Source organism: Halomonas organivorans, assembly GCF_014192055.1.
Lineage (GTDB): Bacteria > Pseudomonadota > Gammaproteobacteria > Pseudomonadales > Halomonadaceae > Halomonas > Halomonas organivorans.
Window position 1 is genome coordinate 1 of record NZ_JACHXM010000027.1, and the last position, 49,479, is coordinate 49,479.

The 49,479-nt window shown below is 65.7% G+C and carries 75 protein-coding genes, 1 tRNA gene and 1 pseudogene; 49 read left to right on the top strand and 28 right to left on the bottom strand.

Annotation, left to right across the window (positions count from 1 at the left end):
- Positions 1–212: 212 nt before the first annotated feature.
- Positions 213–1,427 carry a phage integrase central domain-containing protein gene (locus FHR96_RS22705; protein WP_183389131.1) on the top strand — a complete coding sequence of 405 codons (1,215 nt, stop codon included), beginning with the start codon at positions 213–215 and terminating at the stop codon, positions 1,425–1,427.
- Here FHR96_RS22705 and FHR96_RS18085 read toward each other — a convergent pair.
- The 24 genes from FHR96_RS18085 to FHR96_RS18190 all read right to left on the bottom strand — a co-directional run bounded on the left by FHR96_RS18085 (position 1,378) and on the right by FHR96_RS18190 (position 12,594).
- Complete coding sequence (locus tag FHR96_RS18085; protein WP_183389132.1) at positions 1,378–1,581, bottom strand: helix-turn-helix transcriptional regulator; 204 nt, start codon at positions 1,579–1,581, stop codon at positions 1,378–1,380. The two genes, FHR96_RS22705 and FHR96_RS18085, sit on opposite strands and share 50 nt — an antisense overlap.
- Positions 1,582–1,583: 2 nt before the next feature.
- Positions 1,584–2,102 carry a hypothetical protein gene (locus FHR96_RS18090; RefSeq protein ID WP_183389133.1) on the bottom strand — a complete coding sequence of 173 codons (519 nt, stop codon included), beginning with the start codon at positions 2,100–2,102 and terminating at the stop codon, positions 1,584–1,586.
- Positions 2,099–2,338 (bottom strand): hypothetical protein, encoded by a 240-nt coding sequence (locus FHR96_RS18095; RefSeq protein WP_183389134.1) that lies wholly within the window; start codon positions 2,336–2,338, stop codon positions 2,099–2,101. Before FHR96_RS18095 ends, FHR96_RS18090 begins: the two co-directional genes overlap by 4 nt.
- Positions 2,338–2,652 carry a hypothetical protein gene (locus tag FHR96_RS18100; RefSeq protein WP_183389135.1) on the bottom strand — a complete coding sequence of 105 codons (315 nt, stop codon included), beginning with the start codon at positions 2,650–2,652 and terminating at the stop codon, positions 2,338–2,340. The genes FHR96_RS18095 and FHR96_RS18100 overlap by 1 nt, the downstream gene beginning before the upstream one ends.
- 268 nt (positions 2,653–2,920) lie before the next feature.
- On the bottom strand, positions 2,921–3,052 hold the full coding sequence (locus FHR96_RS22640) for a hypothetical protein (RefSeq protein WP_281378421.1): 132 nt from the start codon (positions 3,050–3,052) through the stop codon (positions 2,921–2,923).
- Positions 3,049–3,342, bottom strand: coding sequence for a hypothetical protein (locus tag FHR96_RS18105; protein ID WP_183389136.1), 294 nt, complete (start codon positions 3,340–3,342; stop codon positions 3,049–3,051). Before FHR96_RS18105 ends, FHR96_RS22640 begins: the two co-directional genes overlap by 4 nt.
- Positions 3,330–3,779, bottom strand: coding sequence for a hypothetical protein (locus FHR96_RS18110; RefSeq protein WP_183389137.1), 450 nt, complete (start codon positions 3,777–3,779; stop codon positions 3,330–3,332). Before FHR96_RS18110 ends, FHR96_RS18105 begins: the two co-directional genes overlap by 13 nt.
- Positions 3,780–3,781: 2 nt before the next feature.
- Positions 3,782–4,042, bottom strand: a complete 261-nt coding sequence (locus FHR96_RS18115; RefSeq protein ID WP_183389138.1) for a hypothetical protein — start codon at positions 4,040–4,042, stop codon at positions 3,782–3,784.
- A gap of 2 nt (positions 4,043–4,044) precedes the next feature.
- Entirely contained in the window at positions 4,045–4,320 is a 276-nt protein-coding gene (locus FHR96_RS18120; protein WP_183389139.1) for a hypothetical protein, read from the bottom strand.
- 220 nt (positions 4,321–4,540) lie between these two features.
- Positions 4,541–5,902 carry a DNA cytosine methyltransferase gene (locus FHR96_RS18125; protein ID WP_343066380.1) on the bottom strand — a complete coding sequence of 454 codons (1,362 nt, stop codon included), beginning with the start codon at positions 5,900–5,902 and terminating at the stop codon, positions 4,541–4,543.
- Positions 5,899–6,132: a hypothetical protein gene (locus FHR96_RS22510; protein WP_246393024.1), complete on the bottom strand. Its 234-nt coding sequence runs from the start codon at positions 6,130–6,132 to the stop codon at positions 5,899–5,901. The genes FHR96_RS18125 and FHR96_RS22510 overlap by 4 nt, the downstream gene beginning before the upstream one ends.
- Positions 6,129–6,731 (bottom strand): hypothetical protein, encoded by a 603-nt coding sequence (locus FHR96_RS18130; RefSeq protein ID WP_183389141.1) that lies wholly within the window; start codon positions 6,729–6,731, stop codon positions 6,129–6,131. Before FHR96_RS18130 ends, FHR96_RS22510 begins: the two co-directional genes overlap by 4 nt.
- 212 nt (positions 6,732–6,943) lie before the next feature.
- Complete coding sequence (locus tag FHR96_RS18135) at positions 6,944–7,876, bottom strand: recombination-associated protein RdgC (RefSeq protein WP_183389142.1); 933 nt, start codon at positions 7,874–7,876, stop codon at positions 6,944–6,946.
- 3 nt (positions 7,877–7,879) lie between these two features.
- Entirely contained in the window at positions 7,880–8,233 is a 354-nt protein-coding gene (locus tag FHR96_RS18140; protein WP_183389143.1) for a hypothetical protein, read from the bottom strand.
- Positions 8,234–8,244: 11 nt separating this feature from the next.
- Complete coding sequence (locus tag FHR96_RS18145) at positions 8,245–8,571, bottom strand: hypothetical protein (protein WP_183389144.1); 327 nt, start codon at positions 8,569–8,571, stop codon at positions 8,245–8,247.
- 2 nt (positions 8,572–8,573) lie between these two features.
- Positions 8,574–8,792 (bottom strand): hypothetical protein, encoded by a 219-nt coding sequence (locus FHR96_RS18150; RefSeq protein WP_183389145.1) that lies wholly within the window; start codon positions 8,790–8,792, stop codon positions 8,574–8,576.
- Positions 8,789–9,316, bottom strand: coding sequence for a death domain-containing protein (locus tag FHR96_RS18155; protein WP_183389146.1), 528 nt, complete (start codon positions 9,314–9,316; stop codon positions 8,789–8,791). Before FHR96_RS18155 ends, FHR96_RS18150 begins: the two co-directional genes overlap by 4 nt.
- On the bottom strand, positions 9,313–10,032 hold the full coding sequence (locus FHR96_RS18160) for a hypothetical protein (RefSeq protein WP_183389147.1): 720 nt from the start codon (positions 10,030–10,032) through the stop codon (positions 9,313–9,315). The genes FHR96_RS18155 and FHR96_RS18160 overlap by 4 nt, the downstream gene beginning before the upstream one ends.
- Positions 10,029–10,352, bottom strand: a complete 324-nt coding sequence (locus FHR96_RS18165) for a hypothetical protein (RefSeq protein ID WP_183389148.1) — start codon at positions 10,350–10,352, stop codon at positions 10,029–10,031. Before FHR96_RS18165 ends, FHR96_RS18160 begins: the two co-directional genes overlap by 4 nt.
- Before the next feature lie 11 nt (positions 10,353–10,363).
- Positions 10,364–10,669, bottom strand: a complete 306-nt coding sequence (locus tag FHR96_RS18170; RefSeq protein WP_183389149.1) for a hypothetical protein — start codon at positions 10,667–10,669, stop codon at positions 10,364–10,366.
- Positions 10,666–10,983: a hypothetical protein gene (locus tag FHR96_RS18175; RefSeq protein ID WP_183389150.1), complete on the bottom strand. Its 318-nt coding sequence runs from the start codon at positions 10,981–10,983 to the stop codon at positions 10,666–10,668. The genes FHR96_RS18170 and FHR96_RS18175 overlap by 4 nt, the downstream gene beginning before the upstream one ends.
- Positions 10,980–11,339 (bottom strand): hypothetical protein, encoded by a 360-nt coding sequence (locus tag FHR96_RS18180; protein ID WP_183389151.1) that lies wholly within the window; start codon positions 11,337–11,339, stop codon positions 10,980–10,982. Before FHR96_RS18180 ends, FHR96_RS18175 begins: the two co-directional genes overlap by 4 nt.
- Complete coding sequence (locus FHR96_RS18185; protein WP_183389152.1) at positions 11,336–11,728, bottom strand: response regulator transcription factor; 393 nt, start codon at positions 11,726–11,728, stop codon at positions 11,336–11,338. Before FHR96_RS18185 ends, FHR96_RS18180 begins: the two co-directional genes overlap by 4 nt.
- Before the next feature lie 188 nt (positions 11,729–11,916).
- Complete coding sequence (locus FHR96_RS18190; protein ID WP_183389153.1) at positions 11,917–12,594, bottom strand: LexA family protein; 678 nt, start codon at positions 12,592–12,594, stop codon at positions 11,917–11,919.
- Positions 12,595–12,669: 75 nt separating this feature from the next.
- On the opposite strand from FHR96_RS18190, the gene FHR96_RS18195 reads away from it, so the two are divergent.
- From FHR96_RS18195 to FHR96_RS18265, 16 genes and pseudogenes are all read left to right on the top strand, one after another.
- A complete protein-coding gene (locus FHR96_RS18195) occupies positions 12,670–12,873 on the top strand; it encodes a Cro/CI family transcriptional regulator (protein ID WP_183389154.1) in 204 nt (67 codons plus the stop codon).
- A gap of 41 nt (positions 12,874–12,914) precedes the next feature.
- Positions 12,915–13,124 carry a Cro/CI family transcriptional regulator gene (locus FHR96_RS18200; protein WP_183389155.1) on the top strand — a complete coding sequence of 70 codons (210 nt, stop codon included), beginning with the start codon at positions 12,915–12,917 and terminating at the stop codon, positions 13,122–13,124.
- Positions 13,121–13,450, top strand: a complete 330-nt coding sequence (locus tag FHR96_RS18205; RefSeq protein WP_183389156.1) for a hypothetical protein — start codon at positions 13,121–13,123, stop codon at positions 13,448–13,450. Before FHR96_RS18200 ends, FHR96_RS18205 begins: the two co-directional genes overlap by 4 nt.
- Positions 13,450–13,749 (top strand): hypothetical protein, encoded by a 300-nt coding sequence (locus tag FHR96_RS18210; protein ID WP_183389157.1) that lies wholly within the window; start codon positions 13,450–13,452, stop codon positions 13,747–13,749. The genes FHR96_RS18205 and FHR96_RS18210 overlap by 1 nt, the downstream gene beginning before the upstream one ends.
- Positions 13,750–13,829: 80 nt before the next feature.
- A pseudogene (locus FHR96_RS22770) lies at positions 13,830–14,534 on the top strand (helix-turn-helix domain-containing protein); the annotation flags it as partial.
- Between the two features lie 31 nt (positions 14,535–14,565).
- Positions 14,566–15,357, top strand: a complete 792-nt coding sequence (locus FHR96_RS22515) for a replication protein P (protein ID WP_246393025.1) — start codon at positions 14,566–14,568, stop codon at positions 15,355–15,357.
- A gap of 2 nt (positions 15,358–15,359) precedes the next feature.
- The gene (locus tag FHR96_RS18220) at positions 15,360–15,689 is read left to right on the top strand and encodes a hypothetical protein (RefSeq protein WP_183389159.1); all 330 of its coding nucleotides are present in this window, start codon (positions 15,360–15,362) and stop codon (positions 15,687–15,689) included.
- Between the two features lie 2 nt (positions 15,690–15,691).
- Positions 15,692–16,033 carry a hypothetical protein gene (locus FHR96_RS18225; protein WP_183389160.1) on the top strand — a complete coding sequence of 114 codons (342 nt, stop codon included), beginning with the start codon at positions 15,692–15,694 and terminating at the stop codon, positions 16,031–16,033.
- Positions 16,026–16,349, top strand: a complete 324-nt coding sequence (locus FHR96_RS18230; RefSeq protein WP_183389161.1) for a hypothetical protein — start codon at positions 16,026–16,028, stop codon at positions 16,347–16,349. The genes FHR96_RS18225 and FHR96_RS18230 overlap by 8 nt, the downstream gene beginning before the upstream one ends.
- Positions 16,333–16,563: a hypothetical protein gene (locus tag FHR96_RS18235; protein ID WP_183389162.1), complete on the top strand. Its 231-nt coding sequence runs from the start codon at positions 16,333–16,335 to the stop codon at positions 16,561–16,563. Before FHR96_RS18230 ends, FHR96_RS18235 begins: the two co-directional genes overlap by 17 nt.
- A complete protein-coding gene (locus tag FHR96_RS18240; RefSeq protein ID WP_183389163.1) occupies positions 16,560–17,303 on the top strand; it encodes a hypothetical protein in 744 nt (247 codons plus the stop codon). Before FHR96_RS18235 ends, FHR96_RS18240 begins: the two co-directional genes overlap by 4 nt.
- Complete coding sequence (locus FHR96_RS18245) at positions 17,300–17,662, top strand: hypothetical protein (RefSeq protein ID WP_183389164.1); 363 nt, start codon at positions 17,300–17,302, stop codon at positions 17,660–17,662. Before FHR96_RS18240 ends, FHR96_RS18245 begins: the two co-directional genes overlap by 4 nt.
- Positions 17,659–17,949 carry a hypothetical protein gene (locus FHR96_RS18250; RefSeq protein WP_183389165.1) on the top strand — a complete coding sequence of 97 codons (291 nt, stop codon included), beginning with the start codon at positions 17,659–17,661 and terminating at the stop codon, positions 17,947–17,949. The genes FHR96_RS18245 and FHR96_RS18250 overlap by 4 nt, the downstream gene beginning before the upstream one ends.
- A 124-nt stretch (positions 17,950–18,073) precedes the next feature.
- Positions 18,074–18,739, top strand: coding sequence for a metallophosphoesterase (locus FHR96_RS18255; RefSeq protein WP_183389166.1), 666 nt, complete (start codon positions 18,074–18,076; stop codon positions 18,737–18,739).
- Positions 18,736–19,299: a VRR-NUC domain-containing protein gene (locus FHR96_RS18260; protein WP_183389167.1), complete on the top strand. Its 564-nt coding sequence runs from the start codon at positions 18,736–18,738 to the stop codon at positions 19,297–19,299. Before FHR96_RS18255 ends, FHR96_RS18260 begins: the two co-directional genes overlap by 4 nt.
- Position 19,300: 1 nt before the next feature.
- Positions 19,301–20,047: a hypothetical protein gene (locus tag FHR96_RS18265; protein WP_183389168.1), complete on the top strand. Its 747-nt coding sequence runs from the start codon at positions 19,301–19,303 to the stop codon at positions 20,045–20,047.
- An 87-nt stretch (positions 20,048–20,134) separates the two neighbouring features.
- Here the strand turns inward: FHR96_RS18265 and FHR96_RS18270 are convergent, their stop codons facing one another.
- Both FHR96_RS18270 and FHR96_RS18275 read right to left on the bottom strand, forming a co-directional pair.
- A complete protein-coding gene (locus FHR96_RS18270) occupies positions 20,135–20,554 on the bottom strand; it encodes a type II toxin-antitoxin system HicB family antitoxin (protein ID WP_183389169.1) in 420 nt (139 codons plus the stop codon).
- Between the two features lie 96 nt (positions 20,555–20,650).
- Complete coding sequence (locus tag FHR96_RS18275; RefSeq protein WP_183389170.1) at positions 20,651–20,830, bottom strand: type II toxin-antitoxin system HicA family toxin; 180 nt, start codon at positions 20,828–20,830, stop codon at positions 20,651–20,653.
- A gap of 277 nt (positions 20,831–21,107) precedes the next feature.
- Here FHR96_RS18275 and FHR96_RS18280 point away from each other — a divergent pair.
- The 32 genes from FHR96_RS18280 (at position 21,108) to FHR96_RS18435 (ending at position 48,430) form a co-directional block, all read left to right on the top strand.
- Positions 21,108–21,181, top strand: a tRNA-Met gene (locus tag FHR96_RS18280).
- A gap of 117 nt (positions 21,182–21,298) precedes the next feature.
- Positions 21,299–21,862 carry a glycoside hydrolase family 24 protein gene (locus FHR96_RS18285; RefSeq protein ID WP_183389171.1) on the top strand — a complete coding sequence of 188 codons (564 nt, stop codon included), beginning with the start codon at positions 21,299–21,301 and terminating at the stop codon, positions 21,860–21,862.
- Between the two features lie 2 nt (positions 21,863–21,864).
- Positions 21,865–22,215, top strand: coding sequence for a hypothetical protein (locus tag FHR96_RS18290; protein ID WP_183389172.1), 351 nt, complete (start codon positions 21,865–21,867; stop codon positions 22,213–22,215).
- Entirely contained in the window at positions 22,215–22,799 is a 585-nt protein-coding gene (locus FHR96_RS18295) for a 3TM-type holin (protein ID WP_183389173.1), read from the top strand. Before FHR96_RS18290 ends, FHR96_RS18295 begins: the two co-directional genes overlap by 1 nt.
- 150 nt (positions 22,800–22,949) lie before the next feature.
- Positions 22,950–23,315 (top strand): HNH endonuclease, encoded by a 366-nt coding sequence (locus FHR96_RS18300; protein ID WP_183389174.1) that lies wholly within the window; start codon positions 22,950–22,952, stop codon positions 23,313–23,315.
- A 127-nt stretch (positions 23,316–23,442) separates the two neighbouring features.
- Positions 23,443–23,913: a phage terminase small subunit P27 family gene (locus tag FHR96_RS18305; protein WP_183389175.1), complete on the top strand. Its 471-nt coding sequence runs from the start codon at positions 23,443–23,445 to the stop codon at positions 23,911–23,913.
- 6 nt (positions 23,914–23,919) lie between these two features.
- Positions 23,920–25,635, top strand: a complete 1,716-nt coding sequence (locus FHR96_RS18310) for a terminase large subunit (RefSeq protein WP_183389176.1) — start codon at positions 23,920–23,922, stop codon at positions 25,633–25,635.
- Complete coding sequence (locus FHR96_RS18315; RefSeq protein WP_183389177.1) at positions 25,629–25,811, top strand: hypothetical protein; 183 nt, start codon at positions 25,629–25,631, stop codon at positions 25,809–25,811. Before FHR96_RS18310 ends, FHR96_RS18315 begins: the two co-directional genes overlap by 7 nt.
- On the top strand, positions 25,811–27,082 hold the full coding sequence (locus tag FHR96_RS18320; protein ID WP_183389178.1) for a phage portal protein: 1,272 nt from the start codon (positions 25,811–25,813) through the stop codon (positions 27,080–27,082). Before FHR96_RS18315 ends, FHR96_RS18320 begins: the two co-directional genes overlap by 1 nt.
- Positions 27,067–28,035 carry a S49 family peptidase gene (locus tag FHR96_RS18325; RefSeq protein ID WP_183389179.1) on the top strand — a complete coding sequence of 323 codons (969 nt, stop codon included), beginning with the start codon at positions 27,067–27,069 and terminating at the stop codon, positions 28,033–28,035. Before FHR96_RS18320 ends, FHR96_RS18325 begins: the two co-directional genes overlap by 16 nt.
- Positions 28,036–28,108: 73 nt before the next feature.
- Entirely contained in the window at positions 28,109–29,428 is a 1,320-nt protein-coding gene (locus FHR96_RS18330) for a phage major capsid protein (protein ID WP_183389180.1), read from the top strand.
- A gap of 80 nt (positions 29,429–29,508) precedes the next feature.
- Entirely contained in the window at positions 29,509–29,739 is a 231-nt protein-coding gene (locus tag FHR96_RS18335) for a hypothetical protein (RefSeq protein ID WP_183389181.1), read from the top strand.
- Between the two features lie 51 nt (positions 29,740–29,790).
- A complete protein-coding gene (locus FHR96_RS18340) occupies positions 29,791–30,351 on the top strand; it encodes a head-tail connector protein (RefSeq protein ID WP_183389182.1) in 561 nt (186 codons plus the stop codon).
- Between the two features lie 3 nt (positions 30,352–30,354).
- Positions 30,355–30,690, top strand: a complete 336-nt coding sequence (locus FHR96_RS18345) for a phage head closure protein (protein ID WP_183389183.1) — start codon at positions 30,355–30,357, stop codon at positions 30,688–30,690.
- Positions 30,677–31,210, top strand: coding sequence for an HK97 gp10 family phage protein (locus FHR96_RS18350; RefSeq protein ID WP_183389184.1), 534 nt, complete (start codon positions 30,677–30,679; stop codon positions 31,208–31,210). The genes FHR96_RS18345 and FHR96_RS18350 overlap by 14 nt, the downstream gene beginning before the upstream one ends.
- Complete coding sequence (locus tag FHR96_RS18355; protein WP_183389185.1) at positions 31,207–31,932, top strand: phage tail terminator protein; 726 nt, start codon at positions 31,207–31,209, stop codon at positions 31,930–31,932. Before FHR96_RS18350 ends, FHR96_RS18355 begins: the two co-directional genes overlap by 4 nt.
- A 16-nt stretch (positions 31,933–31,948) precedes the next feature.
- On the top strand, positions 31,949–32,122 hold the full coding sequence (locus tag FHR96_RS18360) for a hypothetical protein (RefSeq protein ID WP_183389186.1): 174 nt from the start codon (positions 31,949–31,951) through the stop codon (positions 32,120–32,122).
- Positions 32,115–33,059 carry a phage tail tube protein gene (locus tag FHR96_RS18365; RefSeq protein ID WP_183389187.1) on the top strand — a complete coding sequence of 315 codons (945 nt, stop codon included), beginning with the start codon at positions 32,115–32,117 and terminating at the stop codon, positions 33,057–33,059. Before FHR96_RS18360 ends, FHR96_RS18365 begins: the two co-directional genes overlap by 8 nt.
- Before the next feature lie 60 nt (positions 33,060–33,119).
- On the top strand, positions 33,120–33,464 hold the full coding sequence (locus tag FHR96_RS18370; RefSeq protein ID WP_183389188.1) for a hypothetical protein: 345 nt from the start codon (positions 33,120–33,122) through the stop codon (positions 33,462–33,464).
- A 35-nt stretch (positions 33,465–33,499) separates the two neighbouring features.
- Entirely contained in the window at positions 33,500–33,799 is a 300-nt protein-coding gene (locus FHR96_RS18375) for a DUF1799 domain-containing protein (RefSeq protein WP_221195879.1), read from the top strand.
- A 189-nt stretch (positions 33,800–33,988) separates the two neighbouring features.
- A complete protein-coding gene (locus FHR96_RS18380; RefSeq protein ID WP_183389189.1) occupies positions 33,989–34,486 on the top strand; it encodes a BRO family protein in 498 nt (165 codons plus the stop codon).
- 343 nt (positions 34,487–34,829) lie between these two features.
- Entirely contained in the window at positions 34,830–35,936 is a 1,107-nt protein-coding gene (locus FHR96_RS18385) for a phage antirepressor N-terminal domain-containing protein (RefSeq protein WP_183389190.1), read from the top strand.
- A gap of 27 nt (positions 35,937–35,963) precedes the next feature.
- The gene (locus tag FHR96_RS18390; protein ID WP_183389191.1) at positions 35,964–36,248 is read left to right on the top strand and encodes a hypothetical protein; all 285 of its coding nucleotides are present in this window, start codon (positions 35,964–35,966) and stop codon (positions 36,246–36,248) included.
- Between the two features lie 173 nt (positions 36,249–36,421).
- Positions 36,422–36,796: a glycine zipper family protein gene (locus FHR96_RS18395; protein ID WP_183389192.1), complete on the top strand. Its 375-nt coding sequence runs from the start codon at positions 36,422–36,424 to the stop codon at positions 36,794–36,796.
- A 43-nt stretch (positions 36,797–36,839) separates the two neighbouring features.
- Positions 36,840–37,199, top strand: a complete 360-nt coding sequence (locus tag FHR96_RS18400; RefSeq protein ID WP_183389193.1) for a hypothetical protein — start codon at positions 36,840–36,842, stop codon at positions 37,197–37,199.
- A 71-nt stretch (positions 37,200–37,270) separates the two neighbouring features.
- Positions 37,271–42,775 (top strand): DUF4214 domain-containing protein, encoded by a 5,505-nt coding sequence (locus FHR96_RS18405; RefSeq protein WP_183389194.1) that lies wholly within the window; start codon positions 37,271–37,273, stop codon positions 42,773–42,775.
- On the top strand, positions 42,772–44,127 hold the full coding sequence (locus FHR96_RS18410) for a hypothetical protein (protein ID WP_183389195.1): 1,356 nt from the start codon (positions 42,772–42,774) through the stop codon (positions 44,125–44,127). Before FHR96_RS18405 ends, FHR96_RS18410 begins: the two co-directional genes overlap by 4 nt.
- Positions 44,124–44,957 (top strand): hypothetical protein, encoded by an 834-nt coding sequence (locus FHR96_RS18415; RefSeq protein WP_183389196.1) that lies wholly within the window; start codon positions 44,124–44,126, stop codon positions 44,955–44,957. Before FHR96_RS18410 ends, FHR96_RS18415 begins: the two co-directional genes overlap by 4 nt.
- Positions 44,958–44,960: 3 nt before the next feature.
- Entirely contained in the window at positions 44,961–46,640 is a 1,680-nt protein-coding gene (locus FHR96_RS18420; RefSeq protein WP_183389197.1) for a phage head spike fiber domain-containing protein, read from the top strand.
- Positions 46,637–47,062 carry a hypothetical protein gene (locus FHR96_RS18425; RefSeq protein WP_183389198.1) on the top strand — a complete coding sequence of 142 codons (426 nt, stop codon included), beginning with the start codon at positions 46,637–46,639 and terminating at the stop codon, positions 47,060–47,062. Before FHR96_RS18420 ends, FHR96_RS18425 begins: the two co-directional genes overlap by 4 nt.
- Before the next feature lie 134 nt (positions 47,063–47,196).
- Positions 47,197–47,703: a hypothetical protein gene (locus tag FHR96_RS18430; protein ID WP_183389199.1), complete on the top strand. Its 507-nt coding sequence runs from the start codon at positions 47,197–47,199 to the stop codon at positions 47,701–47,703.
- Positions 47,704–47,752: 49 nt separating this feature from the next.
- Positions 47,753–48,430 (top strand): SOS response-associated peptidase, encoded by a 678-nt coding sequence (locus FHR96_RS18435; protein ID WP_183389200.1) that lies wholly within the window; start codon positions 47,753–47,755, stop codon positions 48,428–48,430.
- A gap of 138 nt (positions 48,431–48,568) precedes the next feature.
- On the opposite strand, the gene FHR96_RS18440 is transcribed toward FHR96_RS18435, so the two are convergent.
- Both FHR96_RS18440 and FHR96_RS22710 read right to left on the bottom strand, forming a co-directional pair.
- Positions 48,569–48,868, bottom strand: a complete 300-nt coding sequence (locus FHR96_RS18440) for a hypothetical protein (RefSeq protein ID WP_183389201.1) — start codon at positions 48,866–48,868, stop codon at positions 48,569–48,571.
- Between the two features lies 1 nt (position 48,869).
- Positions 48,870–49,091, bottom strand: coding sequence for a DUF1654 domain-containing protein (locus FHR96_RS22710; RefSeq protein WP_183389202.1), 222 nt, complete (start codon positions 49,089–49,091; stop codon positions 48,870–48,872).
- Positions 49,092–49,479: the final 388 nt, after the last annotated feature.

The following is a 49,479-nucleotide window of genomic DNA, read 5'->3' on the forward strand; positions in this document are numbered from 1 at the left end:
AGGACCCTATCGCCATGTCCGTGCTGATGATCGATAACTACGGCAGCCCTGCATAGATGTGAATATGGATGTATATCCAGTATTGAAAGCCCCGCCATATGCGGGGCTTTCTGTATAGTGGTGCACCGGGGATCATGTGAATATCGAACCGACCTGGGTAAGATCCTGGGTAACGACTAGCTTGTGGGGAAACGAGGGGAGGCGTTACCCAGGTGGCCATCTCAGATACCAAGGCGAGGAAGGCGAAGGCCGGCGAGAAGCCTTATCGCATCACCGATGCGGAGGGGCTATATCTTGACGTGCGGCCAAGCGGGAAGAAGATCTGGCGGGTGCGGTACTTCATGCACGGCAGGGAGACACTGTTCACCGCGGGGCATTATCCCACCGTGGGGCTTTCAGAGGCGCGGGAGATCCGTGACTGGGTAAAAGCGACGGCTGCCCGGGGCGGCGATCCGCTGGAGGAGTACCGGGAGCAACAGGCAGCCAAACAGGCCGCAGCGGAGGATTCCTTCGCGAGCATCGCGCTCGAGTGGCATGGCAAGCAAGCGGGCCACTGGACAACCTACTATGCCAACCAGGTGAAGAAGGGCATCGAGGGGGAGATGATCCCGGCCTTCGGCCACAAGCACATCAGCAAGGTGACCGCGGCGGATGTCCTCAAGCTGATGCGCGACATCGAGGAGCGGGGCGCGCCTTCGGTGGCGATCCTTGTGCGTCAGTGGGTGGGGGCTATCTACCAATACGCGGCCAGCACCTTGCGCGCCGAGCATGACCCGTCGGCTCCGCTTCGCCGTGCGGTGACGCGGCCGCCGACCCGCCATGCCAAGGCGCTCACTCCCGAGCAACTGCGCGACCTGACGCTCAGCATTCCCGACAAGGGTGGGTACCGGCTGACGCAGATTGCCATGGAGGTGCTGATGCGAACCATGCTGCGCACTGGGGAAATGCGCCAGGGGCGCTGGGAAGAGATCCACTGGATGCGCGCCGAGTGGCACGTGCCGGCGGACAAGATGAAGCGTCGGCGTCCTCACGTCGTGCCCCTGCCTCGTCAGGTTGTGGCGCTACTGCAGGAGCTGCACGAATATTCCGGCAACGGCAAGCTGATGTTCCCGGGATTACGCGACCGCCGGGAGCCCATGTCCAAGACGACGATCAATGATCGGTTGCGCCGCATGGGGTGGAGGGGGTTGTTCACTGGCCATGGGTTTAGGGCTACGGCTTCGACGCTGCTCAACCAGCATGGCTGGCGCGGCGACGTCATCGAGCGGCAGTTGGCGCACACCCCTGGGGATAAGGTGCGCGCCTCCTACAACCATGCCGACTATCTAGGTGAGCGCCGCCAGATGCTCCAGTGGTGGAGCGACTACATTGATGCGCTCACGCTGGAGCAAGATGCGCCTCCGGTGCCTGGGCGAATGTCGTCCTGATCCATTCGTCGACATCCTCATCCAGCCAGCGGACCCCGCCGGTGGGCATCTTTCGGCCGGCGGGGAACTCGCCCCGACGGATCATCTGGTAGACCTTGCTCTCGCTGTAGCCGACGCGCTCGGCCACTTCTTTCATGGGTAGTAGCTTCGCCATCATCAGTCTCCCGTGTGCCGGCGGCCGCCGTGGCCACGGCCACCGCTCTCCCGCCATTCCTGTTCGCGCTGGACCCATTCCGCGGGCTCCTTCTCCTGGCGCGCCTTTCGCTGCTGCAGCACCTCCTGAACCTCGGGGAACGCCAGCACCTGGTCCCGTTGCTCAATGATGCGCTGCTGGCGCTGGATGATGCCCAGGGCGACCTCGGCGATTTGCCAATAGTCATTGGGCCTCTCGCCGTCCTTCATCACCTTGCCGAGCCCGAAACAGCCACCGCACGGCTGGCGCTTGTTGCCCTTGATGGCGTCGGTACCAGTGCCCAGGCACAGGGTGCAGTCGTCGGCGGCGATCGGCTTCCAGTTCTGCTCCCAGTCCTTCGCCGTGGTGGCGGTCTCGATCTCGCGATCCAGGTCGCGGTAGATGACGATCATCTGCGCCTCGAGGGCGGTGTCGCCGTTGTAGTGCGCGAGCATCGCGAACCGGCCGCCGTGCTGCCGGTGGGTGTGGGTGGGCTGGGTCACTCGACTGTCTCCTCATCGATCATCGCCCCGCGCACCGCTTCCTCGATGGCCTCATCCAGGGGTGCGCCCTCATCCCACCACCAGCCGTCGTAATCGCGCATTCCGCAGGGCGCGGTGACGATGATGTACCACCTGTCGTCAGCGTCCTCTCGCTCGATCTCAATCTCGTGATCCTGATACGCGCCGCTGAATGAGTGCTCATCGCGGTCATGGGTGATCAGCTTGCTCCAATCCATCAATCCTCCCCGGCCCGCAGGGCCTTCAGTCGTTCGATCTCAGCCAGCGCAGCAGCGCCGCGCACGAGGTGTCCGCACCAGTGCTGGACGTAGGCCTCGGTCACCTGGCCATGGCCGCAGCAGGCGTTCATGACGCCGGGCAGGGTGCCGAGGCAGGCGTCGTGTCCCTCCGGGGTTTCGCGCTCCCCGCAATGGCCGCAATCCCGATCCTGCCAGGTGTCGACCGTGGGCTCGCCGGTGTCGCAGTAGACCCAATGCTGGCGCAGGGCATCCCATGCAATGGGGTGGCCGCGCAGGTGGCTGGTGGCTGTCACTCAGCACCTCCCGGCCGCGGCGCGGCGGAGAGCATTGCGGCATGCCTGTCGAGTGGCTCAGCCTGCCAGAGCGCCCGCATCATTCCGGCCGTCGGCTCAACCGGTACAAGCTGCCAGCCAGCCGGCGTGTGGCGGCGGTTCCAGGCGTCCACGCTTTGCGCTGTCGCGCCACAGCCCATGCACTCAGGGCCCCGGCGACCCTGGCCGTCGAGCCATCCGGCGGCATCGACATCTGAGCTCCCGCAAAACGGGCACGGCAGTAGTTCGGTCATGAATCACCCTCCTCATCATCTCGGCTCCCTCGCAGCAGCTGCCACAGCTTCCAGAACGGCCACGCGATCACGTAGCCGATGGCGGTGATTACCCACCAGGTCAGGCGTGTCAGCTCTTTACGCGTCATGATCTCTCCTCCCCGGCCTCAACCAGCCGATACTCCAGCGGCCAGCCATGCCCTGCCGCTGCGTTCCAATCCTGCTCGTCAGCCCGCTCTGGCCGTGATTCCCAGCCGCCGACCCTGACCTGGCACATCTGCTCCGGTGCCATCTGGCGCTCCTGCGGGCCGTATCCGGCAAGGATCCATCCGCCTGACGCCGGCACGTAGATGCGAACCTCTCCGAGGATCCTGCCCCGGAACTCGTGGCGGTGGATCAGGACGTGGTGTTTGGTGGCAACGTCGATCAGGTAGAGCATCCGTCCTCCCCGGCCGTGTCGGCCTGCTCGGCTTGGCGGCGAATCTCGTCGGCGCGCTCGATGGCTTCATCCGCCATATCGCCTGCGGCATTGCCTGCTTGGTGGTAGCCGTTGATGTGCGCGTTATGGCCCAACATCCGGCAATGCTCGGCGAAGGACTCCAGCTCCTGGGCACGCTGGTCGGCATCCCGGCGGGCTAGGTTGGTGGCGGGGTGCGGTGGCTGCATGTCGTCTCGGTAGAAGCTGACGTCTAGATCCTCGAAGCGGTCATCGCGTATCGCCTCAATGACGTTACGGCGGAGCCCGTCCAGCCACTCCACATGCGCCGCCAGGGCCTGCTCGCCCTCCCGCTCCCGAATCAACATCTTCGCCAGCTCGTACCGGCTGTGGCTGTCGGCCAGCTCCTGGGTCTTCTGGTCCAGTTCATAGTTGTTCATGGTCAGTCCTTCTTCACGTGCACCAGGCGCAGGTGCGGGTGTGCGTTGCCGTCGCTGTGCTTTCCCAGGACGCCGTGGTCGATCAGCATCTGGTGGGCCTCGCCGAGGGCCTTGGCGAGTTCGTCGCGCTGCAGCTCGAGCAGGGCGATGTGCTGGCGCGGGCCGACGTGATCCAGCTCGGTGCCGCACACGGCGCAGTGGCCGGCGGTGTAATCGACCAGGTCGGCCGGCCAGCACTTCGGGCAATAGGTGAATAGGCCCATGGTCACGCTCTCCGATAGGCCGGCAGCTCGCCGCCGGTGGTGGTGGGTTGGATGGCGCCACGGCGCAGCCAGTCGCGCAGGGTGGCTTCGGCCAGGCTGGCGGCGTGGCTCTCGAACTCGCGCGGCACCTGCCGGCCGATCTCGTGGGCGAGGTCGCGGATGGTGAATGGCATCGGCAGCTGCCAGCGGAGCATGTCGATTTGTTTGCGCACGCCGAGCCAGGCGGAGGTGTGCGGGGTTCGGATGAGCCCGAGGCGCGGGCGAACGATGGCGTTCATCAGAACAATCTCCCTTGCGTGGGCTGGGCGGGCCGCGTCACCCGCGGCATAACGGGAATGGCGTGCTGGCGTCGGCAGAGCAACGCTTCCTGCAGCTCGTCGCGGCGGTGGGCGACCTGCGCAGGTGAGATGCCGTACTCGATAGGCGCCATGCACTCGAGACAGAAGACCGCCGCGCTCGGCTGCGGGTAGCGGCAGACGCCCCATGCCAGGCGGCAGGTCATGCCACGGCCCTCCCTGCTGGCGCCGGCATGAACCGGCGTTCGTGGGTGAAGTTGGCCTCGACGATGGCGCGGGCCAGTGGAGGGCAGACGGAGTTGCCGATCAGGCGCACCTGCTGGTACTTCGGGATGGCGACGCCGCCGGCCTCGGCGAATTGGTAGCCGTCGGGAAATCCCTGAGCCATGGCCAGCTCATGGGGCTGGAACATCCGGGTGCCGATGTCGACGATGGCCCAGCTCTCGCCATCTATTGTCACTGTCACCAGCTGGAAACGGTCCTTAGTGGTGACAGTAGGTGCTGGCGCCCGGAGGTCGCGGCCGGTCTCGCCGGAGCCCGTGCCGTAGTAGGGGGCCAGGAAGGCGGCGACTAGGGTCGAGCGATGGCCGGCGGCGCTGGCGGCTGGGGCCAGGGTGACGGTAACCAGGCCGTTGTGGTCAGTGGCCGTAATGGTGGGGAGCGGGCGGCGGAGGTCGTCGCCGATCACACCGGTGTAGTGCTTGGCCAGGAACGCTGCGACCAGGTGCGCACCGGCCGGGCTGGTCGCCTGGGTAATCGGCGCGATGAACGGATCCGCCGCTTCCACGACGAAACGCATCACGCCTTTGGCGATCCGGCGGAGGGTGGCATCCGCCAGCGGGCGCGCTCGGTCGAAGATCGACGGGCACGGAATGCTCCAGTCGATGCAACTGGCGGCGCTCTCCCAGGGCAGCAGCTTGCCGCGGCGAACGGCCAGCGAGGCGGGGTCGCCATGCGTCGGCGCAGGCCAGTTGAAGGGCAGACCGTCGCGCCGCGCGCCGAGGATCAGGCGCTGGCGAATGGTGGGGGCGCCGTAGTCGCAGGCGCGCAGGATCCGCCAGTCGACCTCGTAGCCGTGCCGGCGAAGAGCGCGGACAAATCCCCGGAAGGTCTCGCCCTTGCGCGCCGGGTTGGGCCGGGCCTTGCCGTCCGCACCTTTGACGAGAGGCCCCCAGTCGAGGAACTCCTCGACATTCTCCAGCACGCCGACCCGGAACTTGGTCTTGGCCGCCCAGCGAGTCATGACCCAGGCCAGGCCACGAACCGACTTGGAGACCGGGCGCCCGCCCTTGGCCTTGCTGTGGTGCCGGCAATCCGGGCTGAACCAGCCCAGCCCCATTGGCATGCCGTGGGTGGCCTGCTCGGGGTCGATGTCCCACACGTCGGCCACGCTGTGCTCGGCGCCCGGATGGTTGGCGGTGTGCACGGCTATGGCCGTGGGGTCGTGGTTGATGGCGAGGTCCACCGGCCGGCCCAGGGCCTGCTCGATGCCCTCGCTGGCGCCGCCACCACCGGCGAAATTGTCCACCACCAGCTCGTGGCCAAAGAGGTTGAGGTTGGTCACTGGCTTCCTCCCTGAATCGCAGACCAGGCGACAGCGCTGACGATCACAGCCAGGCCGACCAGCATGAGCAGGCAGCCGAGCACCAGGTCGAGGCGGGCGCGCGGGCTGAGCTGGTGCCATTCGGTGGTTGGGTGGCCCATCGCTACGGCGATATAGAGACCAATACCACCCAGGGCCAGGCACAGGCCGACGAACTGGACGCCGGCGAGGATGAGAGTGGAGGGCATCAAAGGGCGACCTCCTGGCGTTGTTGCTGGCGCGCGCGGACGGTGCGCCGCTGGCCGTGGATGAGGCGCCAATGCTGGCGGCGACGCTCGGCGTTGCTCACGACCTCGCGGTGCAGTTCTGGGAACTGCCGCAGGTGGTAGTGGATGGCTGCCCGGGTGATGACGTAGCCCAGGGCGGTGAGGCGGTCGACGATCTGCGGCACGCCCATCCTCTCCACCTGAATGCAGGCCTCGATGATCGGCTCGAGCTCGGGCCAATCCTCCCGCAGGCGATAGCGCTGGCGCTCACGGTCGGTCAGCCCCAGGCGGGCGACGGCGCAGCGGATGCCGTTGTAGGTGCGGCCCATGCGCCGAGCGATCTCTTCGAAACCCAGGCCCTCGTCCAGCAGTTGCTCGAGGCGATCGAAGTCTGCCCGGTTCCAGGCCTGACCGCGCATGAGCCGCTCCGGGCGCATCATCCCGTAGCGTTGGGCGGCGCCCCGCACAGCGGTGGCGGTCTCGCCCATGCGCTGGCCAATCTCGCGGTAGCTCAGGCCCTGGTCGATCATCCGCTGCAAGGTGCTGCGGCGCCGGGCGGTCCATTTGGTGATCACGGCAACCATGCTGCTCTCCGGTGGTTGTTAGGGGCCCGTCTCGTGGGCTATCCGGCGACCGCCCTTGCCTCCCGCCTGCGGCTGTGCGGCGCATCCCCAGCTGCAACCGGGGGTAGCGTGTCCGAGGTTAGGCGCGTCGGTCGCTGCCGGTGATACATCCCCTCCGCCGGCTGGGGTTGATGCGTGCCCGAAATTGGCGCCTCGGGGCCGGGCGCGTTCGTTCAGGGTTTCGGCACGGCCCCACCGGCCTGAGCTTCGCCGCCGAGCCAGTCGAGGATCCGCTCGATGGATTCGGCGAGTGCCTGGGCCATGAGCAGGAAGTCGGTTTCGAGGCGCACCACGGCGTCGTCGCCGTCGTCGGTCTGGCTGGCCTCGTCGACCAGGGCGTCGTCGAAGCGGATCGACTTGAGGGCGAGGTCGTCGTGGAGCACGAACGAGAGGCGCCCCTCGATGCCGAGTGCCAACTTGCTTGCCTGACGGCCGCAGACCAGGTGCTCGTGCATATCGCTGCTGTCGATGTCCACCTGGCGGGCGCGGATCACCCCGTCATCGCCCTTGGCCTTCAGCTCCACCTGGTCGCCCATTGCCAGATCGGCGGGGCGGCTGGCTGGGTCGCTGGCCCAAGTGGTCATGGCGCGCATCGGTAGGGTCTGGCTGGCCAGCGGCGTGACCTTGAGCGAGCCGAGGGTCTCGCGCAGCAGGTCGAGGACCTCCTCGGCGCGCTTGCGACTGCTGGTGTTGATGGCGATCAGCTGGCGCTGAGTGTCCCACCACAGGTCGATGCGCTGGCTGCGCACGAAGGCCCGGGGCAGCAGCTCCTCGTACACCTGTTCCTTGAGGGTCAGCTTTTCCTGCCGGCGCAGCTTGCGGCCCTCGGCAGTCTCGATCGCCTCGACGCGCTCGTCGACCTCCTCGCGGACCACGGAGGTGGGCAGGATGCGCTCCTGACGCTGGGCGGTGATCAGGCGGTGGCCTTGCAGCTCGTGGCAGAGCAGGGTGCTGGCGCGGCCAGCGGGGGCGGTCCAGCCCAGGCGGCGGGCCTCGCTGCCGCCGAGCGGGCGGTAGGCCTGATGGGAGAGGAAGAATTCAAGCACTACGGCGTCGGCGTCCGGTACGTCATGCAGGCGGTAGAGGTGGAGGTTGCGAAACCACATAGATCAGGCCTCCTTGCGGGGTGTCAGGCGTTTGCCGTCGACGACCATGTCGCTGATGCCGATGGCGTTGATCTCGTCGTGGGTCAGGCTCTCGCCGACCCATCCGCCGCTGGCTGCTGGCTCGACCACCAACTTGACGACCAGGCTGCCCGGGCGGCCGATCACGGCCTCACCTGCCTTGGGATACAGGCGTCCGTCATCGCCGTGGAGCTGGCCGGCAACCTCTTCGCCGTAGGCTTGGGCGGTGGCGGCTGCCTCGATGATCGGGGCGACCAGGGTGGTGAACGCCTGCTGGACGGCCGGCTTGTCGAGCCAGACCGAAAGCGATTCGATGTTCGGTTTCGGGGGTAGGGGCATGGCAGGGCTCCTCAGTGCAGGATTCGTTGGCGAATAGCGGGGTGATAGTCCAGTCGGCCGTGGCGCTTGATGAATGCGCCGACCTCATCGAGAAAGTCGTGGCGCGATGAGAAGGCGCACAAGCGCTGCAGGCTCTCGATGACGTCTTTGAAGTAGCGAACCTCGACGTCTCGATCGGGGAGCGCCTGCATGCCAGCAGTGCCACTGCCGCCGCATGACAGGCATTCGCGGCCACAGCACTCGCACTCGCCTTTACCGGCGCATTCCTCGCACTCGGCTTCGACCTCCTCGAAGACCTGGCGCGCTTTCCACTCGTCCAGCGGCTCGATGGTGACCATGCTCAAACCTCCTCGGCAGTTGACGGGTGGCCCGCGCAGGATCCGTCGGGGTTGGTGTTGTCGCAGTCGCCCACGACCAGGTACTGCTGGCCCTTGTCCTGTAGCTCGCCGAGCTCGCGGCGGGCCTGCTGCATGTCGGTGGGCGAGGTGATGATCTCGGCCAGCTGGCAGTCGCTGCGTCCCAGCAGGTAGTCGATCTCGAAGTGCGGGTGCATCTTCATGACGTCAGCTCCGCGTGGCTGGTGGATTGGTGGGCGAGATACTCGGCCCGGGGCACGTGGCGGCCGTCGACCAGGTACCCCCAGCCGTCGCCGCGTTCGCGGCCGGTGAGGAACAGCGTCACCGCGCCGTCCTGGCAGACCTCGTTGATGCGGTGGTAGCGGCGGACGCCGATCTCGGCGGTGTCGCCGGGCTGGCGCGAGGCGAGGTGGTGGCCGTGGCGCTCCTCGAGGTACCAGCCGCGCAGGATGATGGTGCGGGCGTCCCACGGGTGGTCGTGCAGGTGCTGGTCCTCATCGGGCTGGCGGATGACGTGGAGGCGAACCGACACCGGGCACCAGGGCCAGCGGGCCACGCGGGTCTCGTTGTCGTAGGGGTTGAACAGCCAGTAGCGCTCCATGTAGCACTCGCCGTTCTTGATGATGTGGCGGTACGGGGTGCGCATGGCCCGGCGGATCAGCCAGCGGGCGACCGCGGGTCGACTGGCGAAATGGGCGAGGGCGTTCCAGGCGAAGGAGGGGATCATGCGGCCACCTCCTGCGCCTCGATCCGGCGGAACTCGACGACCCAGACCCAGGGGTTGGCTGCCCAACTGTCGGGGCCATTGATGGATGCCCACAGCTCTTCAAAGGCGTGTCGCGCACTCGAGTAGCGAACGCCTGCACTAGGCGATGACCGATAGGCCACGTTCGGCAGGTAGAACTCAGACTCTCGCCAGTCATGGTCCTCGGCGTAGATTCCCTCGCGGCATGCATCGAATCTGCTGATGTCCTGTAGCCGCTCGACGCGCACGGCGGTAACTTCGAGCAGCAGGCGGCAGGCCCAGCGGGGCATGTGGATGGAGGGGCGCCACTTCATCGGCTGCTCAACTCCGTTGCAGTCGTAGCAGCTCACTGCGTTGGGCTTGGAAGCGCGATAGGCGATCTGCTCGTGAGGCGTGCCGCCTACGGAACGGATCTCGTAGCCGTGAGCCTCCCGCACCCACAGCCGGTCGCCGGGCTGGCCAAAGGGGCAGACGGTCCCCGCGAACCCTTCCCAGCCACCTGCCTTGTTCTGAAGCTCGCGCTCTACGTGCACCATCGAATGGACGGCATTGCACGGCCACCAATGGCCGGGCGCGCCCGGGTAGTCGTCCGGAGTGGTTCCCGGTTGAGGCTTCAAGAGCCGCCGCGCCTGTGTCTTCCGGCCATCGAGCAGGGTGCGGACCATCTCGTCGTTGAACAGGATCGGACGTTCCTTCATGCCGGCACCTCCGCCTCATCCACTGGAGCCATCAGAGCCAGGGCCACCGCCGTCACGGGCTTGACCGCCAGCATCACGATCTCGCAGTCCTCGGTGTCGAAGCGGGCCAACTCGGTGAACCCTTCCGGCACGCTGAACTCCATCCCCGCCATGAAAGCCTCGGGATCCGCTTCGAAGCGCTCGGCGTCTTCGCGCTCCTCGTCCTGGTCCGGCGTCTCCAACGTCTCGATATGGATGTCGAAGCCCAGCGGCTCGAGCACGTCCTTCACGGGGCGTTCATCGAGCAGCGGGTGTGCGGTCACGTGGTCGATCAGTCGCATCTCGGCTCTCCTCAGAACTGCACCAGCTGGCGCTGGGCGGTGTGATCCATGGGTTGCACGCGGGCGGGGCACTGCTCGGCGGCGATGCCCTTCCAGTCGGGCTGGCCGACTCGGCGGTTGAGCGGCACGCCTCGGGCGGCCTCGGCCTGCCAGAGGGCGACGTCCTGGCAATACTGGCGGTGCATCTCGCTGGCCACCTGGGTGTCCATCCGGGTGACGGCGGCCATGGCGAGCATGCCGGCGGCGGCCAGGACCAGGAGGGCGAGCCCACCGACGATGCCGCCGGTGTTGCGGTCGGCGCGGGAATAGCGATTCATGCGGCGATCTCCGGTTGCAGGATGATGCTGCCCTCGGCGGCCATGGCCGTGAGCAGGTCTGCCAGGCACTGGCGTGCCTGCTCGGGCGAGGCGTGCGGGCTGGCGGTGTGGACGATCACCAGGGTGCTGGTGGCCGGCACGCGGAACGCTGGGCGCCAGCCCGGCTTGCGGCCGGGGCGGGTCACCGGCACGGCCAGCAGCTCGGTGGCGGGGTCCACCTGGCAGCGCTCGACGGCGTGCTGGTTCCAGGCGGCGGCCAGGTCGTGGACCGGCGCGGCGATCATGTGCGCGGAGGCGGGGATGGCGTTGGTCATGACGGCTGGCCCTCCAGTAGCAGGTCACTGAGGTGGTCGTTGATCCGCTCGAGTTCGTCGCGGATGCGGCGGCACTGCTGGGCGTCGGTGTCCCGCGTGGGCAGCGCCACTTCGAATAACGCCGGCTGGGGTGCCAGACCGTCCGGGTTCTCGGCGCCCTCGGCCTCGGTGAGACGGACGGTGACGCGCAGCTTGTGGGCGTTGCCGTAGTAGTCGAAGCGCACGCGGTAGCGGCCTTGGAGGCTGACGGCGATGGCCAGGTCCATGCCCAGCGCCATCGGCTCGCGCGTATTGATGTCGCAGCCGTGGTCGAGAAGGGTGGCGGCCATGATCTGGCCGGTCAGGAAACGGTTCATGCGATCAGCACCCCCAGGTCAGGGCCACGGCCACCGGCGGCGGCGCGGGCGGTGACGGTGCTCTGCTGGCGCGTGCGAACCGGCATGCGAGCGCGGAGCGTCTGGCCGTGGAGGTCGGCCACCATCAGCAGGATGATGAGCGGAGCGATCCAGCCGCGGCGGATGGCCTCGGCGACGGCGGCGGTGCCACGGCGAACGCCGAGCCGGCCGTAGACCCGCATCAGCGAGTGCTTGACGGTGGCGGGCTGAATGCCGAATTCGCGGGCGATCTCCTTGGCGGAGAGGCCGCTGGCCAGCGCCATGAGGTGCTGAGCCTCGCGCGGTGCGAGTTCTCCCCGGGTGCGGTCGGTGTTGGCGGTGGCCCGCCAGGTGCCGAAGGTGAGTTGCATGACTGTTCCCCTGTCTCTTGTAGGTCCGCTTACGCGTGACGATTACAAGGTAAGCTAGCTTACGCAGATGCGCAAGGGAAAATGTCAGTACGCTTACATGTCGGGCGAGAAAAAGCCCGCCGGGATGGGCGGGCTAGGCGGGTGTTCTCGGAGTGCCGATAACGGTCAGCCGGAGAGCCAGGATGGTGTCAGCGGCGACGTAGATTCATATCAGCGATGACGGTGCCGATGATCTCGCAGTTGCCGTTGATCTCGATGAAGCGGTGGGGCCAGTTGGGGTTGATCGCCATCAGCGTCTTGGGCGCGCCGGGCTCTAGTATCAGGCGCTTGAACGTGGCTTCTTCGATGGAGCTGTCGGTGAGGCGGGCGACGACATCGTCGCCATTCTCGGGCTGCACTTCGGGGTCTACGAAGATGAGCGTTCCGGGGTTGTAGCGGGGCACCATGCTGTCGCCGACCACCCTCAGGGCGAAACAATCCTCGCTGGCGCCGGGCGGGCGCGGGAGCCAGATGGTGTCCTCCGGATCCAGCTCAACGTGGCACACCTCAGTGAACGCGCCTGCCTGCACCCAACTGATTACCGGTACCTGTCCGTGCATGGCCGGCGCTGCAGCCAGGTTGTTCTCCAGATGGTACTGACCGGACGGCTCCTCCATGCGGGATGGTCCGCCATTGAGGATGTAGTTCGTGCTGACCTTCAGCACCTTGGCGAGCCGAGCGAGGTTCGCCCCCGAGATCCGCACCGATGGGTCATTTTCCCATTGCGTGATGGACACGCGAGAAACCCCTACGGGATCAGCAACTTGTTGCTGCGTCAGCCCGAGTTCCTTGCGTCTTTCCTTGATGCGTTCTGATTGAGTGCTCATGTAAGCAATCTTACGGCTTGTGAGGTAGCTCGGCTTTGCCTACTATGGTAAGCGCACTTACATAGAGAGGCGGCCATGAAAAAGTCAGACGTCATTGCCCATTTCGGGTCTGTCAGCGCTACAGCGGAGGCACTGGGGATTACCACCCAGGCCGTCAGCTTGTGGGCTGACACGGTCCCCATGGGGCGTCAGTGGCAGATCGAGAACATCACTGGCGGCGCTCTGCGAGCTGACACCTCCAAGGTTAAACCGCTGGTTGCTAATACTCAGCGCGTTTGAAGGTGCTGTATGGCCGTCCAGGCATGACAGGGGATGCAGTGATGAAGACACACGACGCAATTCAACACTTCGGGAACCGGGGAAAGCTGGCTGCCGCGCTGAACATCACCAGCCAGGCCGTCAGCCAGTGGGGCGAGAACGTGCCGCCGCACCGCGCGCTGCAGCTGGAGAAGCTGACTCGTGGCGCCCTGCGCGCCGAGGGCGAGAGCCCAAAACGGCAGCCCGGCATGCGAGCGACGACCGCCGCGTGACCAGGGTGACGGTACCGCCCACTCACCAACCGGAGGACACCACCTCAGCGCCCCACACCACCGACGAGCCGCAGCGGGAGATTGCCCGCCTGTCGATTCTGGTGGCCCGGCTGGCGCTGTTGATCGAAGACACCCAGGGGCTCGGCAATGCCGCCGCCGAGTACAGCCTGCAGGTGCAGTACCACCAGGCCGCGGCCGAGCTACTGCGTTGCATCCAGGCCTGGGGGAACGGGGGCGACGAGGCATTGCGCCGTCGCCATCTGGAGCGGGCCGCCGAGTTCCAGGCGCGGCTCGACGAGAGCGACGGCGAGACGAACAGGGACTGATGATGAACGATCCACACACGCCGCCAGGCAGCCAGACCGGCCAGGCCTCCCGGGCCCGGGCCGACCTGATCACCTCGACCAGCCGCTTGGCGTTCGAGATCGAGGCCGCGGAGCGCGACGACGATCGCCTGACCGAGCTGCGCCTGCGGGTGCGCTACCACACCGAGATGGCCGAGCTGATGCGGCTGACGCCGGCCTGGGCCGCGCCGGTGGCCAGGGTGCGCGACAACCGCTGTGGGCACCTGGAGCTGCTGTCGACCTATGCGCTCGAGCTGGCGCAGTTGGAGGGGCAGGGATGAGCCTGGCCGCTATGCATTGGGCTCGGCAGTCGATGAAGACGCTGCCGTCCGAGATCCGCACCCCGTCGCGGCTGGCGCTGATGCTGCTGGCTGACTACGCCGACGAGGACCATGTGTGTTGGCCCTCCATCAGCACCATGGCCGAGGAGATGGGGTGCTCCAACCGGAGTGTCCAGAGGGCCATCGATGCCCTCGAGGAACGCGGGCTGCTCACCGTGCACAAGCGCCAGGCGGCCAACGGTCGGCAGCAATCCAACCGCTACCGCCTGGCCGTAGGTGCAGGGTGTCAATCTGTCACCCCTACTACATCTGACCAGCCGGCATCCGCTCCCCAGGGTGACAACCTGACACCCTCCGAGGGTGACAAATTGACAGGGGAGGGTGACACCGGTGACAGGGGGAGGGTGACACCGGTGTCACCCCTTGAATCTACCACTAGGACTCTAACCCCCTCTCACTCTGACGCGGACGCGAGCGATTCGCGGGGCGTGTTCGGCCAGGGCCTCGACGACGATGGCCAGCCGCTGGTCACCCCGGCCGATTCCGTCGACCCCGAGCCGCCCCTGGCTGGCCACCGTCAGCGCCAGCAGCCGATGACCCTGGACTGGGAGCCGGACACCGCCACCTGGCAGCGCGCCTGCTGGGAGCGTGGGCTGGCGCCCGATGCCGACGTGCACCAGGCCCTGCTCGACTTCCGTGAGCACTTCGCCGCCCAGCCCGGGCGTACCGCCACCACTGCCGACTGGACTCGCCGGTTTGCCCGTTGGGTCCACGAGAACCTGCGCCGCCAGGCGCCCGCCACTGGAGGACACCCCCATGCCTCACGCCATGCCGGAGCTGCTGGCACAGCAGACCCAGCGGATCAACGCCGGCGAGTCCGCGAACAGCTCGCCGACCCGAACGACACCAGCTGGGCCGACGGCTGGTGGCCAACCGAAGGCGGAGACGGCGCCGAGGGACCAGGTGCTGGCGCTGGTGAGCCAGGTGTTCACCCGGCTGGCGGCCCTGTACCCACGGACCTGGGAGAGCGCGTTTCCCAGCGACCAGGTGCTGGCGCTGAGCAAGCGCGAGATGGCCATGGAGCTGGCCCGGTGGCAGGCGCTGCCGACCCGGCGGGTGATCGAGCGGGCGATGAGCGAGCTGAAGCGCGAGGGGAATACCTGGCCGCCGACGATCCCGGTGCTGATCAAGCTGCTGGCGCCTACGCCGGAGGACTTCGGCATGCCGGCTGTCGCTGAGGCCTGGCGCGAGGTGACGGACCACGCCCACCAACCGCGACAGCACCGCTGGAGCCACGAGGCGGTGCGCATGGCCGGCAACGCCACCGGCTGGTGGGAGCTGACCCACACCCGAACCAAGAGCCGCATCGAGGCCGCCGAACGCCGCTTCGCTAAGCACTACCAGGCCCTGGTCAATCGGGTGATGGCCGGCGAAACGCTGACCGAGCGCCAGCTGCTCGAGCACGACGGCAGCCGCTCACCGGCGGAACTGGCCGAGCGAGCCGGGCGAGAGGAGGCGCAGCGCCGCGCGGAGGCCGCCGGGCTGAAACAACGCATGAGTGGCCGCGAGGGGCTGGCTGCCCTGCGTGGCGCATTGGGAGGGAGGTGATCATGAGCATCAAGCGAATCCTGCAGGCCATCGGCGGCGAGCGCCTGGACCTGTGCAGCCAATCAGAGCTGCTCGAGATCATCGAGTTGGCGGACATCGCCCACGACCTCGGCGGCGGACATTACGACGTTCTCCGCTGCTGCCACAGCGAGGGCCCAGTCCGCGACGGCGACGTCCCCAGCAAGGCCCATCGTGACGATCTCCTGGAGGTCGGGGCCATCGCCAAGGTGGTGGTGCGCGGCGAGGACGGTTTCAACGCCTGCACCTATCGCGGTCGGGAATTGATGAAGGCGATGGAGGCGCTGCCGCCTGTCGCGCCGGGGAGGGACTAGCCATGACCGCATTGATGCAACCCACCGGCAACGAAGTCTCCCGCGAAGGGCTCGACGACGTTCGCCGCTCCGGTCGTGCCGCTCACCAGCAGGTCAGGATCATGGCCGCCCTCTACTGGTGCGCCAAGGGGGAGGGTTGGACCCGTCAAGAGCTTGCAGAGCTGCCGGGGATCCCGCTTTCCAGCGTTTGCCCGCGCTGCCATGAGCTGCTCGCTCTCCAACTGATCGATGTGATCGGGACCGTGGGCAAGCCGGCCCGGCAGGTGCTGGGCATCACCGACAAGGGCATCGACTGGCTGATGACAGTGATGTCCGTAGACCAGGAGGGCCAGGACGATGCCTGACACCACCATCACCCTCGACCGCGCGATTCTGCTGACGCTGGCGCGTGCCGGCGGCCCGGATACCGGGCTGACCGTCAATCATCTGTGGCGGCGGCTGACCAATGCCTGCGGTGCTGGTCCTAGCTGGCGCATGGTCGCCAACACCGTCACCCGGCTGCATCGCGGGGGCTATATCGAGACCCTGGTCGACGAGCAGATCGGCGAGGACTGCCACCCCCTGTTCTCGCTCACCGCTGCCGGCCGTGCGCTGGCGCTCCAATCCCAGCAGCTGCGCCCGCAGGGCCTCAAGGAGTTCCTCGATGGCGAGCGTGCATGACACGGCGGTGGCGGACGGGCTGTTCGCCGCCCAGCACGACATCAGCCTCGGCGAGGCCACGGCCTACCGCCGGGGCGGGGAAGCCCGCCAGCGTGGCGCCCGGCTCTACGCCGAGGCGCTGAGCACCTACGACGCCTGGTATGCCGCTGGCTGGCACGACCGGGACATGGCCATGGGCAACCGGATGATCCAGGCCCTGGGGGTGGCGGCATGACGACCTCTCGCGACATCGACAACCGCATCCGCCTGTCCAAGTGGCAGGCCAAGGTGCTGACGGGGGTGGTCTCGGAGCACCGCCAGACCCGCCGCGGCGTGCCGATCATGATCCTGCAGGCCTACTGCAACGCCAGGGCCACGGCGGAGCAGGATCGCGTGCTCAACGCGCTGGTGGAGTTGCGCCGCCTCGAGCTCGTCGTGGTGACCGGTGAGGCGGTGTGGCCCTCGCCCGGCTGGATGGAGCGGGTCCACCCCGAGACGGCGACCGATGATGCGCCGACGAACCACTCTGCCGCCGACAACCTGCCGCCGGTGCGCCCCAAGAGCCGGGACACCCTGCGCCCGGCCGTCGGTGGTGCGCCCAAGCCGGTGACGCGCCCGGCCCAGCCCAAGGGCTGTGACGCCTGCGCCAGCCCCCCGGGGCAGCATCACGCGCCGGAGTGCCCGGCGGTCAATGCCTACCAGGCGGGGCGGATTCCGGAGGCCCCGGAGGTGGCCGGTGACGGTGCGGGGCAGGCACTCCCGGCCATCGAGTATCCCGCCAGCGTCGAGCGCATCCATCCCGAGGAGGGCGTCACCATCCCGCCCGAGCTGTTCAACCGCTGTGCGGCGATGCACCTGACCCTGCTCGAGCAGGCCCGGGAGGACTACGCCCAGGGCAACCAGGACGCCGGCCAGGAGCTGCGCTGGCTGATCGAAACCGGGGAGCAGCTGCTGGCTGCAGGGGGTGGGGCATGAACGTCATCCGTCGAGTTTACGACCGGCTGACTGGGGTGCTGGGCTATGACCGCCGCGGGAAGCGCATACGTGCTGGTGACCCCGTGATGCTGGTCGGTGAGGAGATCGTCCCCGAGTTGTCTGGCCTCGTGGCCAGGGTGCTTTGCAAGTCGTCTCCCAAGTCGAAGGCGGAACGCAGGCACTGGGGGCGTGCTTCCTGGGTGCGCATCGAGATCGAAGGTTATACGAGAACCGGCCGCTGCCAGTGCCATGACCTGGTGCGGCTCGAGGAAGGTGACGACGCCAGCTGGCGCCAGGTCAGCGAGTCCACCGGATGGAAGCCGAGCAGCATCACCCAGCCCGACGAGGTGCCGGCATGACGGCCGAGATGAAGGGCGGCCGGCTGGCGCGGGAAGCCGCGATGCTCGGCGGACTGCCGGTGTTCGGGCGCTACCTCGATGCCCGCCGCCGGCGCCAGCACGGCATGACCGAGGCCCAGCTGCCGGACGGCACCCACACCCCGGAGGACGCCGCCGATGCGATCCGCCAGGCGTGCGGCGTCGTCAGCCGTGCTGAGCTGGATCACGACGAGGAAGCCGCGGCGATGTTCCGCAGGATCGTCGCCGACTTCGGCAACTGGAAGCGCAGGAGGGAGGGCGCATGCTGAGCACTCGCGCCAGCGTCATATCCCCTATGGCGGATAATTGCCGATTATCCCCCGCAGCGGATATGAGCGAGCCCCAAGAGAAGCCCCGGGATGCCCGGTACCACAACGACCCGAGGAGGCGGTGATGATCCAACGGCATGAGGCCAACACGCAGGGCCGCGATTTCTTCGTCGGCGACATCCACGGCCAGATGGATCTACTGGACTCAGAAATGAGCCGAGTGGGGTTCGACAAGGGCCGGGATCGCCTATTCAGCGTGGGCGACCTGATCGACCGTGGTGCTCGGTCGCTCGACTGCCTGTCGCTTGCGTTCGAGCCCTGGTTCCACGGCGTGCGCGGCAACCACGAGATGCTGGCGCTCAACGCCCTGTTGATCGACAACGAGGGAGACTGGATGCCCCACGAGCTGTGGATGTCGAACGGCGGCACCTGGGCGTTGGGCGAGAATCTCCGCGAGGTGAAGGCGACCCTCGAGGCGGCTCTGGAGCATCTGCCGTATGCCCGCGAGGTGGAGGTAGACGGGCAGCGTATCGGAATGGTCCACGCCGAGCCGCCCAAGGACTGGGCGACGCTGTGGCAGGTCGATGGGCCGAACCGGGTGCAGATGGTATGGGGCAGGACGCGCATTCAACAGCAGGACGAGACGCCGGTGATCGGCATCGATGCCGTGGTGGTCGGCCACACCATCGTCGGCGCGCCCACCCAGCTCGGCAACGTCCACTACATCGACACCGGGGCATTCCACACCGGCCGGCTGACGCTGATCGAAGCGCGGGAGCTGCTGGCATGAGCTCACGCACCTATGGCCGGGGTCCTGTCCGGCGGAAGCCCACCGCCGACGGCAAGCCTCGCCGCAAGCCGGTCGATTGGGAAGGCCAGGAGCAGGCTGTGGTGATGCGCTGGCTCCTCGGCGAGAAGATGCGCGGTACCGCGGTGGGCCAGCTCTACGACGCCACCTATCACGTGCCCAACGGCGGGTATCGGCTGGGCAAGGAAGCGGGGCGGATGAAGCAGCAGGGCGTGAAGGCTGGGGTAAGCGACCTGGTGGTGATGGATGCGCGGGGCGGATGGTTTGGGCTCTACCTCGAGTTCAAGGCCACACCGCCCAAGGATGCGGACCTGGCCGAGAGCCAGCGGGCGTGGCTGGCGCTGGCAAAGTCGCGCGGGTATCGACCGGCGCTGGCGCGGGGCTTCGAAGAAGCGAAGCGGGTGCTTCGGGAGTATGCCAGCTGGCCGCGCACCCACGTGGTGGGCGAGCGAGAACGATTTGTGCTGGAGAACGGCTCGGAATGGCAACGGGGAGACGATGATGGCGATGGCAGCACTGGCGCAGACCGAGGGGAGCAATAGCGTGACGGCACAGACCAGGGATTACGAGCGCATGGGCATCTGGCGGCTGCGTGAGCTGGCGCGCCAGCAGCACCCGGAGCACGACGACGAGGCGACGCGCGTGTTCGTGCGTCGGGTCCTCGACATGGAGGTGGAGCGCCGCACGCTGCACGGCACCGACCACCTGCAGGGGATCGGCGGCAGCCCGATCGCCCCGGGGCATGCGCCCGGCGGCACGGACATCGCCCGGGAGCCGCTGGCCACCCTCTACGACCGCGGCATCCGCTACCACGAGAGCCACGAGGCCGTGCGCCGCTGGCTGGCCTGGGCGAACATCCCCGAGCGCCAGCTGCTGGCGCTGCTGATCCAGGCCCGCAAGCTGGACCGCCGCGCCCATGGCAGCGAGTGGGCGGCGAGCTATCACCAGATTGCCGCCGACATCGCCCGCTATGCTCACCTGCTGGGGTTCGATGGCAGTGTGGCCGCGGGTCGTGCGTTCGACTGCATCGAGGAGCGCGCGGTAGAGCAGGGCGGCCGGCGCCAGCTGCAAGTGGTGCCGCGCAGCGAGGAGGAGCGCGCGGCGCTGGCCGATCGGCACGCCCAGGGCCAGGAGGGCGGCCGCCGCCGGGTGCGCACCGCGCACCAGGTCCCGGCGTTCAAGAACGGGCAGGCGATCAAGGACGCGGCGAAGTCTGCCAAGGCGCAGCTGATCTTTTTGGCCAAGCTTGGAGGCAGTCACGAATCCGATGGCAGAGGCCAGCCGGTATAACTTGAAGGTAGCTGCCTGAGAACTCTTAGGTCGAAAAAAAGCCCCCGCATGGAGCGAGGGCTTTGTGGTTGCAGCGCAAGCGCTAGGTTAGGCGACTTCTACCTCAACCTCAACGCGGCGATGCATGGTGTCGAATGCGCGTTCGATCGCGGCCAATTTCGACTTGTGGTTGACGTCTAGCAGGCGATCAACCTGGGGAGCATGCACCCCCATTGCTCGAGCCAGATCCGCTTTTCGCCATCCTTGATCGAGCAATTGATTTGACAACAGCGCCTTGAGGGCTGTGCTCAAGGGTACGGCTACAAGTTGCTCACCTTCTTGGATAGAACTGGGGGTCGGGATGCGACGACGCTCGTCGATGTAGATCCCCAGGGTGGTTTCCAGAATTTCTACTGCGTTCTCCAAGGTTGCATCCACGGTTTCCGCGGCCGCAATGAACTCGGGTAGGTCCCGGCAGGTCGCCATGTATCCGACGGTGTCGGGAACTACATGGACTGCGTAGCGCATAGCATCTCTCCATTTCTAGGCTGTTTAACTAACTCATTCACTCAGTTCTGAAAGTATTCATACGCGCTGTTCGTCGATGTTCAGGGTGGGGCCTCCTCAGAGGCCCAGTTGCTTGATGACCGTCTTCCTAACCCCTTCGCCGATTTCCTTGGCGCCGTGGTAGGGAATTGGAACCGTCTTTCCGTTGTAGGTCGCCTTCAAGCTGTGCCGTCCCTTGCCCTTGGTGACCTCAACCCCCTGCTGTTTTAGCCATCGAACGAACTCGCTGTATTTCATACCTCCTCCATTGGTGTCGATGAGGTAATCATACAACACAAGTGTTTCTGTGACAACACTTGTGTTTCATTTCCCCGGTGGCCTTCTTCGCAGCCCTGGCCTTTCGTTCTAATCTCGATCGTTGCGACCGGTTATCCACAGAGGTAGCCGATTTCACACCATATATTGCGCTTTCTCCACGGTTGCGCTACTGTATCTGTAGCTTGGCGATCAATCCGCCAGGCGCCAGACATTACCACGGCCCGCCGGCTCACCCCGGCGGGCCGTTTGCGTTTGCAGCGGATGGGTCAGACAGCAAGACGCCGGGCTCATAACCCGGAGAAGTCGGTGCAACTCCGGCATCCGCTACCAGTTGTTATGCCGCCCGGCGTCCTCCCCTGTCGCGCCATCCCCGAGGGCGGCTCCCTATTCGTGATGGCGCTGCCTGGCGTCTTGCCCCTCGTGCGGGGCTTTCTATGTGAGGTGCGCATGGCGCGTTTGACCCCGACACAAGCTGGCGGGCAGAACGTGCTCGCACTCCTCGATACCCTGGCCCATGCCGAGATCGGAGCCGACATGTTGGCGGCCACCGACGATGGCTACAACGTCCTGGTCGGTTCCCTGCCGGATGACCTCGACCTGTTCGAGAGCTACGCCGATCACCCGCTGATCGACGGCCCGGCCATCGAGTACGCCCCGGGATTGTGGTCCACAGCGGCTGGCCGCTACCAGATCCTGTCCCGCTACTGGCGGCACTATCAGCGGCAGCTTGGGTTGTCTGACTTCGGCCCCGAGGCGCAGGACCTGTATGCGATCCAGCAGCTGCGTGAGCAGGGCGCTCTGCCAATGATCCAGGCCGGACGCTTCTCGGTCGCCATCGAGCGCTGCCGCAACATCTGGGCATCTCTGCCGGGTGCCGGGTACGGACAGCACGAGCACAGCCTCGAGGCTCTCGCGCGAGTGTACGTCGCCGCCGGTGGCCAGCTCGAGGGAGAGGATCGGGATTGGTACGACCGAGTCGCCAAGGCGTTGCCTGGCGAGGGGGCGTCGTGAGTATGTCCGAGGTAACCCAGAACGGATCACAGCTCGACAGGATCGAGACCTCTCTCGGCGACCTTCGCCAACTGAACGCCCAGATCCTCGACCGCCTCACGCGGATGGAGGAGCGGCAGAACACCCATGCCACCGAGATGGGCAAGCTCGAGGCTCGGGTCGATGACCACAGCGACCGCATCCGCGAGTTGGAGCTGCAGGCGGCCGTTGCCAGCAAGACAGGCAAACAGCAGTACCGCGCTCTGATGGGGCGCTGGTCGGCGCTTGCCGCTGTCGCCATGCTGTTTCTCGGTGCCGCGGCATCCACGGTTGGCAAGGTGCTGGCCGACCTGCTCACCACCGGAGGTCAGTGATGGACTGGAAGGATGCCGTCGAAGAGGTCGCCAAGGTTGCGCCCGCCGTGGCCACTGCGCTTGGCGGTCCTGCTGCTGGCGGCATCACTGCTGGCGCCGCCCGCATGGTCACTGGCTTGCTGGGTGTCGAGAACTCTCCTGAAGGCCTGGCTGGCGCGCTGCAGGACCCGGCGGAGCTGAAGCGCATCGACAGCGATCATCGCCTCAAGTTGGAGCAGTTGCGGATGGAAGCCGAGGCGGCGGAGGCTGCCGAGAAGACCGCTCGACTCGCCGAGGTCAACCGCACCATCCGCGCCGAGGCGGCCAGCAATGACGCATACGTGCGCCGCTGGCGGCCGACGTTCGGTTACCTAATGGCCCTGGCATGGCTCCTGCAGAGCGGCGCCATCGGTTGGGCCTTGGTCACCGACCTGTCGCAGGCCGGCGAGATGGCCCAGGCGGTGACCGCTCTCACGCCGATGTGGTCGGTGGCCCTGGCCATCCTCGGCATCAACGTCCACAAGCGCAGCCAGGACAAGCGAGTGGCTGCCGGTCAGCAGCCCGGCGGGTTCATGGATGCGCTGCGCCTGAAGCGATCGGGCTGAATCGCTGCCCGCGCGGGCGGCGTCCCGGGGCGGCACCGCGGGTCCTCCCGGGGCCCCCTAAAGGCGTCCACGGGGCCGCAGCATCGCAAATTTCGACAAATTTCCGGCATTCCCTGGTCGTCAGCAGTATCAGGTCGAGGATCTATTGCCATGCCAACCAAGCCCCCGCGTCCTTGCCGCGCACCGATGTGCGCCAGCAAGACCACCGATAACCATGGCTACTGCGATGCGCATGCTCACCTGGCCGTTGGCTGGAACCAGAAGCGCCAGGCCAAGAGCGGCCGAGGCGGCCGACCCTGGCGGCGCCAACGGGACCGCATCCTGAGGCGTGACAACGGCCTGTGCCAGCCCTGTTGGCGGGCCGGCCGGGTGACGCCTGCCATCGAGGTAGACCACATCGTTAATCTGGCTGCTGGAGGCTCTGGCAGCGACGACAACCTCGAGGCCATCTGTGGGCCTTGCCACAAGGCGAAGACCCAGGAGGAGGCCCTGCGGGGCCGAGGCGACGGCCCCTGAGGGGGAGGGGGGGGTAAATCCCTGGAGCCTCTCGCCAGCGGACACCGACGCTGAGGTCAAATTTTTACACCCGCGAAATTGAAAAATCAGGTCGGCGCGAATCGCTCGCAATTGAGAGGCGTTGCAGATGACAAGAGGTCGCAAGCCCAAGCCAAGCCACTTGAAGGCGGTGCAGGGCAACGCCGGCAAGCGGGCCGTCAATCACGATGAGCCGGAAGGTGATGAGCTGCTCGAGGTGCCGCTGCCCCCGGAGTGGCTGCACCCCTATGGCATCCAGATGTGGGAGCGCGTCGCACCCTGGCTGGTGAGTAGCAAGATCCTGACCGCCTCCGACGTTCCCAACCTCGAGGCTTACTGCTCGGCCTATGCGCGGTGGCGCCAGTCCGAGGAGGACATCGCCAAGAACGGCATCGTGGTGCCCGGCATGAACTCCGACGTGAAGAACCCGGCATGCACCGAGGCCAATGCCGCGCTCAAGCAGTTGGCGATGTTCGGTAGTGCCCTCGGCCTGGACCCCGCTAGCCGAGCGCGCCTGGCAGTGCCGGGCGCGAAGGACGCCAACAACCCCTTCAAGCACCTGGTGGGCAAGAAGCGATGAGACTCCATGGCCAGCTACCCCAACGTCAACGCCGCGAACAAGTACGCCCGGGACGTAGTGGCTGGCCGGATACCGGCGTGCAAGGAGGTCCGGCAGGCTTGCCAGCGCCATCTGGACGATCTCAAGGCAGCGAAGTCCCGGTCCAATCCGTACCGGTTCGACCGCGACGCCGCTGAACACGCATGCGTCTTCATCCAGCTGCTGCCTCACACCAAGGGGCGCTGGGCGCGCGAGAAACAGCTGGTCTCCTTGGAGCCCTGGCAGCTGTTCATCGTCTGCGCCATCTTCGGTTGGCTGAAGAAGAAGAGCGGGCTGCGGCGGTTCAGCGAGGCCTACATCGAGGTCGAGCGCAAGAACGGCAAGTCGGTGCTGGCCGCGGCCATCGCCAACTACATGCTGTGTGCCGATGGCGAATACGGCGCCGAGGTCTACTGCGGGGCGACCACCGAGAAGCAGGCCTGGGAGGTGTTCCGCCCGGCCCGGCTGATGCTCAACAAGTCGCCGGCCCTGGTCAGTGCGGCCGGCATCGAGGTGATGGCCAAGAACATCTCGATCCCGGAGGACGGCAGCCGCCTCGAGCCGCTGATCGGTGACCCCGGCGACGGCTCATCGCCGAGCTGCTCGCTGGTCGATGAGTTCCACGAGCACCAGAGCCCGAACCTCTACGACACCATGCTCACCGGCATGGGCGCCCGCGATCAGCCGCTGATGTTTATCATCACCACCGCGGGCTTCAACCTGGCGGGGCCGTGCTACGACAAGCGTCGCCAGGTACAGCAGATGCTCGACGGGGCACTGCCCAACGACGAGCTGTTCGGGATCATCTACACCATTGACGCTGGGGACGACTGGCAGGACCCGGCAGTGCTGCGCAAGGCCAACCCGAACTTCGGGGTCTCGGTCAGCGAGGAGTTTCTCCTCAAGGCCCAGCGGGACGCCATCCGCTATCCGAGCCGCCAGAACAGCTTCCTGACCAAGCACCTCAACGTCTGGGTCAGCGCACGCACGGCCTGGCTGAACATGGCGCAGTGGCATGCGGTCGGCGACCCCTCGCTGAAGATCGAGGATTTCATCGGTAAGCCCTGCTGGCTGGGCGTCGACCTGGCCAGCAAGACCGACATCGCCGCCATCGCGCTGCTGTTCCGGGATGAAGTCGAGGACAAGAAGGGGCGAATGAAAACGCGCTGGACGGTCTTCGTGCGCAGCTACTTGCCCGAGGGTGCCGTCGAGCGAGCCAGCCACAACCGCGCGGCCTACGAGAGCTGGGTGAACAGTGGCGACTTGATCACCACCGATGGAGAGGAGCTCGACTTCGAGGTCATCCGCGAGGACATCAAGGACCTCGCCGGTCTCTTCGAGATCCAGGAGATCGCTTACGACCCCTGGCGCGCCACCCAACTGGCCCACCAGCTGATGAGCGATGGCGCCGAGATCATCGAGTTCCGCAACACCGTGCAGAACATGAGCCCGGCCATGCGCGAGATGGAGGCCGCCATCACCGGCGGGCGCTGGCGTCATGCCTGCGATCCGGTACTGACGTGGATGGCCAGCAACGTGGTCGCCAAGGCCGACGCCAAGGACAACATCTACCCGCGCAAGGAAAAGCCCGAGCAGAAGATCGACGGCATCATCGCCATCCTCATGGCGCTGGGCCGGGCGGTGCTCACCGAAGGCCAAGAGCCAGAAAAATCCATCTACGACACAACGGACGTCACATGCTGATCAATATTCTCACGCTCCTGGTCGGCATCGTGGGTGCCGCCCTGGTGGCCTATGGCGCCTGGCTGGTCCTGCCCGCCGCCGGATACATCACCGGTGGAACGCTGTGTCTGGTCTGGTCTTGCCTGGTTTCTCGGGCCGCCGCCCGCCGGCAGCCTGCCGGTGAGGGGGGCAGCTGATGTTCTGGCCTGGCCTCTTCACCAGCACCGCCGCCGGTGGCCATCCGCGCAAGGGCGCCGACTGGACCGGCTGGGTCAGCTCCGTGGCTGGCCGCCAGACCAAGGCCGGCACCATGGTCAACACCGAGACCGCCATGGCCGTCTCGGCGCTGCGCGCCTGCGTCACCCTGCTGGCCGAATCGGTGGCCCAACTGCCCTGCGAGCTGTATCGCCGGGACGCCAACGGCGGCCGTGATCGCGCCATCGATCACCCGCTGTACGACGTGGTGCATAGCGCCCCCAACCGTAAGGACACCTCGTTCGAGTATTACGAGCAGGGCATCGGCTCGCTGGCGCTGGAGGGCAACGAGTTCTCGCTGATCGAGCGTGACGGCGCTGGCTACCCCCGCGAGCTGATCCCCGTGCACCCCAAGAAGGTGCGCGTGCTCAAGGGGCCGGACGGCATGCCCTACTACGAGCTGCTCGACCTCAACGAGGTCCTGCCGATGCGCATGGTCCACCACGTCAAGGCCTTTTCGGTGGATGGCTTCGTCGGGCTTTCGCCGATCGCCACCAACGCCGATGCTATCGGGCTGGCGCTGGCCACCGAGCAACACGCCGCCGCGGTGTTCCAGCGCGGCACCACCATGTCCGGGGTCATCCAGCGCCCGAGGGAAGCGCCTCCGATCGAAGACCAGGCCAAGGTTGACCGCCTGTTGGAGAAGTTCGCCGAGAAGCACTCAGGATTGCGCAACATGTTCTCGGTCGCGCTGCTGCAGGAGGGCATGGAGTACAAGCAGCTGGCCATGGATAACGAGAAGGCCCAGCTGCTCGAGTCGCGCAATTTCGGCGTCATCGAGGTGTGCCGGCTGTACAAGGTGCCCCCGCACATGGTCCAGCAGCTCGACAAGGCGACCTTTAACAACATCGAGCACCAGGGCCTGCAGTTCGTGATCTTCACCCTGCTGCCGTGGATCAAGCGCAAAGAGGCCGCCATGATGCGCGACCTCCTGCTGCCGGAGGAGCGCAAGAACCTCTACATCGAGTTTAACGTCCAGGGCCTTCTGCGTGGCGACCAGAAGAGCCGCTACGAGGCCTACGCCCTTGGCCGCCAGTGGGGTTGGCTGTCGGTCAACGACATCCGTCGGCTGGAGAACATGCCGCCGATCCCCGGCGGAAATCGCTACCTCACGCCCATGAACATGACCGACGCCGGAAAGGCTGGCGAAAGCCTGAACGCCACCCCCGAGCAGCTCCAGGAGATCGAGGAGATCCTATGTCGCACGCCATGATCAACTACCCGCACGTCGCGTCGATGGTGTTCGACACACCCCTCTACGCGACCCCGACTCTAGTGCAGGCGGTGCGCTCCGTGCTCGAGCCGCGCCTGCTGGGTCGTGTCACGGATCTCCCGGAGACTCTGGGCCAGAACCAGGGTCTGCCGAAAGGCCCGGCCATGGCGCATGACCCTGAAGAACGGGAGATGCATAACCTCAAGGTGGTGGGCCGGCTGGCCATCATCCCGGTGCACGGCGTACTGGTCGCCCGTCGCGGCCAGATCAACGGCGCCTGCGAGGAGATCCTCAGCTACGAGCGGCTGCGCACCCAGATCAATGCCGCCCTCAAGCACGAGCTGGTCGAAGAGATCGTGCTCGATTTCCACACCGGCGGCGGCCAGGCCATGGGCTGCAAGGAACTGGCCGACTTCATCCGGGCCAGCACCACCGTCAAGCCGATCACCGCGCTGGTCAACTTCGCCGCCTACTCGGCCGGCTACTTCCTGGCCGCGGCCTGCTCGCGGATCGTCGCCAGCCCCACCGCCGGCGTCGGCTCAATCGGTGTGATCATCGAGACCTATGAGGTCAGCCGCATGGAAGAGGCCATGGGTATCACCTTCAACACCTACTTCCGCGGCGACCACAAGAACGACCTCACGCCCCACGCGCCGATCACCGACCAGGCCGAGCAGGAGATCAACCTCAAGCTCGACAACGCCTACGCCATGTTCACCGAGTCGGTGGCCGAGTACCGCGGACTCGCTGTGGCCGACGTCATCGCCACCCAGGCGCGGCTCTACGACCCGGAGGCCGCGCTCTCCGCCCGGTTGATCGACGAGATCGCCCCGGCTCAGGACGCCCTGGACAGCATCGCACAGGCCTATGCCGGCTCCAGCTCCCGTTCATCCCAGTCAAGTCGCAGCATCCGGGCGCAAGCCCGGGCGCTCGACGCCAGCTGTCGGCTCTAGCCACGCGGCGGAGCGACACCCCAAAGGCGGCCCACGGGCCGCCTTTTCTGTGCCCAACCCAAGAGGACGCATCATGTACGACATCGAGAAACTCCGCCGCCAGCGCGCCGAGATCAACGCCCAGGTGCAGGAGCTGGCCAAGCTGGAGGCCGAGAACGGCGAACTGACTGCCGAACAGCTCGAGCAGTTCGAACAGCTCTCCACCCAGTTCGAAGAACTGACCACCAAGCTGGAGCGCGCCGAGCGCACCGAGCGCATGAACGCCACCGCCTCACAGCCGGTCGAGACCTACGCCGGAAGCCAGGCAGGGCAGGGCGGCAACGGCGCCCCGGCGGTGCACGTCAAGCCCGAGCTCAAGCAGTACACCGGTGCCACCGCGGCGCGCATGGCCATGGCCGTCGCCGCTGGCCGCGGCGACATGCAGATCGCGGCCCAGTTCGCCCGCAACGAGATCGGCGACAACGACGTGGCCATGGCGGTGGAAACCTCCGCCGGCTCCGGTGGCTCGCTGGTGCCGCAGAACATGCACGACGAGATCATCGAGCTGCTGCGCCCGAAGACCATCGTGCGCTCGCTGGGCGCCCAGACCATGCCGCTGCCCAACGGCAACCTCAGCCTGCCGCGCATGGCCTCCGGTGCCACCTCCAGCTACGTGGGCGAGGGCAGTGATGTGCTGGCCAGCGAAGGCAGCACCGACGACGTCGCGCTGAACGCCAAGACCATGATCACCCTGGTGCCGTTCTCCAACCAGTTGATCGGTCGTGCCGGCTTCAACGTCGAGCAGCTGTTCCTCAACGACATGCTGGCCAGCATGGCGGTGCGCGAGGACAAGGCCTTCCTGCGTGACGATGGCTCCAGCGACACCCCCACCGGCTTCGGTCCGATCTGCGTGGCCGAAGGGCGCGTGGTGCCCTGGAGCGGCACCGTCGACCTGGATGGCATCGATGCCTATCTCGATAGCCTGATCCTGACGCTGATGGAGAGCGACAGCCTGCTGATCACCCCAGGATGGGGGCTGTCACCGCGCACCTACATGAAGCTGTTCGGCCTGCGCGACGGCAACGGCAACAAGGTCTACCCCGAGATGGCTCAAGGTGAGCTCAAGGGCTGGCCGATCAAGCACACCACCACCATCCCCAACAACCTCGACACCTCCGGGTCGGGCAACAGCAACGAGAGCGAGATCTACTTCGCCGACTGGAACGACGTGGTGATCGGCGAAAGCGACACCATGACCATCGATTTCAGCCGCGAGGCCACCTACAAGGACGCCGCCGACAACCTGGTCAGCGCCTTCTCGCGCAACCAGTCGCTGCTGCGCGTGGTGAAGGAGCACGACATCGCCTTCCGCCACCCCGAAGGCCTGGTGCTGGGTACCGAGGTGCCGTGGTAAGCGCCGACCGTCACGCCTGACACCGCCCGCCACTCGGCGGGCGGCGTTGTTTGCAGACCTTCATTCACAGGAGCCATCCCATGGCCGAGCAAAAATCCAAGCTGATCTCGATGACCTTCCGCAAGCCCTGGCACCGCTACGCCAAGGGCGACCGCGCCGGCTTCGAGCCCGAGCGCGCCAAGCAGCTCGAGGAGCGCAAGATCGCCGTACCCACCGCCAAGGCCAAGGAAGACGCCAAGGCCTCGAGCGGCCAGGCCGGCGGCGGCCAGAAGCCCGCCGCCAAAGGCACCGAAGGCGCCGACAAGACCTGACCCACCCGCGGCCAAGGACGGCCGCCCCCTATTCCCTGACCGAGACCCGCGATGATCACACTCGCTGAGGCCAAGCTGCATCTGCGCCTGATCACCAGCCCCGACGAGGCCGAGAGCTACACCGCCGAGGACGGGCTGATCCAAGCGCTGATCGACGCCGCCTACCGGCACGCCGAAGAGCGCACCCGCCAAGTGTTCCAGCAGGTCGAGCGCACACTGGCGCTCGACGGCTTCCCGGCGGGCGATGGAGCGATCGCGCTGCCGTGGACGCCGGTGGCATCCGTGGACTCGGTCGACTACATCGATCCGGCCGGCACCAACCAATCGCTGGATGCCAATGCGCTGCGTCTCGATGCTCGGCCGCTGTATCCCACGTTGGCGCCCCAGTGGGGCAGCGAGTGGCCGTCCACCATCGACGAGCCGGAGAGCGTCACGCTCACTGCCACGACGGGGCCGGATACCACGCCGCCCGACGTGCGCGCCGCCCTGCTGCTGCTGATCGGCCACTTTTACGAGAACCGCGAAGCCGTCGCCATCGGCACCATCGCCACCGACATTCCCCTCGGCGTCGAGATGCTGCTGGCGCCGCACATCATTCACGCCGTGGGGTAGCGCATGAGAGCCGGCAAACTCCGCCATCGCGTCACCCTGGAGTGGTACCAGAAGGGCGAGCGCACCGTCTCCGGCGCCACGCCGCCTGACTGGGTAGCCGGCGCCACCGTCTGGGCCAGCGTCGAGCCGCTCAGCGGCCGGCTGCTGCTCGCCGCCCAGGAGGCGCAGAGCGAGACAAGCGGCAAGATCCGCATGCGCTGGCGCGCTGACGTGGCCGCCGCCACCGGCAAGACGCTGCGCCTCCAACACGCCGGGCTGACCTACCGCATCGAGGGGCGGCCGCTCGACATCGACGGCCGCCGTCGCGAACTGGAGATCATGGTCCATGAGTGGGTTTGAGATCGAAGTCGCCGGCGATCGATTCGGCGAGGTCCTCGACCAGTTGCGTGGACTGGAGGAAGAGCTGCAGAGCCGCGCCGTACGGGCGGGCCTGGTGCGCGCTGTTGCCCCGGTCAAGAAGACGGCCAAGCGCCTGGCCCCGGCGCTGACCGGCGATCTGCGCAAGTCCATCGGCCACAAGCTGCTGAGCCGCAGTGCTCGGGGCCGGCTGGGGATCGGGCCGGAACGCCCGGCCATCTTCGTCGGGCCTACCCGCAAGGTGGGCGGCTACGACCAAAGCTTCGTGGCCAGCATCGTGGAAACTGGCATCGAGCCCAGCACCCGCACCGTGCGCCGCAACCTCAACGGTCACCGAGCCCGGCGGCGCGATGGCCAGTGGGTCACCTACACCTATCGCCACCCCGGGCAGGAAGCCGACCCGTTCCTTGGCCCGGCGCTCAAGATGCACAGCGCCGGCTTCGAGGGCCGTTTCTACGACGGCCTGACCCGCTACCTCGATCGCAAGGGCTTGCGCACATGATCGATACCATCCTCGCGGCGCTGGCTGCCGCCGGCGTTACCGCCTGGCGCTCCAGCGATGCCGATCCCAGCAGGACCGACACCGTGCCCGGGCTGGTCACGCTCGTCGACCCGGTGGTGGGCGGCAACCTTTGGCCGGTGCATCTCCCCAACGACGCACCGGACACCACCGGCGTCTACAGCCTGGCCGGCCAGGGCGACATCGAGGTCGATGGCTACCGCCTGAGCCGCGTCGATACCTACGTGCTCAGCCTGCGCAGCCCAGAGTTCGACCCGCTGCGCACCATGAGCGACGACCTGATCGCCCGAGTGGCGGCGCATACCGGCCTCGAGAGTTGGGAGATCACCGACGCCGCCACCGACTACGAATTCGACCCGCGCCAGTACCGCGCCCACTTCGAACTCCAGGCCACCAGCCTGGCCACCGCCGCCCCGGCGCTGCCCGCGGCGTTCGTGCATCCGGTGCAGGCTGATGCCGAACCCAACGCCATCGGCACCTTCGAGGTTCGCCAGACCGTTCACGAGCACATCGCGGTGACGCTGGTCGCCGAGCAGAGCGATCTCGATGCCCAGCGCCAGGCTGTGGTCGACGCGCTGCTCGGCCTTGAAACCGACGATGCCGTTTCCCCGCTGGAGTATGCCGGCGGCCAACGGGTGGCCGTCTCCGGTCGCCTGGTCTTCTGGCGCGAGCTCTACCGCTACCAGCGCCTCCTCTCCACCTGACCCGACGGAGGTCCCCATGCCCAACCACGGTGGCCGTTACGAGATCCGTGACGGCAAGCGCGTGCTGGTCGAACGCACCAAGCCCGCGCCCGAGCCCCGGACCAAGGCAACTGCCAAGGCCGATCCCAAGCCCGCCGCCAAGCCGGCGCCGAAGAAAACCAGCGACGTAACGGAGAACAGCAATGGCTAAGAAGTGGCGGAAACGCTATGCCGTGGTCAAGATCGAATCGGCTTACGGCGTCCCCAGCGCCGACATGACCGGGGCCACCATCCTCGAGGTGGTGATGCTCGATGGCGGCAACCCCTATGCCGGCAACACCGTGGACCGCGAGCGCATGCGCGATGGCCTCGGCGCTTTCGAGCAGGTGAATACCGGCCCCTACGTGGAGCGGCAGATTCGCGTGCCGTATGCCGGGCAGGGCACCGCCGGTACTGCGCCGGCCTACGGCCCGCTGCTGCGCGCCTGCGGCATGAGCGAAACCATCAACGTCGACACCGACGTGGTCTACCAGCCCGTCAGCGATGGCCACGAAAGCGTCGAGGTGTGGTGGATGGAAGATGGGCAGATGCAGCACATCAGCGGCGCTCGTGGCACCTGGTCGCTGACCTCGGACAGTCAGGGCCTGCCCTACATCCAGTTCAATCTCACCGGCCTCTACAAGAAAACCGAAGCCGCGGCGGATGCATCGATGGCCGACCAGGCGGTGCAGGCCAAGGAACTGCCGATCAACAAGCAGAACACCACCGCCAACATCGATGGCCATAACGCTTGCATGTCGTCCCTGTCGCTCGACATCGGCAACACCGTGGAGTACCGCAACCTGATCAACTGCGAGTCGGTGCACATCACCGATCGCCAGGCCAGCGGCTCCACCAACATCGAAGCGCCGGACCTGGCCACCAAGGACTATTTCGCCGCGGTGGAAAGCCACAACGGCGTGACCCTGGTGCCGGTGACGCTGACTCACGGCAGCGTGGCCGGCAACATCGTCGAGCTCAAGGGCAACCAGGTACAGCTCAACAGCATCTCGCCCACCAACAACCAGGGCATCATGCACTACGACATCGGCCTGCGCTGGCTGCCCACCGGCTCCGATGACAACGACTTCACCCTGACCTTCAAGTAACCCGCCCGCGCCGCCGCCGGGCGGCGCTCGGCCCTTACCTCCATCGAGGACCCCGACACCATGACCTTCGTACTCAAGCAGATCCCAGACATCACCGTACCCGTCACTGTGCAGGTGCCCGGCGATGACGAACCCTCCACCATCCACGCCCGCTGGCGGCTGCACCCGGTCAGCAAGACACGCGAGATCTTCGAGCAGCAGCGCGACGGCAAGCTGGACGACGACGCCCTGGTCGCCCAGGACCTACTCGGACTGGAAGGCATCAAGGACGAGAAGGGCAAGGACGTGTCCTTCAGCCAGGATCTAGTCGCCCAGCTGATGGAGACCCCCTACGTGCGCCGCCCACTGGTGCTGAGCTGGTACGCCGCGCAGGAAGGGCGCGCGCAGGCCGCCGCAAAAAACTGAAGGCCGCCGGCCGGTGGTGGGCGGGCGCCGGCCAGGTGGAAGACACTCGGGCCGCTGACGCCAAGGCGTTCAACATCGCGCCCCCGGACGACCCGCCCGAAGAAACGCGCTGCGAAGTGTGGGCCGAACACTGGCCCGCCCTCGAGCTCTTCACGGCGCTGCGCACCCAGTGGCAGATCGTCGCCGGCATGGGCGGCGCCGTCTATCGCGGGCTGGATTACCAAGCCCTCTACGGCCACCCCCGCTACGCCCGGCTGGACTTCGACGACCAGGACGAACTGCTCGAGCAGATCCAGCATCTGGAAGCCGGGGCGCTCGAGGGGCTGAATTCATAAACCGCTTTAATACCGATGGTCCCGGCCAACGGACCAACCTATAGCCCTGGCATCCGCCGGGGCTTTTTCATGCGCCACGCCCGGCGCAGCAAGCGCAGAGCCTCACAGAAACGAGCCTCGGAGAGCATCGGTTGTTCTCTGCGGGCTGGTGTTCTGGGCGACGAGGCTCGTTTCTATGAGGAGTGCACCATGCAACCGATGGTATTCGATGGTACCGAGATCGAGCTGATCACCTTGGATGGCGAGGTGTGGGCAAGGGGTACGCAAATTGCTCATGCCTTGGGCTACCGCAATGCGAGCCGAGCGGTGCGTGATGTCTACGACAGGAACGCCGACGAGTTCACCGACACCATGACAGCGGTTGTCGATCTGCCCACGGCGGGCGGCGTTCAGAAGGTCCGCATCTTCTCTCTGCGCGGCGCCCACCTTTTCGCCATGTTCGCCCGCACACCCAAGGCCAAGGCCTTCCGCCGCTGGGTGTTGGACGTGCTCGACACCATCACCCAGGGCGGCGAGTACGTGCGCCGCAAGTGGGAAGCGGCGCATCAGGCGTTGGAGGATCGTCGCGAGCAGGCGAGCGCGGAAGGGCGTGGCCTGGCGAGCTGGCGCTGGGAGAAGTCCTCGATGGAGATGGCCGAGCGCTACTGGGGCGAGCGGTTGCAACTCTCTTTGGCGCTCGACCACTGAACATCCATACACGGCCATCGCGGGCGTTTCGGTGCTGGCGCATGTAAGGCACCTTGTATAGGTAGCTTACTCGCAGTTAAGCCAGCTTGACGCCTGCGCCTGGCTGGGCGACCATTCTCGTGCCGCTGCCAAATCAGCGGCCCGGGTTTGGCGACCTGGAATCATTGGAGGCGCAGCAAAGGCGTCGATAGGCGCTTTTTTTATGCCTGAGTTATGGCGGGCTGCGTGGGGAGACCTTCGGGTCTGCCGGTTTCTCCTTTGACCGGTTCGCCAACCCTGCGCAGTCCGCCCCCATCTGAAGGCGACAGTGGCGGCGGACTCCTGACCTCAAAGGAGTTCCACCATGACAGCTATCACCGCTTCTCCCGTTTCCGTCGAGTTCCACGGCACCGCCATCCCGACCTTCAGCGTCGAGGGCGTCGTGCGCGTGGCCATGAAGCCAATCTGCGACACGATCGGCCTTGCCTGGCACGGGCAACATGAGCGCATCAAGCGCCACGCTGTTCTGAAGACCTGCGTTCGTGTCATACGAACGCAGCTTCCCGGCGAGCGGCAGCATCGGAAGCTGCTGACACTGCCGCTCAGCAAGCTGAACGGCTGGTTGTTCGGCATCGACACCAACCGGGTCAAGCCCGAGATCCGCCAGCGGCTGGTCGAGTACCAGGCCGAGTGCTTCGACGTGCTGGCCGACTACTGGCAGAAGGGCGAAGCGGTGAACCCGCGGGCCACCACCATCGACGAACGCCGGCCGCTCAATCGTGCCGTGCGCACCCTGGCCAACCTGCGCAGCGCCCGGGGCGAGGCCGCCGACTACGCCGGCATGTGGAAGCTGGTCAACGGCTACCTGGGCGTGGCCCATATCGAAGACGCCAGCCCGGCCCAGGTCGAGCAGGCCATGAGCTTCGTGCAGGAAAGCATCGACGGCGAGACCCGCCGGCTGCTGGAAGGGGAGTTCATCGAGCGCGCCGAACTGCCCAGCGCCCAGGCCGAGATCAACCTGCCGCGCACCAAGGCCTGGTTCGACTTCCCGCGCAGCGAGCTGTACGGCGAAGGCTGCGCCGAACGCTCCGCCCTGAGCCAGTTGATCAGGACCCTGGAGCGCGCCCATGCCGAGGGCCAGGCCGTCACCGTGAACAACGTGGCCGGCGCTGGCGCCGAGCTGCTGGCGCTGCGCCACCACCTCGAGGCCGGCACGCGCTCCGCGTCGGCGGCGCTGAATGACACCCAGGTCGAAGAGCTGTTCCAGCTCTACCTCTGCGTCAAGCGGGTGTGCGACATCTACGACCGCTACAGCCTGTGCGAGGCCATGACGCTGCTCGGTAGCCGGGCGGGCGTCGACCTGCACGACCAGCTGCGAGACGGCGTGAGAGTGGCGGATTCGCTGGCCAGCCACCTCAAGCCCCAGTTCGAGCGTGAGTGGCAGGCGCGCCCGAACCTGCGCCGCATGTAATCGCGATGCCCAAGGAGAAGCACGGCCATGAACTATGAAGCGATCGGGCGCTGCCAGGTGCTGCGCAAAGACGTTGAGCGCCTTCACCTCCAGCGAAATTCCGCCATCACTGCGCTACGCGGAGAGCTGCGCGGCGTGATGGGTAGCATCAAGGGCACCGTTTACACCTTCGACCCCGAGGCCGCGCACCGCCAGTTGGCCGAGATTGAGGACACCAGCCGGCAGCTGATGGAAGCGGTCGCCGAGTTCAACGAGTGGGCGCCGGAGGCTGGCGAACGCCCGATCACCGTGGCCGAGCCGCGCCTGCCGTAGCCAGTCCCTGTGACATGGCCCGCTTCGGCGGGCCCTATGACAGGACGCCCCGAGGCGCCCTGCGATAGCCCGTGCCTGAACGGTGGGTGGAGTCGGTCGGGTGGCTGAGCTAGGCTTACTTAGCCATCTGCCCGGAAGAGGCAGCGATCCACTCCCTTTACGCAGGGATGCTTATGTCACGCAAAACCTTCATTGCGGCCTTGGCCGTACCATTGGTCATGGCCGGTTGTGCCAATGTCTCTAACTATCGCCCGCTGATCGACACCAAAGGCGTCGACGGCGCCCAGTACGAGCAGGATCTACGCGAGTGCCGGGCCTATGCCCAGCGCATCAATCCCCAGTCGCAAGCTGTGATGGGTGCCATCGTAGGTGCCTTGGCAACGGCGGCGACGGTCGCGATCGCCATGGATAGCGGTGACTATCTTGGTCGCTCTGCCGGTGTCGGTGCGGTGGCCGGTGCCGCCGAGGGTGGTGGTAGCGCGGTTGTCGCTCAGCGGCGCGCCGTGCATAAGTGCCTGGACGGACGCGGCTACAGCGTATTGCAGTAACCGCCATAGCAATCTTTGGACTACATAACGCAGGGAGGCAGATATGTTCGGTGAGTTCAAGGTTCATGCCGGTGATTTTGCAACCAACCGTAAGGCTCAGTTTTTACCGAATACTTTCTTCATGCCCAAGGCAGATGCGATCTGGGGTAATGAGAAGTATCAATCGACAGACGTCGAAGAGCTTGCGCCGGCCAGCGAAGAGAACGTGAAACGAATTGGTGGGACTGTTGGGTGGGGTGCTGCAGGTGCCGTAATTCTTGGCCCGGTTGGCCTTCTCGCTGGGTTGCTCGCGGGCGGGCGCAAGAAGGAGGTCACCTTCATTGTGAAATTCACTGATGGTAAGAAGGCGTTGTGCACGGCTGACAACAAAACCTTCACCAAGATGCAGGCTTCTCAGTTCTAGCGTTCTCAACTCAACGATGTATGAGCCCGCCACCCGGCGGGCTTTTTTGTGCCCGAATGACGAGGTAGCCCATGGCTCGCCAGTACAAGACAGGCCTGATCATCACCGGCGATGCCTCCGGTGGCATCAAGGCGATCCAAGCCACCGAGAAGGAGCTGCGTCAGCTCAACCAGGGGTTTGACCGTGGTCGTCGGCGGGCTCGCGATTTCGCCGACGAGGCCGACGAGACGGGGCAGCGCCTGGAGTTTTTGCGCAATACCGCGATTGGTGTCGGTTCTGCGTTGGCGGGTGCCTTCGCCGTGAGCAGCATGGCGGGTCAAGCTCGGATGATTTCCGAGACGAATGCACTGGCAAAGGCGCTGCAGACCTCCACGACGGAGCTTCAGGCTTGGCAGTACGCTGGCGAGCAGGTGGGCATTCAGGGCGACAAAATGGGAGACATCTTCAAGGATGCCTCCGAGAAAATCGGTGATTTCGCTCGTACCGGCGGCGGCGAGGCCGCCGACCTCATCGAGCAGATGGGGCTCAATATCAAAGAGCTGCTGGATCTCTCGCCGGATCAGCAACTACTCAAGATCGGGGAGTCGCTTCAAGCGTTGACTCCCTCGGAGCGAGCAACGTTTCTGGAGTCCCTTGCCGATGACGCGGTGCGCTTGCAGCCGCTGCTGGAGAACAATGCGGCGGTCCTGCGCCAGTACACCGACGAGGCTCGCCAGCTCGGCGTGGCCATGGACCAGGTCGACATCGATGCCGCGGTCGAGGCGGACCGCGCCGTCAAGCAGCTCACCGCTACAGGTCAGGGTCTTGCCAATATGCTGTTGGCGGAGCTGGGGCCGGGGCTGAATGTTGCTGCCAGTGGTGCTGCGTCACTGGTCGCCGAATTGCGGGATGATGAGATCGGCGCTGCCGAGACGGCCCTCAGATCAACTGCCGGTGCTGCGGCTGGATTGGCGACTGCCTACCTAACTATTCGCGGCGGTCTATTGGCGGCGACGGCCGCGCAATGGGCATTCAATACTGCTGTTCGAGCTAACCCGTTGATGCTGGCTGTTGGGGCAGCGAGCGCCCTGGTGGGGGCGCTGATCACTACACGCGATCACATGAGCGAGGTGGAACGGCAGGCCGAGAACACCTCGCGCGAGGTGCGCGGCTTGGCTGAAGGGTTTGCGCTGCTGACCGAACAGCAGCAGATCAACACCCGCGGCAAGGTGCTGGCCGACCTGACGGAGTGGCGGCTGGAAGCTGCTGAGCTTGGGGCTGAAATCACCAAGCTCAACGGGCTGGCCCGAGAGTCTGGCCAGCTGACCGCCCAGGGCGGCGCGATGGAGATCATCACGCCCGAGCAGATGGCCCGTGGTCGGCAGGCGCGCCAGGAACTGGCGGCGCTGATGACCCAGATCGGCGCTGGCACCGACACTCTCAAGGAAATGGATAGCATCCTGGAGGAGCTGGGCGGCTCTGGGGGGGGGCTCCCCAACCTCGCCGAGTCCTCTGCTTCCGCCACAAGCGAACTCGACCGCCAGGCTGAGGCCGCCCAGTCCCTCCTCGACCAGCTCTACCCTCTCCAGGCCGCCCAGCGAGAGTATGCCGAGAAGAAGGCGCAGATCGCCCAGATCGCCCTGCAGGAGAACAAGAGCAACGAATGGCTGGCCGAGTCCATGCGCCGGCTTGACGATAGCTACCGCAACGCCGGCACGGCCGCCGAGGAATACGGGCTGGAAGCCCAGCGTGCCGCCGAGGGCACCGAGACCGCCTTTGATGCGTCGCTGACCGTCATGGAGCGGGGCGTGGAGCGCCTGGACGATGCATTCGTGGATCAGTGGCGTGGCCTGCTGGATGGTTCGCGCAGTGCGATGGACTCGCTCGAGGACATCCTGCTCGACAGCATGGCTCAGATCGCCCACAACCTCACCACTCGTCAGTTGATCATCCCGATCCAGGCGATGATCACCGGCGAGGGGCAGGGTCAAGCCGGTGGCGGTCTGTTCGGGGGTGGCGGCCAGGGCGGCGGGTTTGACATCAATCCCAATACGCTTGTCAGTGCTGGCAAGAATATTTATGGCTGGGTGACCGGATCAGGAGCGAGTGCCGGGGGCGGCTGGGCCTCGCAGGTTGCCGCCAGCGGCTATTCAGGCTGGGCCGGAAGTGCTACCGGCACCGGCTATGGTGCTGCAGGCGGAGCCGGCGGCGGCTGGATGAGCGGTGCGGGTGCAGGTCTGGCGAATGCCGGCGCGCTGGCGGCAGCCTACTATGCCGGCGGCTATGTGGGCTCCGAAGTTGGCGGCATGGTCTCCGACAAGAAAGCCAATTCCAACTATGGGCAAATGGCGGGGACTGCCATTGGCAGTATTTGGGGGCCCATCGGTGCGGGCGTGGGCTCGGCCATCGGCTCTGTCGTTGACACTGTGTTTGGCTCGCCGAACAACGACCTGGACATTGCGCTGCAGCGCCGGGCATCCCAAGAGGGCCAGCGTTGGGATAACGACATCGTAGCTGAAGGTGCGTTCGGTGCCGTCGGGTTCGATGCTGGCAACTCCCATGAAGTCAAGGATTTATGGGATGTTGAAGAAGCCCAGACGCTGGTCGAATCCATTGCAAAGATGGACGACCTTTTCGCCTCGATCGCCGACAGCGAACGCGAACGCGCTGCAATGCAAGAGGCCGTGCTCAATACGGGGCATGAGGACGGCAGGGGTTACTACGGGGAAACCAGTACCCCGGGTGACGTCGCCAAGATACTCACCAGCAGGTACAGGGAGGCGTTCGCGGCCACCGGCAGCCAGTTCCAAGATCTCTTCGAGCGTCTATTTGACGACGGCCTGGACGCCGGTGCTCAAGAGGTAGCGCGGTTCGGCGTAGCGCTCGATACCGTCGAGGACGCTCTGGCCGGTAATCAGCAGGCGCTTGCCGATGCACGTGCCGAGATCGCGTCATACTCTTCCGACCTTGAAGCGTATGTTGTTGCCGCCGAGTCAATGTCCGCCGCGGCATCGGCGATGGGCGTCCTCGAGCAGGCATCGCAGCGCATGGGCATCACCTTCGATGCTACCGCAGGCGGCGCGATCCATGCGGCGAGCGAGCTACAGGTCGCTGCGGGCGGGGTGGAATCCCTCGCCGGCCTCCAGCAGCAGTTCTACTCGCAATACGCCAGCCAGACCGAGCAAGCCGCACAGTCGTTCAGCGGCGTGTATGAGTCGCTGCGTGACATCACCGGGCAGGTCCCGGAGACCACGGCGCAGTTCCGCCGGCTGGTGGAGGCCCAAAACCTCAACACCGAGGCAGGCCGCGAGGCGTACCTGCAACTGTTGCAACTGGCCCCGGCGTTCGCCCAGGTAGCGGGCTCGGTCGAGGACGTGATCGGCTCGATCTACCAAGATGTGCTCGGCCGTGAGGCCGATGCCGGCGGGCTGGAATACTACGTCTCGCTGATCGAGAGCGGCGGACTGACGGTGGCCGAGGCGCTGGCGCAGATCCGCAACTCGTCCGAAGCCGCGTCCGTGGCCGCGAGCGATGCGGCGGACTCGATTCAGGATCAAGCCGACGCCACTCGCATCGCCGAGCAGCGTGCACGGATGGAGATCGAGCTGCTGCGCCTGCAGGGCTTCGAGGCCGAGGCCACCCGCCGTGAGCGTCAGCTCGAGCTGGACGCGATGAACGACTCGCTCGATCCGCTGCAGGAACGCATCTGGGCGCTGCGGGATGCCAAGGAAGCCGAGCAGGAGCGCAATCAGGCACTGGAGCAGGCGAGGAAAACCCTCGCCGGTTTCTCGACGTCCATCGACGACTGGCTCGCCCAGCTCACGTCCACCGACCAGGGCATGGGCACGCCGCAGGAGCAGCTCGATGCCGCCGCGTCGGCGTGGCAGACCCAGCTCGCGGCGGCCCGGGCCGGCGACCAGGATGCGCTTGGCAGCATCACGCAGTATGCCGACCGCTATCTCGATGCCGCCAAGGGCATGTACGCCAGCGGCGAGGGCTCCCAAGCGGTGCTCGACCGCATCACCAGTGCGCTCGAGACCCTGCCCGAACAGCTGTCACCCGAGCAGCTCCTGGCTGACGAGCTCAAGGGCGCGATCTCCGGCGCGGCGGGCGACGTCATCGCCTCAATCACCGGGCTGACGACGTCCGTTGCCCAGAATTTCGAGGGCCTGGATGCCAACGTCGACGGCCTGCTGACGTTCAGCGAGCTGAAGCGCGGCCTGGCCGGCAAGGCGACCAACAGCCAGATCCGCAGCATGATCGCGCGCATGGACGTCAATGCGGACGACCAGGTCTCGCAACTCGAGTCGCTGATCGCGCAGTCCAGCGTCGATGCCGGCCTGATCGGCAGCACGCTCGAGACTGAGATGCGGCGGCTGGGCGGCGAGGTGCTGACGGCCGAACAGGCGCGCCGCGTGCTCGCCCCGCATGCGACCGATGCCGAGATCTCTCGACTGATCGAGCGTATCGACGCCAACGGCGATGGCCTGCTGTCGGCGCAGGAGCTGACTGCCGCCCGTGTGTCCGGCCTGGCACAGGGCATCGGCAGCACGCTGGAGCCGATGTTCGACGGCATCGACCTGAACACCGATGGCCTCATCAACTACGACGAGTTCGGCAAACAGTTCGCCGGGCTGGCATCGGACGCCGAGCTGCGCCGGATCTATCGTCGCCTCGACATCGACGGCGATGGGACGATCAGCCGGCTGGAGGCCGTGCAGGCCAACACCGCACCGCTCAACGATGCCCGCCTCGACGGTCTGAAAGTGTCGCTCGGTCTGCACCACGAGCCGCTCGCTTGGCAGGACGCCGCCTACAACATGGCCACGGTCTGGGGCGATATGGGTATCGCCGGATTCGGGGCCGCCAAGGGTGGCTACCTGGAGCGCGGGCCCGAGGACGCGAACAGCGGTGGCTCGTCGTCTGGTGGCGGCTCGTCAACCGGCGGCACCACCGGCGGCGGCTCGTCTGGCGGCGCATCGAGCAATGCCCCGGCGAAAGCTCGCTCGTGGATCGACCTGTTCTGGGACCGCATCGATGACGTCGCCGGCTCTGCGTCGCTCGGCTACCTGGAGCGGGAATACCAAACTCTCTCCGGCGCCGAGAACGCTGTCGGCGTGGCGCTCGATCGGATCCAAGGGCTCGGCGGCAACATCCCATCCGGCCGCGTCAGCGATCTTGCTGCCGACTGGTCGTTCTTCGCCGATGGCGGCGTGTTCGCCAACTCCATCGTCGACCGCCCCACCGCATTTCAGATGGGAATGATGGGCGAGGCCGGGCCGGAGGCGATCATGCCGCTGGCATCAGGCCCCGACGGGCTCGGCGTTCGCATGTACGACGCGCCGCCGATGCCCGAGCTGCCGCTGCTGGGGCAAGGCGATGTGCTGGAAGTGCTCAACGATATGCGCCGCGAGCTCAAGACCTCGAACGCAGAAAATCAGCGCCTGCGCGCCGAGGTAACCAACCTGCTCGATCAGGGCAATCGCGAACGCGCCGAGGGCAACCGTCGCGGCGAGAGCCAGCGTGCAACTCAGATCCGCGAGCAGCAGACCGCGAACCGCATCAACAAGCAGCAGCGCAAGGGGGTGATGACGTGACAGAGCAGGAGTATGACGCCTGGCTCGCCGACCTCACCGCGCGGCGCATCGTGCTCGCCGAGCTGCACTATGACGGCGGCGTCGAGTATGTCGCGACGCATCCGTTTATCTCGCTGCCCGGCGATAGCGACCCGAACCGGCTGTATGACGACCTGCTGAAATCGGCGGTCGACATCAGCACCCGGATCGACGGCATGACGCAGTTCGGCGAGGTGGCGTTGCTCAACGATGGGGGGCTGAACCCATGGCTGGATCGCGCATGGGAAGGCCACCCCATCGAGCTGTATTTCGGGGCGCCGGACTGGTCGCGCGATGATTTCCGGCTGATCGCGAAAGGCCGCAATGGCGGCATCACGGAGTCGCGCCGGGGCTCGTTGACGTTCGCGATGCACGACGAGTCTCGAATCCTCGACGAGCGCATCGACACCGGTCAGTTGCCGGACGATGCCGGCCCGGTGCCGCTGGCACTGGGCTCGGTCTACAACGCGCCGATGCCGAGGGTCGAGACGGCAACGCTGACGTATCAGCCGAGCTATCTCGCCGTGGACTCGTTCGCGCCGAAGGACAACGGCAACCCGGTGACGTTTACCGGCGACGAGGCGAACGGAAAGTTGACGATGGACGCCACGGTCGTCGGTACGCCGACGGTCGACATCGAGGAGCAGCACAACACGCCCAACGACATCGTCGCGTGGGTCGCCGCGCAGTACGGGCTGACGGTGAGCGCTGCGCAACTCTACCCCTACACCGTGGGGCTCTACTACGACGGCGAGGTAACCGGGGCGCAGATCCTCGACGATCTGTGCGATGGACTGGGGGCGTACTGGTATCTCGACCCCACCGGCGGCATCGTCGCCCGGCGCTACACCGTCAATCTGCTCGCACCGGTGGCCACTATCGTCGGTGACGACATCGTGCGGGATCAGATCTCACTGTCCGAGACGCAGCGCCCGTGGAAATCCCTGACGCTGCGCTGGGGGCGGAACTACAGCCCGCTCAGCGCCATAGCTGGGGATGTCGAGGCCAATCAGCCGACCGAGGCCGCGCGTCTGCGCCGCGACTGGAGCGACAGCAGCAGCACGCAGTCGCTGCCCGAATACCCGTATGCCGAGACGCTCACGATCGACACGGCGATTGCCGACGCGGCCGACGCCAATCAGCAGCGCGGGCACTTGATGGCGTTTCGCGATCAGCGCCGCGACGTCTGGTCCATTGAGGCGTTCTCGCTGCGTGTCAGCGTCGGTGACACCGTCAACATCCGGCATCCCCTGCTCGACGATGTCGACGCCCTGGTGCTGGCCGTCTCGCAATCCCCGACACGCGGCACATCAACATTGGAGGTCTGGGTGTGAGCAACAAACTCCGCATGATTCTCGACAATCTGCATGACACGGCGACGCTCACGGCCTCGACCGAAGGCATGCCGATCGAGTACACGCAGCGCAGCGGCCGGAGCTATGTGTGGCGCTCCGAGTTCCAACCCGTCGTCGACCTCCCTGAGCAGACCATCGAGGCGACCCTGGCGAAACCGGCGTATCTCGATGCCGTGGTGATCTATGCCCACAACATCAGCACCGCCGGCACCGTCCGCGTCGAGCTGATGCTCAGCGGGAGCGTGGTGTATGACTCGGGCGCCGTTGTCGCAACTGAGATTATCCCGCTCGGGATATGGCGGGCCGGCATCGATCCCTGGGGAGCGAGCGCGCTGACGGGGCTTCCTATTCGGCAGTACACGAGCTGGATAGACCCCGTAGTCGCCGACGCATATCGCATTACGATCAACGACCCGGCGAACCCCGATGATTACCTCGAAATCGGCCGCATTTTTGCCGGCGTCACGTTCTCGCCCGAACTGAATCCACAATACGGCGTATCGCTAGATTGGCTCGATTTCACCGAGTTGCAGCGCACCGAATCGGGATCATTGCGCGCCGTTGGCGAGGGATCGGCCAGGCGGCTTTCTATCGATCTCGCCCATCTCTCCCGCGAGGGTATCAGCGAGAATACGCGGCAACTGCTAACGGCAGGAAAGCGCCGGGACATTTACGTCAGCATGTATCCCGAACAGGGCGGCATGCTGGAAAACGAACACGCCTTTGTTGCCCGGCGCGGCGGCGACTATACGCACACGCACTCTGCATATAACCAGTGGCAAGCCCCTATCCAATTCGACGAGGTTTAACGCATGGCAACAAATATCCCCACTATCGACGTCCCGAACTTCGTCGGCTCAAACTTTGACATCGGCGATACCGTCGAGGTCATCACAAAGCAGAACGACGTCAATCAAAAGCTGCTCGATTTTGGCGATGACTTGAACGTCACGGTGGGCGCTATCAACACCGTCGGTGACGAGATCGAACAAACGGCGCAGGACGCCGCCGACAGCGCAACGCTGGCCGACAATCTGGCCGACCTGGTCGCCGAGACCACCGCGACCTATACCAGCGTCTCTGCCGGCCTGGCCGATACCGTCGACACCGACTATTTCCGCGTGATCACCGCGCCCACGGCCAGCGAGGTTGCGGTCTATCGCAACGACGGCGGTAGCGCCACGCTGATCACGACGTATTACACCCAGGCGGGCGTCGATCAGCGCAACGCCCAGGCTACCCGGCTCGCCCGGTCCCTACAGCGCCGGGGCGACAGCGGGCAAGCCTTGCATAGCGATTTTGCCTACGGCGCCTACGGGCTGGGCAGCCGAGTGTCGGGGGGCGTGGATACGGCGCTGAGCGGGGAGGAACTGTGGGATGGGTTTCAGCGGGCTACGCCTGCCTGGGAGTGGCAGCCCAGCGGGCCGAATGGGGAGCTACGCATCACTGAGGTTCCGGCGGATGCTATCGGTCGGGGCTGGGACCCTGAAACGGGAGAGCCGTTGGGGGTGGCTGCCAGGCCGTCGAGCGGCAACTATGCCCTGCATTCAAACGACATGTCTGTATCGCCATGGGCGACAGGAGTCGGGGTGTCTCTGACGGAAGTTTCTGGCGGCCGCATCGTCAAGGATGAGCCTGAATGGCTTGTCGAGGGGGCTTCTTCTGTTGGATTTTCCCAAGAAAATCTGCGCCACGCATTGTCGGGTTTGACCCCCGATATTCTTTATGCGTATTCAATATACGTTATTCCGGGCCCAGGCTGCGATTCGATTAGCCTGCGCTCAAACTCGGACTCTCAGGGAATTGGGAGCAATTCATACACCACCCCCGTCACCCCTGGTCAGCTAGTGCGCGTTGACGCTCCATTTGCATCAAGCAATGATTCAGGCTTAGTCACAATATCCTCGGCATTCGCCAGCTCCCCCGGTGCAGGATTTACCGTTGCAGGATTCCAAATTAATCCCGGCGAGGTTCCGACCGGCTACATTCCCACTACCAGCAGCCCGGTAACGCGCGACACGGATGATATAAGCGACGCTCTTGGGGGTGAATTCAACTCCGTTGAGGGCGCTCTATTCTTAAAAGCTACCGTTCCCAATCCGGCACAAGGCGAGACCTACGCAGCCGCACTATCGGACGGTTCGGCTTTCGCGCGCATCGGGCTGGAATTCAACCCAGCGTCGTCAACACCGATCAGGTTTCGCGTTATATCGAATGGTGAGGATAGCGGGGGTGCGCTTGGGCTCTCGACTGCCGAATCTGAGGGGGTTACTGAGGTGTCGGCAATTGTCCGGTGGCAGGACGGCGAATTCACCGCCGCGATTAACGGGCAACTGCTAGGCCCATTTCAGACCACAATGCCCGATGTGACGCATCGATATGTGGGACGCGCAGTGTCCTCGCTTGGACCGGTGAAGAGCGTCAACGTCGCCGACGTCATCGTCTACCCCCATGCGCTGACTGACAGCAAGATGCAGGAGCTGACATCATGATCGACGCGATTATCTACGTTCCCGACTATCCAGCTCTCGTCACGCATCTCGACACCAACTACCCCGCCCTGTTGGAGCGCGACGAGACGGGCGCCGTGGTGCAGCCGCCGGTGGTGACCGGATTTGCCCGCACCCCGGCAACGGCCCTCGACGGCGGGCAGTCGCTCGCCGTTTATGCCCGCCTCCGCCCCGCTGAGGTCGAGCAATGGCGCGGCATGCCGCACGTCACGGTGTTGGCCGAGGCGCCGTATGCCGGGCGCGGCACAGCTCAAGCGGTCTACGACCAGGTGTTTGCCGATCCCGAGCTGTTGGCGATCTATGACAGCGTGTACGACCGCGCGCCGAGGGAGGTCGACGACGGCGAGGGCGGCACGATGACCGTCACGCCTCCCGAGTGGTTCGGCATCATGGCCGGCGCTTGAGGGCCGTCGGGTGACTCATAGCTGGTACTTTATCGAGCCCATCTATTGCATCAGCCGTTTGTGTTATCGCAACGTGTTGCATTACAGAGCTGGCTAGGTGAAGATCTTCTCCGCCTTTGGTCGACGAGAGTATCATGAAAGACAAACTACTAGGGTCAGATTTTAGCTTTTTTGATGGCTTGAATTACGACTTGCTTGCCTCTGTTTTTATTGCGGTTTTGGGCTATTGTCTGGTCCATGCTTTTACTTCATGGCGTGACAGGGTCAATAAGAGAAGGGAGATAAGGGCTGAGTTTTTGAATCGATCATACGACCAAGTGGCGAAGATTGTTACTGCTGACAGCTGGGGGCTAGATGAGATTAGGAAGGTCTTTGCGGATATACAGCTGGCAGGGAGTGATGCTCAGATAAGGGCTGTTGTTGAAGTTTCGAGACAGATGCCCGGTGCTTTCAGGGGGGAAGATGGAGGAAAGATCGATGTTGACCCTGTATTAAGAACAATACGAGAGGAGTTTCGGCGTGAGCTTGGTATGAAACGTGCGGATATGGATTTCGTATGGCTCCAGTCAACACGAAATAGGGACGACCAGGGCGCGCAGCCAGCGCGACCGGACGGTAGAGACGAAAACGCCTCTCGCTAGAGGCCGCTATGCAAAGTTGATCAAATCGGCTGCAAGCTATACTCCCACCATGTGTGGACGATTCGCCCTTTACGACATCCCCCGCGTTCGGCGGTCGCTTCGGATCATCCTCGGCGAGGACTTCGAGCCGTTGCCGACATCTCCGCGCTACAACGTGTGCCCCGGCACCTGGATCACCGCGGCCTGGCACTCCGGCGAGGGCGCGCCACTGGCCCTGGGTCAGCTGTGGTGGGGCTACCGCCCGCACTGGGCCACCGGCAAAGCGCCCGAGCCGATCAACGCCAAGTCGGAAGGCGTGGCCACGTCACGCTATTTCCGTTCGGCGTTCGCCCGGCACCGCTGCCTGGTACCGGCAGACGGCTGGTACGAATGGCTGGCCCTGCTGGACGGCAAGCAACCGCACTACATCACCCGGGCCGATCGGGAGCCGCTGTGGCTGGCCGGGATCTGGACCGAGCGACCCGACGGCAACCCAGGCTGCGCGATCCTCACCGAGCCCGCCCGCGGTGCCGCCGCCGAGATCCACGACCGCATGCCGCTGGCGTTGGATGATGACAGTCTGGCGCCCTGGCTCGACCCTCACATGACAGACCGCGAGGCCCTACGAGGCGCCGTCCACCACCTCGATGACGAGCTGCTTACGCACTGGCCGGTGAGCCGCCGCGTCAACCGCCCAGCAAATGACGACGCCTCGCTGATCGAGCCGGCTGACGATGAGATGGGGTGATGTCCTACGGTACGGGCGCATCCCGCGCACTACGTTAAGGGTGTGGCGTCAGGACGATGCGCGCTCTCGCCGGAGCCGCCCGCGACTCAACCGACACCACATCTCCTCAAGTAGAATTCAGGGCCAGGGATGGCCCGACTACCACGGCACCCGCCTGGCAACCTGGCCCAGCTGCGCGGCGCGACGCCGGCAATACCGCCACACTCCCTCCGTGACATCGTGCCGGCGCTCGAGCAGATACGTCGGCGACCCCGGCTCCCACCACTCCCAGCGCCGATCACGATGGCCGAGCAGCACCCGCCCGCTGATCAGCCAGCCCTGCCACACCACGTGGTACTCCACCACCCGATTGCCCGGCGCAGCCCCACGGCGCAGGCTGACCCAGCCCCGCCGCTCCAATCGCTTGCGCCATAGCAACGACTCACGGCCGGTGGCCACGTCACGCCTCCGACGGTACCCAGCTGACCAACCAACCCTCCGGGGTCCGCGTGATGTCCACGTTCTCGTTCTCATCGATCTCGCCAATGATACGATCCCAGGCGTCGAGGTCGTCGCCGTCCTCGGGTTTCAGATGCACCTGGCGTTTCTCACGCCGGTTCGCCGCCTGGATCTCGATCTGGATACGCTGCCCGAGCAGCTGGTACGGAGATGGTTTGGGCACGGTCGCGCCTCCCTGTGACTGTATGCGTGTACAGTATCGGCAGGGAAGGGGTGGGGTGCAAGGTGGGTGGTGTCGAATCTGCACCGGGCGTGAGGGCGTGATTGACACTTCGGCCCGGCGAGCGGCATCATCCGGGTATGACCCTATTCCGACCGACACAACGCATCCGCCAGTGGTGGCCCTTCTGAGAAGGGCGGCCGCTGACGTGTGAGATGACGACGCCGCCCACCGGGGCGGCGTTTTCGTTTGTCTGGCCCCGGCACGGGCTGGCGCAGGTACCGCGAACGATCTGGGTAAGATCCTGGGTAACAAACAGAGCCCGAAAATAGAAACCACTGCAAAATCAAGGACCCTATCGCCATGTCCGTGCTGATGATCGATAACTACG

Excerpts from the sequence above, each read along its gene's own strand:
- FHR96_RS18085 (WP_183389132.1), bottom strand. The coding sequence starts at position 1,581 with ATGGCGAAGCTACTACCCATGAAAGAAGTGGCCGAGCGCGTCGGCTAC.
- FHR96_RS18095 (WP_183389134.1), bottom strand. The coding sequence starts at position 2,338 with ATGGATTGGAGCAAGCTGATCACCCATGACCGCGATGAGCACTCATTC.
- FHR96_RS22640 (WP_281378421.1), bottom strand. The coding sequence starts at position 3,052 with ATGACGCGTAAAGAGCTGACACGCCTGACCTGGTGGGTAATCACCGCC.
- FHR96_RS18105 (WP_183389136.1), bottom strand. The coding sequence starts at position 3,342 with ATGCTCTACCTGATCGACGTTGCCACCAAACACCACGTCCTGATCCAC.
- FHR96_RS18110 (WP_183389137.1), bottom strand. The coding sequence starts at position 3,779 with ATGAACAACTATGAACTGGACCAGAAGACCCAGGAGCTGGCCGACAGC.
- FHR96_RS18115 (WP_183389138.1), bottom strand. The coding sequence starts at position 4,042 with ATGGGCCTATTCACCTATTGCCCGAAGTGCTGGCCGGCCGACCTGGTC.
- FHR96_RS18120 (WP_183389139.1), bottom strand. The coding sequence starts at position 4,320 with ATGAACGCCATCGTTCGCCCGCGCCTCGGGCTCATCCGAACCCCGCAC.
- FHR96_RS18130 (WP_183389141.1), bottom strand. The coding sequence starts at position 6,731 with ATGGTTGCCGTGATCACCAAATGGACCGCCCGGCGCCGCAGCACCTTG.
- FHR96_RS18135 (WP_183389142.1), bottom strand. The coding sequence starts at position 7,876 with ATGTGGTTTCGCAACCTCCACCTCTACCGCCTGCATGACGTACCGGAC.
- FHR96_RS18140 (WP_183389143.1), bottom strand. The coding sequence starts at position 8,233 with ATGCCCCTACCCCCGAAACCGAACATCGAATCGCTTTCGGTCTGGCTC.
- FHR96_RS18145 (WP_183389144.1), bottom strand. The coding sequence starts at position 8,571 with ATGGTCACCATCGAGCCGCTGGACGAGTGGAAAGCGCGCCAGGTCTTC.
- FHR96_RS18150 (WP_183389145.1), bottom strand. The coding sequence starts at position 8,792 with ATGAAGATGCACCCGCACTTCGAGATCGACTACCTGCTGGGACGCAGC.
- FHR96_RS18155 (WP_183389146.1), bottom strand. The coding sequence starts at position 9,316 with ATGATCCCCTCCTTCGCCTGGAACGCCCTCGCCCATTTCGCCAGTCGA.
- FHR96_RS18160 (WP_183389147.1), bottom strand. The coding sequence starts at position 10,032 with ATGAAGGAACGTCCGATCCTGTTCAACGACGAGATGGTCCGCACCCTG.
- FHR96_RS18165 (WP_183389148.1), bottom strand. The coding sequence starts at position 10,352 with ATGCGACTGATCGACCACGTGACCGCACACCCGCTGCTCGATGAACGC.
- FHR96_RS18170 (WP_183389149.1), bottom strand. The coding sequence starts at position 10,669 with ATGAATCGCTATTCCCGCGCCGACCGCAACACCGGCGGCATCGTCGGT.
- FHR96_RS18175 (WP_183389150.1), bottom strand. The coding sequence starts at position 10,983 with ATGACCAACGCCATCCCCGCCTCCGCGCACATGATCGCCGCGCCGGTC.
- FHR96_RS18180 (WP_183389151.1), bottom strand. The coding sequence starts at position 11,339 with ATGAACCGTTTCCTGACCGGCCAGATCATGGCCGCCACCCTTCTCGAC.
- FHR96_RS18185 (WP_183389152.1), bottom strand. The coding sequence starts at position 11,728 with ATGCAACTCACCTTCGGCACCTGGCGGGCCACCGCCAACACCGACCGC.
- FHR96_RS18190 (WP_183389153.1), bottom strand. The coding sequence starts at position 12,594 with ATGAGCACTCAATCAGAACGCATCAAGGAAAGACGCAAGGAACTCGGG.
- FHR96_RS18195 (WP_183389154.1), top strand. The coding sequence starts at position 12,670 with ATGAAAAAGTCAGACGTCATTGCCCATTTCGGGTCTGTCAGCGCTACA.
- FHR96_RS18200 (WP_183389155.1), top strand. The coding sequence starts at position 12,915 with ATGAAGACACACGACGCAATTCAACACTTCGGGAACCGGGGAAAGCTG.
- FHR96_RS18210 (WP_183389157.1), top strand. The coding sequence starts at position 13,450 with ATGATGAACGATCCACACACGCCGCCAGGCAGCCAGACCGGCCAGGCC.
- FHR96_RS22515 (WP_246393025.1), top strand. The coding sequence starts at position 14,566 with ATGCCTCACGCCATGCCGGAGCTGCTGGCACAGCAGACCCAGCGGATC.
- FHR96_RS18220 (WP_183389159.1), top strand. The coding sequence starts at position 15,360 with ATGAGCATCAAGCGAATCCTGCAGGCCATCGGCGGCGAGCGCCTGGAC.
- FHR96_RS18225 (WP_183389160.1), top strand. The coding sequence starts at position 15,692 with ATGACCGCATTGATGCAACCCACCGGCAACGAAGTCTCCCGCGAAGGG.
- FHR96_RS18230 (WP_183389161.1), top strand. The coding sequence starts at position 16,026 with ATGCCTGACACCACCATCACCCTCGACCGCGCGATTCTGCTGACGCTG.
- FHR96_RS18235 (WP_183389162.1), top strand. The coding sequence starts at position 16,333 with ATGGCGAGCGTGCATGACACGGCGGTGGCGGACGGGCTGTTCGCCGCC.
- FHR96_RS18240 (WP_183389163.1), top strand. The coding sequence starts at position 16,560 with ATGACGACCTCTCGCGACATCGACAACCGCATCCGCCTGTCCAAGTGG.
- FHR96_RS18245 (WP_183389164.1), top strand. The coding sequence starts at position 17,300 with ATGAACGTCATCCGTCGAGTTTACGACCGGCTGACTGGGGTGCTGGGC.
- FHR96_RS18250 (WP_183389165.1), top strand. The coding sequence starts at position 17,659 with ATGACGGCCGAGATGAAGGGCGGCCGGCTGGCGCGGGAAGCCGCGATG.
- FHR96_RS18255 (WP_183389166.1), top strand. The coding sequence starts at position 18,074 with ATGATCCAACGGCATGAGGCCAACACGCAGGGCCGCGATTTCTTCGTC.
- FHR96_RS18260 (WP_183389167.1), top strand. The coding sequence starts at position 18,736 with ATGAGCTCACGCACCTATGGCCGGGGTCCTGTCCGGCGGAAGCCCACC.
- FHR96_RS18270 (WP_183389169.1), bottom strand. The coding sequence starts at position 20,554 with ATGCGCTACGCAGTCCATGTAGTTCCCGACACCGTCGGATACATGGCG.
- FHR96_RS18275 (WP_183389170.1), bottom strand. The coding sequence starts at position 20,830 with ATGAAATACAGCGAGTTCGTTCGATGGCTAAAACAGCAGGGGGTTGAG.
- FHR96_RS18285 (WP_183389171.1), top strand. The coding sequence starts at position 21,299 with ATGGCGCGTTTGACCCCGACACAAGCTGGCGGGCAGAACGTGCTCGCA.
- FHR96_RS18290 (WP_183389172.1), top strand. The coding sequence starts at position 21,865 with ATGTCCGAGGTAACCCAGAACGGATCACAGCTCGACAGGATCGAGACC.
- FHR96_RS18295 (WP_183389173.1), top strand. The coding sequence starts at position 22,215 with ATGGACTGGAAGGATGCCGTCGAAGAGGTCGCCAAGGTTGCGCCCGCC.
- FHR96_RS18300 (WP_183389174.1), top strand. The coding sequence starts at position 22,950 with ATGCCAACCAAGCCCCCGCGTCCTTGCCGCGCACCGATGTGCGCCAGC.
- FHR96_RS18305 (WP_183389175.1), top strand. The coding sequence starts at position 23,443 with ATGACAAGAGGTCGCAAGCCCAAGCCAAGCCACTTGAAGGCGGTGCAG.
- FHR96_RS18310 (WP_183389176.1), top strand. The coding sequence starts at position 23,920 with ATGGCCAGCTACCCCAACGTCAACGCCGCGAACAAGTACGCCCGGGAC.
- FHR96_RS18315 (WP_183389177.1), top strand. The coding sequence starts at position 25,629 with ATGCTGATCAATATTCTCACGCTCCTGGTCGGCATCGTGGGTGCCGCC.
- FHR96_RS18320 (WP_183389178.1), top strand. The coding sequence starts at position 25,811 with ATGTTCTGGCCTGGCCTCTTCACCAGCACCGCCGCCGGTGGCCATCCG.
- FHR96_RS18325 (WP_183389179.1), top strand. The coding sequence starts at position 27,067 with ATGTCGCACGCCATGATCAACTACCCGCACGTCGCGTCGATGGTGTTC.
- FHR96_RS18330 (WP_183389180.1), top strand. The coding sequence starts at position 28,109 with ATGTACGACATCGAGAAACTCCGCCGCCAGCGCGCCGAGATCAACGCC.
- FHR96_RS18335 (WP_183389181.1), top strand. The coding sequence starts at position 29,509 with ATGGCCGAGCAAAAATCCAAGCTGATCTCGATGACCTTCCGCAAGCCC.
- FHR96_RS18340 (WP_183389182.1), top strand. The coding sequence starts at position 29,791 with ATGATCACACTCGCTGAGGCCAAGCTGCATCTGCGCCTGATCACCAGC.
- FHR96_RS18345 (WP_183389183.1), top strand. The coding sequence starts at position 30,355 with ATGAGAGCCGGCAAACTCCGCCATCGCGTCACCCTGGAGTGGTACCAG.
- FHR96_RS18350 (WP_183389184.1), top strand. The coding sequence starts at position 30,677 with ATGAGTGGGTTTGAGATCGAAGTCGCCGGCGATCGATTCGGCGAGGTC.
- FHR96_RS18355 (WP_183389185.1), top strand. The coding sequence starts at position 31,207 with ATGATCGATACCATCCTCGCGGCGCTGGCTGCCGCCGGCGTTACCGCC.
- FHR96_RS18360 (WP_183389186.1), top strand. The coding sequence starts at position 31,949 with ATGCCCAACCACGGTGGCCGTTACGAGATCCGTGACGGCAAGCGCGTG.
- FHR96_RS18365 (WP_183389187.1), top strand. The coding sequence starts at position 32,115 with ATGGCTAAGAAGTGGCGGAAACGCTATGCCGTGGTCAAGATCGAATCG.
- FHR96_RS18370 (WP_183389188.1), top strand. The coding sequence starts at position 33,120 with ATGACCTTCGTACTCAAGCAGATCCCAGACATCACCGTACCCGTCACT.
- FHR96_RS18380 (WP_183389189.1), top strand. The coding sequence starts at position 33,989 with ATGCAACCGATGGTATTCGATGGTACCGAGATCGAGCTGATCACCTTG.
- FHR96_RS18385 (WP_183389190.1), top strand. The coding sequence starts at position 34,830 with ATGACAGCTATCACCGCTTCTCCCGTTTCCGTCGAGTTCCACGGCACC.
- FHR96_RS18390 (WP_183389191.1), top strand. The coding sequence starts at position 35,964 with ATGAACTATGAAGCGATCGGGCGCTGCCAGGTGCTGCGCAAAGACGTT.
- FHR96_RS18395 (WP_183389192.1), top strand. The coding sequence starts at position 36,422 with ATGTCACGCAAAACCTTCATTGCGGCCTTGGCCGTACCATTGGTCATG.
- FHR96_RS18400 (WP_183389193.1), top strand. The coding sequence starts at position 36,840 with ATGTTCGGTGAGTTCAAGGTTCATGCCGGTGATTTTGCAACCAACCGT.
- FHR96_RS18405 (WP_183389194.1), top strand. The coding sequence starts at position 37,271 with ATGGCTCGCCAGTACAAGACAGGCCTGATCATCACCGGCGATGCCTCC.
- FHR96_RS18420 (WP_183389197.1), top strand. The coding sequence starts at position 44,961 with ATGGCAACAAATATCCCCACTATCGACGTCCCGAACTTCGTCGGCTCA.
- FHR96_RS18425 (WP_183389198.1), top strand. The coding sequence starts at position 46,637 with ATGATCGACGCGATTATCTACGTTCCCGACTATCCAGCTCTCGTCACG.
- FHR96_RS18430 (WP_183389199.1), top strand. The coding sequence starts at position 47,197 with ATGAAAGACAAACTACTAGGGTCAGATTTTAGCTTTTTTGATGGCTTG.
- FHR96_RS18435 (WP_183389200.1), top strand. The coding sequence starts at position 47,753 with ATGTGTGGACGATTCGCCCTTTACGACATCCCCCGCGTTCGGCGGTCG.